The organism is Streptomyces sp. CNH287, assembly GCF_000424825.1.
The window spans coordinates 364295-419481 of record NZ_KE384251.1 but is presented as its reverse complement, the minus strand read 5'-3'; the positions used below and the strand labels follow the sequence as shown (position 1 = coordinate 419481).

The 55187-nt window shown below is 72.9% G+C and carries 59 protein-coding genes, 1 pseudogene and 1 riboswitch (1 of these 61 cut by a window edge); of the genes and pseudogenes, 31 read left to right on the top strand and 29 right to left on the bottom strand.

What is annotated here, in order from left to right; translation table 11 throughout:
- Positions 1-183, top strand: the 3' portion of a protein-coding gene (locus H299_RS0125650; RefSeq protein ID WP_027750745.1) for a 1,4-dihydroxy-6-naphtoate synthase. Its footprint begins 726 nt before the window's first position; 183 of the gene's 909 nt are visible here — the last part of the coding sequence; the start codon falls outside the window, past its left edge; its stop codon occupies positions 181-183.
- A 102-nt stretch (positions 184-285) separates the two neighbouring features.
- Here H299_RS0125650 and H299_RS0125645 read toward each other — a convergent pair whose 3' ends face one another.
- Complete coding sequence (locus H299_RS0125645) at positions 286-669, bottom strand: cold-shock protein (protein WP_027750744.1); 384 nt, start codon at positions 667-669, stop codon at positions 286-288.
- A gap of 220 nt (positions 670-889) precedes the next feature.
- On the opposite strand from H299_RS0125645, the gene H299_RS0125640 reads away from it, so the two are divergent.
- Complete coding sequence (locus H299_RS0125640; RefSeq protein WP_027750743.1) at positions 890-1150, top strand: hypothetical protein; 261 nt, start codon at positions 890-892, stop codon at positions 1148-1150.
- Between the two features lie 24 nt (positions 1151-1174).
- Here the strand turns inward: H299_RS0125640 and H299_RS36255 are convergent, their stop codons facing one another.
- On the bottom strand, positions 1175-1843 hold the full coding sequence (locus H299_RS36255; RefSeq protein ID WP_486587453.1) for an HAD family hydrolase: 669 nt from the start codon (positions 1841-1843) through the stop codon (positions 1175-1177).
- A gap of 104 nt (positions 1844-1947) precedes the next feature.
- On the opposite strand from H299_RS36255, the gene H299_RS36250 reads away from it, so the two are divergent.
- From H299_RS36250 to H299_RS0125615, 4 genes are read left to right on the top strand one after another with little or no spacing between them, the layout of a single operon-like run.
- Positions 1948-3057, top strand: a complete 1110-nt coding sequence (locus H299_RS36250) for an iron ABC transporter permease (RefSeq protein ID WP_078513040.1) — start codon at positions 1948-1950, stop codon at positions 3055-3057.
- Positions 3054-4142 (top strand): iron ABC transporter permease, encoded by a 1089-nt coding sequence (locus H299_RS0125625; RefSeq protein WP_027750742.1) that lies wholly within the window; start codon positions 3054-3056, stop codon positions 4140-4142. Before H299_RS36250 ends, H299_RS0125625 begins: the two co-directional genes overlap by 4 nt.
- A gap of 14 nt (positions 4143-4156) precedes the next feature.
- Positions 4157-5068 carry an ABC transporter ATP-binding protein gene (locus H299_RS0125620; protein WP_027750741.1) on the top strand — a complete coding sequence of 304 codons (912 nt, stop codon included), beginning with the start codon at positions 4157-4159 and terminating at the stop codon, positions 5066-5068.
- Complete coding sequence (locus H299_RS0125615; RefSeq protein WP_027750740.1) at positions 5065-6054, top strand: iron-siderophore ABC transporter substrate-binding protein; 990 nt, start codon at positions 5065-5067, stop codon at positions 6052-6054. The genes H299_RS0125620 and H299_RS0125615 overlap by 4 nt, the downstream gene beginning before the upstream one ends.
- 84 nt (positions 6055-6138) lie before the next feature.
- Here the strand turns inward: H299_RS0125615 and H299_RS0125610 are convergent, their stop codons facing one another.
- Both H299_RS0125610 and H299_RS36245 read right to left on the bottom strand, forming a co-directional pair.
- Positions 6139-7335 (bottom strand): hypothetical protein, encoded by a 1197-nt coding sequence (locus H299_RS0125610; protein WP_027750739.1) that lies wholly within the window; start codon positions 7333-7335, stop codon positions 6139-6141.
- 45 nt (positions 7336-7380) lie between these two features.
- Complete coding sequence (locus H299_RS36245; RefSeq protein WP_051262831.1) at positions 7381-7830, bottom strand: YunG family protein; 450 nt, start codon at positions 7828-7830, stop codon at positions 7381-7383.
- Between the two features lie 95 nt (positions 7831-7925).
- On the opposite strand from H299_RS36245, the gene H299_RS0125600 reads away from it, so the two are divergent.
- Positions 7926-10580, top strand: coding sequence for a helicase C-terminal domain-containing protein (locus H299_RS0125600; protein ID WP_027750738.1), 2655 nt, complete (start codon positions 7926-7928; stop codon positions 10578-10580).
- Between the two features lie 28 nt (positions 10581-10608).
- On the opposite strand, the gene H299_RS0125595 is transcribed toward H299_RS0125600, so the two are convergent.
- From H299_RS0125595 to H299_RS36235, 5 genes are all read right to left on the bottom strand, one after another.
- Positions 10609-10998, bottom strand: a complete 390-nt coding sequence (locus tag H299_RS0125595; protein WP_158692389.1) for a DUF1877 family protein — start codon at positions 10996-10998, stop codon at positions 10609-10611.
- Positions 10999-11115: 117 nt separating this feature from the next.
- Entirely contained in the window at positions 11116-11829 is a 714-nt protein-coding gene (locus H299_RS39735; RefSeq protein ID WP_158692388.1) for a hypothetical protein, read from the bottom strand.
- Between the two features lie 205 nt (positions 11830-12034).
- Positions 12035-12643 (bottom strand): DUF6891 domain-containing protein, encoded by a 609-nt coding sequence (locus tag H299_RS37765; RefSeq protein WP_158692387.1) that lies wholly within the window; start codon positions 12641-12643, stop codon positions 12035-12037.
- 104 nt (positions 12644-12747) lie between these two features.
- Positions 12748-12966, bottom strand: coding sequence for a DUF397 domain-containing protein (locus H299_RS0125580; RefSeq protein ID WP_027750736.1), 219 nt, complete (start codon positions 12964-12966; stop codon positions 12748-12750).
- The gene (locus H299_RS36235) at positions 12963-13430 is read right to left on the bottom strand and encodes a DUF5753 domain-containing protein (protein WP_486587418.1); all 468 of its coding nucleotides are present in this window, start codon (positions 13428-13430) and stop codon (positions 12963-12965) included. Before H299_RS36235 ends, H299_RS0125580 begins: the two co-directional genes overlap by 4 nt.
- Before the next feature lie 43 nt (positions 13431-13473).
- Between H299_RS36235 and H299_RS38670 the strand changes: the two genes are divergently transcribed.
- From H299_RS38670 to H299_RS0125560, 3 genes are all read left to right on the top strand, one after another.
- Positions 13474-13791 carry a hypothetical protein gene (locus H299_RS38670; RefSeq protein WP_078513039.1) on the top strand — a complete coding sequence of 106 codons (318 nt, stop codon included), beginning with the start codon at positions 13474-13476 and terminating at the stop codon, positions 13789-13791.
- Complete coding sequence (locus H299_RS0125565; RefSeq protein ID WP_051262829.1) at positions 13791-14117, top strand: hypothetical protein; 327 nt, start codon at positions 13791-13793, stop codon at positions 14115-14117. Before H299_RS38670 ends, H299_RS0125565 begins: the two co-directional genes overlap by 1 nt.
- Positions 14118-14201: 84 nt before the next feature.
- Positions 14202-15848, top strand: a complete 1647-nt coding sequence (locus tag H299_RS0125560; protein WP_027750734.1) for a DNA repair helicase XPB — start codon at positions 14202-14204, stop codon at positions 15846-15848.
- Between the two features lie 33 nt (positions 15849-15881).
- Here the strand turns inward: H299_RS0125560 and H299_RS0125555 are convergent, their stop codons facing one another.
- Entirely contained in the window at positions 15882-16127 is a 246-nt protein-coding gene (locus tag H299_RS0125555) for a hypothetical protein (RefSeq protein ID WP_027750733.1), read from the bottom strand.
- 212 nt (positions 16128-16339) lie between these two features.
- Between H299_RS0125555 and H299_RS0125550 the strand changes: the two genes are divergently transcribed.
- The 3 genes from H299_RS0125550 (at position 16340) to H299_RS0125540 (ending at position 20428) form a co-directional block, all read left to right on the top strand.
- Positions 16340-16927: a dihydrofolate reductase family protein gene (locus H299_RS0125550; RefSeq protein ID WP_027750732.1), complete on the top strand. Its 588-nt coding sequence runs from the start codon at positions 16340-16342 to the stop codon at positions 16925-16927.
- Positions 16928-17338: 411 nt separating this feature from the next.
- Positions 17339-19444: an AAA family ATPase gene (locus tag H299_RS0125545; RefSeq protein WP_027750731.1), complete on the top strand. Its 2106-nt coding sequence runs from the start codon at positions 17339-17341 to the stop codon at positions 19442-19444.
- A gap of 273 nt (positions 19445-19717) precedes the next feature.
- Entirely contained in the window at positions 19718-20428 is a 711-nt protein-coding gene (locus H299_RS0125540) for a DUF4097 family beta strand repeat-containing protein (protein WP_027750730.1), read from the top strand.
- Positions 20429-20470: 42 nt separating this feature from the next.
- On the opposite strand, the gene H299_RS36225 is transcribed toward H299_RS0125540, so the two are convergent.
- Positions 20471-21607 carry a Fic family protein gene (locus tag H299_RS36225; RefSeq protein WP_051262828.1) on the bottom strand — a complete coding sequence of 379 codons (1137 nt, stop codon included), beginning with the start codon at positions 21605-21607 and terminating at the stop codon, positions 20471-20473.
- A gap of 360 nt (positions 21608-21967) precedes the next feature.
- Here H299_RS36225 and H299_RS0125530 point away from each other — a divergent pair, with 360 nt between their 5' ends.
- The 4 genes from H299_RS0125530 (at position 21968) to H299_RS0125515 (ending at position 25217) form a co-directional block, all read left to right on the top strand.
- Positions 21968-22804, top strand: a complete 837-nt coding sequence (locus H299_RS0125530) for a hypothetical protein (protein ID WP_027750729.1) — start codon at positions 21968-21970, stop codon at positions 22802-22804.
- 56 nt (positions 22805-22860) lie between these two features.
- Positions 22861-23439 carry a Uma2 family endonuclease gene (locus H299_RS0125525; RefSeq protein WP_027750728.1) on the top strand — a complete coding sequence of 193 codons (579 nt, stop codon included), beginning with the start codon at positions 22861-22863 and terminating at the stop codon, positions 23437-23439.
- A gap of 85 nt (positions 23440-23524) precedes the next feature.
- Positions 23525-24802 carry a WD40 repeat domain-containing protein gene (locus tag H299_RS0125520; protein ID WP_486587417.1) on the top strand — a complete coding sequence of 426 codons (1278 nt, stop codon included), beginning with the start codon at positions 23525-23527 and terminating at the stop codon, positions 24800-24802.
- Between the two features lie 217 nt (positions 24803-25019).
- Positions 25020-25217 (top strand): DUF5708 family protein, encoded by a 198-nt coding sequence (locus H299_RS0125515; protein WP_027750726.1) that lies wholly within the window; start codon positions 25020-25022, stop codon positions 25215-25217.
- Positions 25218-25220: 3 nt separating this feature from the next.
- Here H299_RS0125515 and H299_RS0125510 read toward each other — a convergent pair whose 3' ends face one another.
- Both H299_RS0125510 and H299_RS0125500 read right to left on the bottom strand, forming a co-directional pair.
- The gene (locus H299_RS0125510; RefSeq protein WP_051262827.1) at positions 25221-26783 is read right to left on the bottom strand and encodes an FGGY-family carbohydrate kinase; all 1563 of its coding nucleotides are present in this window, start codon (positions 26781-26783) and stop codon (positions 25221-25223) included.
- A 594-nt stretch (positions 26784-27377) separates the two neighbouring features.
- On the bottom strand, positions 27378-27749 hold the full coding sequence (locus H299_RS0125500; protein ID WP_027750723.1) for a MerR family transcriptional regulator: 372 nt from the start codon (positions 27747-27749) through the stop codon (positions 27378-27380).
- A gap of 76 nt (positions 27750-27825) precedes the next feature.
- On the opposite strand from H299_RS0125500, the gene H299_RS0125495 reads away from it, so the two are divergent.
- From H299_RS0125495 to H299_RS0125485, 4 genes are all read left to right on the top strand, one after another.
- Entirely contained in the window at positions 27826-29052 is a 1227-nt protein-coding gene (locus H299_RS0125495; protein WP_199782502.1) for an MFS transporter, read from the top strand.
- A gap of 321 nt (positions 29053-29373) precedes the next feature.
- On the top strand, positions 29374-29877 hold the full coding sequence (locus H299_RS38665; RefSeq protein ID WP_486587452.1) for a hypothetical protein: 504 nt from the start codon (positions 29374-29376) through the stop codon (positions 29875-29877).
- 90 nt (positions 29878-29967) lie between these two features.
- On the top strand, positions 29968-30174 hold the full coding sequence (locus tag H299_RS0125490) for a type II toxin-antitoxin system VapB family antitoxin (RefSeq protein ID WP_027750721.1): 207 nt from the start codon (positions 29968-29970) through the stop codon (positions 30172-30174).
- Positions 30165-30584 carry a PIN domain nuclease gene (locus tag H299_RS0125485; RefSeq protein ID WP_027750720.1) on the top strand — a complete coding sequence of 140 codons (420 nt, stop codon included), beginning with the start codon at positions 30165-30167 and terminating at the stop codon, positions 30582-30584. The genes H299_RS0125490 and H299_RS0125485 overlap by 10 nt, the downstream gene beginning before the upstream one ends.
- A gap of 58 nt (positions 30585-30642) precedes the next feature.
- Here the strand turns inward: H299_RS0125485 and H299_RS0125480 are convergent, their stop codons facing one another.
- Entirely contained in the window at positions 30643-31344 is a 702-nt protein-coding gene (locus H299_RS0125480) for a copper homeostasis protein CutC (protein WP_037760555.1), read from the bottom strand.
- A 59-nt stretch (positions 31345-31403) separates the two neighbouring features.
- Between H299_RS0125480 and H299_RS36220 the strand changes: the two genes are divergently transcribed.
- Positions 31404-32081, top strand: a complete 678-nt coding sequence (locus H299_RS36220; protein WP_037760552.1) for an HD domain-containing protein — start codon at positions 31404-31406, stop codon at positions 32079-32081.
- Positions 32082-32097: 16 nt separating this feature from the next.
- Here H299_RS36220 and H299_RS0125470 read toward each other — a convergent pair whose 3' ends face one another.
- The gene (locus H299_RS0125470) at positions 32098-32475 is read right to left on the bottom strand and encodes a cupin domain-containing protein (protein WP_078513037.1); all 378 of its coding nucleotides are present in this window, start codon (positions 32473-32475) and stop codon (positions 32098-32100) included.
- Positions 32476-32547: 72 nt separating this feature from the next.
- Between H299_RS0125470 and H299_RS36215 the strand changes: the two genes are divergently transcribed.
- Positions 32548-33567, top strand: a complete 1020-nt coding sequence (locus tag H299_RS36215) for a helix-turn-helix domain-containing protein (protein WP_051262826.1) — start codon at positions 32548-32550, stop codon at positions 33565-33567.
- Here H299_RS36215 and H299_RS0125460 read toward each other — a convergent pair.
- The gene (locus tag H299_RS0125460; protein WP_027750717.1) at positions 33545-34390 is read right to left on the bottom strand and encodes a pentapeptide repeat-containing protein; all 846 of its coding nucleotides are present in this window, start codon (positions 34388-34390) and stop codon (positions 33545-33547) included. The two genes, H299_RS36215 and H299_RS0125460, sit on opposite strands and share 23 nt — an antisense overlap.
- Before the next feature lie 88 nt (positions 34391-34478).
- A complete protein-coding gene (locus H299_RS0125455; protein ID WP_158692386.1) occupies positions 34479-34742 on the bottom strand; it encodes a hypothetical protein in 264 nt (87 codons plus the stop codon).
- Between the two features lie 249 nt (positions 34743-34991).
- Here H299_RS0125455 and H299_RS0125450 point away from each other — a divergent pair, with 249 nt between their 5' ends.
- Both H299_RS0125450 and H299_RS36210 read left to right on the top strand, forming a co-directional pair.
- Complete coding sequence (locus tag H299_RS0125450) at positions 34992-36221, top strand: Cmx/CmrA family chloramphenicol efflux MFS transporter (protein ID WP_051262825.1); 1230 nt, start codon at positions 34992-34994, stop codon at positions 36219-36221.
- A 143-nt stretch (positions 36222-36364) separates the two neighbouring features.
- Positions 36365-37624, top strand: a pseudogene (locus tag H299_RS36210) (MFS transporter); the annotation flags it as partial.
- On the opposite strand, the gene H299_RS0125440 reads toward H299_RS36210, so the two are convergent.
- Positions 37587-37937 carry a DUF4031 domain-containing protein gene (locus H299_RS0125440; RefSeq protein ID WP_027750714.1) on the bottom strand — a complete coding sequence of 117 codons (351 nt, stop codon included), beginning with the start codon at positions 37935-37937 and terminating at the stop codon, positions 37587-37589. The pseudogene H299_RS36210 and the gene H299_RS0125440 sit on opposite strands and share 38 nt — an antisense overlap.
- Positions 37934-38308 carry a hypothetical protein gene (locus H299_RS0125435; RefSeq protein WP_027750713.1) on the bottom strand — a complete coding sequence of 125 codons (375 nt, stop codon included), beginning with the start codon at positions 38306-38308 and terminating at the stop codon, positions 37934-37936. Before H299_RS0125435 ends, H299_RS0125440 begins: the two co-directional genes overlap by 4 nt.
- 148 nt (positions 38309-38456) lie before the next feature.
- Here H299_RS0125435 and H299_RS0125430 point away from each other — a divergent pair, with 148 nt between their 5' ends.
- Together H299_RS0125430 and murQ are read left to right on the top strand one after the other, a co-directional pair.
- Positions 38457-39410 (top strand): MurR/RpiR family transcriptional regulator, encoded by a 954-nt coding sequence (locus H299_RS0125430; protein ID WP_027750712.1) that lies wholly within the window; start codon positions 38457-38459, stop codon positions 39408-39410.
- Positions 39411-39478: 68 nt separating this feature from the next.
- Positions 39479-40420 (top strand): N-acetylmuramic acid 6-phosphate etherase, encoded by a 942-nt coding sequence (murQ, locus tag H299_RS0125425; RefSeq protein ID WP_027750711.1) that lies wholly within the window; start codon positions 39479-39481, stop codon positions 40418-40420.
- A 68-nt stretch (positions 40421-40488) separates the two neighbouring features.
- Here the strand turns inward: murQ and H299_RS0125420 are convergent, their stop codons facing one another.
- The 5 genes from H299_RS0125420 to thrC all read right to left on the bottom strand — a co-directional run bounded on the left by H299_RS0125420 (position 40489) and on the right by thrC (position 45395).
- Positions 40489-40962, bottom strand: a complete 474-nt coding sequence (locus tag H299_RS0125420; RefSeq protein ID WP_027750710.1) for a hypothetical protein — start codon at positions 40960-40962, stop codon at positions 40489-40491.
- 222 nt (positions 40963-41184) lie between these two features.
- Positions 41185-42813 (bottom strand): chaperonin GroEL, encoded by a 1629-nt coding sequence (gene groL / locus H299_RS0125415; RefSeq protein ID WP_027750709.1) that lies wholly within the window; start codon positions 42811-42813, stop codon positions 41185-41187.
- A 359-nt stretch (positions 42814-43172) separates the two neighbouring features.
- Complete coding sequence (locus H299_RS0125410; RefSeq protein ID WP_016472377.1) at positions 43173-43376, bottom strand: cold-shock protein; 204 nt, start codon at positions 43374-43376, stop codon at positions 43173-43175.
- A gap of 403 nt (positions 43377-43779) precedes the next feature.
- Entirely contained in the window at positions 43780-44058 is a 279-nt protein-coding gene (locus H299_RS0125405; RefSeq protein WP_027750708.1) for a MoaD/ThiS family protein, read from the bottom strand.
- A gap of 50 nt (positions 44059-44108) precedes the next feature.
- Positions 44109-45395, bottom strand: coding sequence for a threonine synthase (gene thrC, locus H299_RS0125400; RefSeq protein ID WP_027750707.1), 1287 nt, complete (start codon positions 45393-45395; stop codon positions 44109-44111).
- Between the two features lie 17 nt (positions 45396-45412).
- Positions 45413-45553: riboswitch (SAM riboswitch) on the bottom strand.
- Between the two features lie 164 nt (positions 45554-45717).
- On the opposite strand from thrC, the gene H299_RS0125395 reads away from it, so the two are divergent.
- The gene (locus H299_RS0125395) at positions 45718-46752 is read left to right on the top strand and encodes a glucosyl-3-phosphoglycerate synthase (protein WP_027750706.1); all 1035 of its coding nucleotides are present in this window, start codon (positions 45718-45720) and stop codon (positions 46750-46752) included.
- Between the two features lie 101 nt (positions 46753-46853).
- Here the strand turns inward: H299_RS0125395 and H299_RS0125390 are convergent, their stop codons facing one another.
- Positions 46854-47258, bottom strand: coding sequence for a Rid family hydrolase (locus H299_RS0125390; RefSeq protein WP_027750705.1), 405 nt, complete (start codon positions 47256-47258; stop codon positions 46854-46856).
- Between the two features lie 158 nt (positions 47259-47416).
- On the opposite strand from H299_RS0125390, the gene H299_RS0125385 reads away from it, so the two are divergent.
- Positions 47417-48940, top strand: coding sequence for a trehalose-6-phosphate synthase (locus tag H299_RS0125385; protein WP_027750704.1), 1524 nt, complete (start codon positions 47417-47419; stop codon positions 48938-48940).
- Positions 48941-48991: 51 nt separating this feature from the next.
- Here the strand turns inward: H299_RS0125385 and H299_RS0125380 are convergent, their stop codons facing one another.
- From H299_RS0125380 to H299_RS0125365, 4 genes are all read right to left on the bottom strand, one after another.
- On the bottom strand, positions 48992-49828 hold the full coding sequence (locus tag H299_RS0125380) for an endonuclease/exonuclease/phosphatase family protein (RefSeq protein WP_027750703.1): 837 nt from the start codon (positions 49826-49828) through the stop codon (positions 48992-48994).
- Positions 49829-49842: 14 nt separating this feature from the next.
- Complete coding sequence (otsB, locus tag H299_RS36205; protein ID WP_078513034.1) at positions 49843-50793, bottom strand: trehalose-phosphatase; 951 nt, start codon at positions 50791-50793, stop codon at positions 49843-49845.
- Positions 50794-50882: 89 nt separating this feature from the next.
- On the bottom strand, positions 50883-51230 hold the full coding sequence (locus tag H299_RS40670) for a DUF3263 domain-containing protein (protein WP_078513033.1): 348 nt from the start codon (positions 51228-51230) through the stop codon (positions 50883-50885).
- A 97-nt stretch (positions 51231-51327) separates the two neighbouring features.
- Positions 51328-52614, bottom strand: coding sequence for an extracellular solute-binding protein (locus H299_RS0125365; RefSeq protein WP_027750701.1), 1287 nt, complete (start codon positions 52612-52614; stop codon positions 51328-51330).
- Positions 52615-52970: 356 nt separating this feature from the next.
- On the opposite strand from H299_RS0125365, the gene H299_RS0125360 reads away from it, so the two are divergent.
- Both H299_RS0125360 and nagA read left to right on the top strand, forming a co-directional pair.
- Positions 52971-53918, top strand: a complete 948-nt coding sequence (locus H299_RS0125360; RefSeq protein WP_037760542.1) for an ROK family protein — start codon at positions 52971-52973, stop codon at positions 53916-53918.
- Entirely contained in the window at positions 53915-55081 is a 1167-nt protein-coding gene (gene nagA / locus H299_RS0125355) for an N-acetylglucosamine-6-phosphate deacetylase (protein ID WP_027750699.1), read from the top strand. Before H299_RS0125360 ends, nagA begins: the two co-directional genes overlap by 4 nt.
- Positions 55082-55187: the final 106 nt, after the last annotated feature.

Here is a 55187-nt window from a genome sequence, read left to right as displayed (position 1 = left end):
GTCCTGGAGCACGCGCAGGAGATGGACCCGGCGGTGGCGGACGCGCACATCGGCCTGTACGTCAACGAGTTCACCGCCGACCTGGGCGAGGACGGCTACGCGGCGGTGCGCGGCCTGCTCACCCGCGCGGCGGCCGAGGGCCTGGTGCCCCCGCTGCACCCGGACGCGCTGCACTTCCCCTGAGCACACCGGCAAGGGCGGAGGCGGCGCGGGAGGCCGCACGTGCGGTGGCACCGACGGCCCGGTGGCCGACGGCGCCGCGCGCCCGTGTGCTGACGCCGCGAGCTATACGTCCAGCTGGTCGGCGACCGCCCGCAGCATGCCCGCGATCTTGTGGCCCTGCTGCCTGTCCGGATAGCGACCGCGCTCCAGGGACTGCGAGACCCCGTCCAGCAGCGTCGTCAGATCCTGCACGATCGAGGCCAGCTCGTCCGGCTTGCGGCGCTGCGCCGCCGCGACGGACGGGGCGGGTTCGAGCAGACTGACCGACAGCGCCTGGTCCCCGCGCTGACCCGCCACCACGCCGAACTCGACGCGCTGGCCCGGCTTCAACGCGTCCAGGCCGTCCGGAAGAACCGACGAGTGCACGAAGACGTCGCCGCCGTCATCGCGGGAGAGAAAGCCGAAGCCCTTCTCGCTGTTGAACCATTTGACCTTGCCGGTAGGCACGTCTGTCCTTGTCCTCGTACTCGTCCGGGCAGCGGGCTGCTCGCTGGAAACTGGCTGGAAATGGCGGAAACCGATAACGAAACGGATGCGGAAGAGACAGCCGAGCGGGCGGCCGAAACCGTCGGACCCCGCCACCACCAAGGCTAACGACCTCACGCCGGGTGACAAGATGCCTCGGGCCGTTCCGCCGTCCGCTTGTCCACCGATCTACCCTGACGGAGTGAACACTGAAACTCCACGGGCCGGAGATCTGCTGGTACGTACCGGCGGCATCGTCTTCGCACTCGGTGCACTCGCCACCCTTGTCACCGTCGCGCCGCTCTTTTTGGGCACCGCGCGTTTCCCCGCCCCCGCGTACTTCGTGTGCATGCTGATGGGCGTCGGCTTCGCGCTCGCGGCGGCCGGGCTGCTGCGTTCCGCGGCGGCGGAACGGCGCGCGGCGCGGGCCTCGGGCTTCGGCACCGCGCCCCGGACCAGGTAGCCGGCCGCGCGGCACCGGCCGATTTCAGCGCTCCCCGCGGCGCTCCCCGCCGTGCTCCCCGCCCGGCGGCGCGGTGTGCTCCGCGAGCCAGGCCGGGAAGTCCGCCAGCCCGCCGGTGAGCACCACGTCCGCCCCGGCAGCCCGCAGTTCCGCCGCGTCGCACGGCCCGGTCGGCACGGCCACCGAGAGCACCCCCGCCGTACGGGCGCCCCGTACGTCGCCGGTGTGGTCCCCGACGTACGCCGCCGCGCCGTACTCGCGCAGCGCCGCCGCCTTGGCCTCCGCCCACAGCCCGCCGACCAGTACGTCCGGGGTGAGCCCCAGGTGCGCCAGGTGCAGCGCGGCGCTCGGCCGGTACTTGGCAGTCACCACGAGGGCACGGCCGCCCGCCGCCTGCACGGCGCGGACGGCCTCGTGCGCGCCCGGCATCGCCGGGGAGGGGCCGATGGCGGTCGACGGGTACAGCTCGCGGTAGCGCTCGGCCAGCTCCGGGACCCGCTCGGACGGGAACCAGCAGGCCAGTTCGTCCTCCAGCGGCGGCCCGAGCCGCGTGACGACCAGTTCCGCGTCCACGTACACGCCGGTCTCGCGGGACAGTGCCTCGTACGTCCGCCGGATGCCCGGCCGGGAGTCGATCAAGGTCATGTCCAGGTCGAATCCGACCGTCATCCCTTCCGCAACCATGCCGATCATTCTGTCGTATGCCACCCCGTACACTTAGGCCAGCCTTACCTGGGCAGGGGCGGAAGAGGCCCTTCCGCCCCTGCCCGCACGCGCAAGTCCCCACCGAGGAAACGATGCCAGCCGCCACCCCCACGACGAAGTCGCCGGGCCCGGACCCCCGCGCCGGCGCCGACGCCCCCGGCGGCGGGCCGGGCGTCCGGAGCGGGCAGGGCGCCGAGCAGCGTCGTACGGTCCTCGCCCGCCGCCTCGGCTGGACGCTCGCCGCGCTCGCGGCGCTCCTCCTCGCGGCGCTCCTGAGCCTCGCGCTCGGCAGCCGCGCCATCCCGCCCGGCCAGGTCTGGGACGCGCTCCTGCACGGCGGCCACAGCAACGAGGCCGAGGTCGTCCGCACGATGCGCCTCCCGCGCACCCTGGTCGGCATCATGGTCGGCACCGCGCTCGCCCTCGCGGGCGCGGTGATGCAGGGCCTCACCCGCAACCCGATCGCCGAACCGGGCATCCTCGGCATCAGCCAGGGCGCCTCGGTGGGCGTCGTGCTGGCCATCGCCTTCGCGGGCGTGCACACGCTGGCGGGCTACGTGTGGTTCGCGTTCCTCGGCGCGGGGGTGGCGTCCGTCGCCGTCTACGCGATCGCCGCGCGCGGCCGAGGCGGCGCCACCCCGGTCAAGCTCGCGCTCTCGGGCGCCGCGATCAACGCGCTGCTCGTCTCGGTCATCGCGACGGTGCTGACCACCAGGGCCGCCACCTTGGACGAGTTCCGGTTCTGGCAGGTCGGCTCGCTCTCCGGCCGGGACGCGGAGGTGGCCGGGCAGATCTGGCCGTTCCTGCTGGCGGGCCTCCTGCTGGTGCTCTCCGTCGCGCGCGGCCTCGACGCGCTGGCGCTGGGCGAGGACATGGCGAAGGGCCTGGGCCAGAACGTCGCGCTGGTACGGATCGTGGGCGGGCTCGGCGCGACGGTGCTGACCGGCGCCGGCGTCGCCGCCGCCGGGCCGGTCGCCTTCGTCGGGCTCGCCGTTCCCCATGTCGCGCGTGCCGTCGTCGGTACGGACCACCGCTGGCTGCTGCCGATGGCCGCGCTGCTGGGCCCGGTGATCCTGCTCGTCTCCGACGTCGTGGGCAGGCTGGTCTTCCGGCCCGGCGAGATCCCGGCCGGGGTGATGACGGCGCTGATCGGCGTCCCGTTCCTGGTCGTCCTGGTCCGCCGGAAGGCGGTGGCCGCGTGAGCACCACGACCGACCGGGCCCCCGCGGCCACCGGCCGCACGGGCCGGCCGGGCCTCGCGGGCCACGTCCTCCTGCGGGCCCGCGGCGCCTCCTTCCTCGTCCACCTGCGCAGCGCGTACGTCGCCGGGGTCCTGCTGGTCCTCCTGGCCGCGGCCGTCGTCGCGAACCTCACGCTCGGCGAGTCCGCGGTCCCCCCGGTCGAGGTGGTGAAGGTGCTGCTGGGGCAGCCCTCGCCGGACGAACTGGTGGTCGAGACCCTGCGGCTGCCCCGGCTCGTCGTCGGGCTCCTGGTCGGCCTCGCGCTCGGGGTGTCCGGGGCGCTCGTGCAGAGCGTCGCCCGCAACGCGCTCGCCAGCCCCGACATCATCGGGGTGACGCACGGGGCCGCCGCGATGACCGTCGGCGCGATGACGTTCGGGCTGACCTCGTACGCCGTGCTGCCCTACCTCTCCGTCGCGGGCGGGGTGCTCGCCTCCGCGCTCGTGTACGCGTTCGCCTGGCGCGGCGGCCTGCACGCGACCCGGTTCGTGCTGATCGGCGTCGGCGTCGCGGTCGCGCTCCGCTCGGTCACCCAGCTCTTCCTGACCAAGGGCGACTACCTGGTGGCCCAGCAGGCACAGGTGTGGATGACCGGCTCGCTCAACGGCACCGGCTGGGACCAGGCCAGGCCACTGGGCTGGGCGCTGCTGGCGCTGCTGCCGCTGGTCCTCTGGTCGGCACGCGCACAGCGCGAGGTCGGCCTCGACGACGACACCGCGACCGCGCTCGGCGTACGGCTGGGCCGCAGCCGCCTGGTCCTGGTGGTCACCGGCGTGCTGCTGGCCTCGCTCGCCGCCGGGGCGGCCGGACCGGTGGACTTCGTGGCGCTGCTCGCCCCGCAGGTCGCCCGGCGGCTCACCCGCTCCGCGCAGATCCCGCTGCTGTCGTCCGCGCTGCTGGGCGCGTTCATCGTGGTGCTCGGGGATCTGCTGGCCCGCAAGATCTTCTCCCCGACCGAACTGCCGGTGGGCGTGCTGACGGCCGCCGTCGGCGCCCCGTATCTGATCTTCCTCATCATCCGCAGCCGCACCGGAGCCAAGGCATGACACGGAGCCAAGGCATGACACAGGACACGACCCACCGGCTGGCCGCCCGCGGGCTGACGCTGGCCTACGACGACCGCACGGTGGTCGAGGACCTGGACCTCGAGGTGCCGGACGGCAAGGTCACCGTCGTCGTCGGCCCGAACGCCTGCGGCAAGTCGACGACGCTGCGCGCGCTGGGCCGTCTGCTCGCGCCGCGCCGCGGCGCGGTGCTGCTGGACGGCCAGGACCTGTCCCGCATCCCGACCCGGAAGATCGCCCAGTCGCTGGGCCTGCTCCCGCAGACGCCGGTGGCACCGGAGGCGATCACCGTCGGCGACCTGGTGGCCCGCGGCAGGCAGCCACACCAACGCTGGTGGCAGCAGTGGTCCGACGCGGACGAGCGCGCCGTGGTGGACGCGATGGCGCGTACGGACGTCACCGCGCTCGCCGAACGCCCGGTGGACGAGCTGTCGGGCGGGCAGCGGCAGCGTGTGTGGATCGCCATGGCGCTCGCCCAGGAGACGGACCTGCTGCTGCTGGACGAGCCCACCACCTACCTGGACATCGCCCACCAGGTCGAAGTCCTCGACCTGGTGCGCCGGTCGGCCGCGAAGGCGCCCGACGGCACCCGGGGACGCACCGTCGTGATGGTGCTGCACGACCTCAACCAGGCCGCCCGCTACGCCGACCACCTCGTCGCGATGGAGCGCGGGAAGATCGTCGCGCAGGGCAGCCCCCGTTCGATCGTCACCACCGAGCTGGTGCGGGAGGTCTTCGGGCTGGAGTCGGTGATCCTCACCGACCCGGTGACGGGCAGCCCGCTGGTCGTACCGGGTGCGCCCTGGCAGGCCGAACCGGACGACGGTCCCGCTCCCTCCGCGCCACCGTCGCCCGCCGCCACGCCCCCCTCCCCTGATTCCACCGGTATCCGAAAGGCCCCCGCATGACCCTCCCCCTCCCCCGCCGTCGCGCACTCGCCGCCACGTCGTTCGCGCTCACCACCGCACTCGTCCTCTCCGCCTGCGGTTCGGACTCCGACTCGGACTCCGATTCCGGCTCCGAGGGCGGCAAGGGCGGCACCCACGCCGTCAAGACCGCCAAGGGCGAGGTGCAGGTGCCCGACGACCCGAAGCGCGTCGTCGTCCTCGACACCGCCGAGCTGGACTCCGCCGTCACCCTCGGCGCGAACGTCGTCGGCGCCACCAAGGCCGACGTCGGCTCCGACTTCCTCGGCTACCTGCCGAAGGAGAAGCTCAAGGGCATCGAGAACGTCGGCAACATCGGGCAGCCCAACCTGGAGAAGATCGTCGCGCTGAAGCCCGACCTGATCCTCACCAACGCCACCCGGGACGAGAAGAGCTACGACAAGCTCAAGGCCATCGCCCCCACCGTGATGACCGAGACCACCGGCCTGCCATGGAAGGAGAACTTCCAGGTGCACGCCGACGCGCTCGGCAAGAAGGCCGAGGCGCGGAAGGTCGTCGCGGCGTACGAGAAGCACACCGCGCAGGTCACCGAGGCGCTGGGCGGGCCGGAGAAGGCCAAGGCGCTCAACACGAACGTGATCCGCTTCATCGAGGGCGCGGACATGCGCCTCTACGGCGACGGCAGCTACATCTCGACCCTCCTCAAGGACGTCGGGCTCGGCCGCCCGCCGATCGTGAAGAAGGCCAAGGCGTACGACGGGCTGATGCTGGAGATCAGCCCCGAACAGGTCGACAAGGCCGACACCGACGTCGTCTTCTACACCTCCTACGGGGACCAGAAGAAGTCCGGCGAGAGCAAGGCCACGGCCAGCCCCCTGTGGAAGAACATGCAGGCGGTCAAGGGCGGCAACGCGCACCGGGTAGACGACGAGACCTGGATTCAGGGCATCGGCTACACGGCGGCGGAGAAGATCCTCGACCAGATGCAGGAGGAGCTGACGAGCTGAGGTGAGTTGACGAGTTGAGGGGCCGACGGGCCGCCGCGCGCCTCGCGCGCCCCGGCCCGCGCCCGTCCGCCCGTCCGTCAACCCTCAGCCGCCACCCGGCCGTCGCCGCGCGCGCCACAGCAGGAACAGCGCGCTGGCGACGGCCGCCAGCCGCAGCGCCACCGGCCAGGTGCCGGCCATCGCCTCCCGCAACGCGTCCTCGCCCGCGCCGATCGGCGCGCCCCAGCGCTCCTCCGCCCGCCCCCACAGCCAGGCCGCGGCGCCGCCCGCCACCAGCGCGGGCATGCCCAGCGCGGCCCACTTCGCCTCGTTGCGGCTCAGCTTCGGCGACCAGTACGCGGCCAGCCAGCCCAGCCCGAGCGGCACCGGCGAACCGATCACCGCACCGGCGAAGAGCAGCCCGCACGCCAGCAGTTCGACGATCCCGCCCGCCGTCGGCCCGCTCTTCGCGCCGCCGCCCGCCAGGCCACCGAGCAGGCGCCCGAACCGGCCCCGGCCGCCGCCCGCGTCCTCGTGGCCCTGCTCCTGCTCCCGCCCCTGGCCGGCGGGCGGGCCGCCCGGCCGCGCCTCGGCGTCCGGCTCGCCCTCCCGCTGCTGCGGCGCCTTGTACAGCTCCTGCATCTCGATGCCGCCGACGAATCCGGGCACCAGCTGGTCCCCGGGACGCCGCCGGCCGGCACCCTCGCCGCCGTACGAGCCGGGATCGCCGCCGTACGGGCCCGGGTCGACGCGCCACCAGTCCGGGTCGCTCTCCTGGGGGCCCAGCTCGTCCATCCCGGCCAGATGCGGCGGCGACGCGCCGTACGCCGCCGTGGGCGGGGGCGGGCCCTCCGGCGGCGGCTCGGGCTCCTTGCGCAGCTGCTGCGGCAGCTGCGGCAGCCGGGGGAGCTTCGGCAGTTTCGGCACCTTCGGGCGCAGCGACCTCGCCGGACCGCCGCCGCTGCCCGTACCGTCCCCGCCGCCGTACGACGCCCCGGGCGTGCCGTCCGCGCCGCTCGCGCCGCCCGCCGGACGCCCGCTGTCCGCCGCGCGCGGCCGTGGCACGGGGCTCCCGCCGTTGGCGGCGGCGACCAGCTCCGCCGGGTCCCCCAGCCGCGCCAGGATCTTGCGCACGGCGGCCTTGGTCCCGGCCCCGCCCTCCGCGGCCCGCATGCGGTCGATCTCCCCGCGCAGCCCGCTCACCAGCCGGGCCCGCTCGGCGGCGGTCATCGCCGTACCGTGCGCCAGATCCCCGACCCGACTCAGATAGTCGAAGACGAGCTGCTCGCTCTCGATCCCCACCAAACTCCCCCACGCCTGTCCCCGCGTGACGCCCGTCCCCTGACGTTACCGCGCGCGGCGGCCGGGGTCTGTCCGTGTCGGGTCCTGCCCCGCCTCCGGGCCGGGCAGCGGGCCGAGGTGGGTGGCGACGCGGGCGCGCAGCGACACGTACTCCTCGTGCCGTCGGAGCGGGCCCGGAGGGCGGGGGACGGTACGGGCGCCGGTGACCCGCTGGCCGCGGCGGAACTGCTCGGCGGTCAGGTCCAGCTCGATCCCCGACGGCAGGCGGTTCCACCAGTGGTAGCCGTGCTGCGTGCCGTCCGGGGCGTGGACGTCGCCGCATATCAGCTCGCCGCCGAAGAGGTCGTGCACTAGGAGTGTGGTGAGGTCGCAGTGGCCCCAGGCGGGGTTGCCCGGGTGCCAGGGTTCGCGGGCGGCGTCGTCGGGTGAGCACGTGTCGGCGGACCAGCTCGCGCGGAGCGCCGCGTCGATTTCCGTCAAGCTCCAGGGCGTCATGCGTCACAGCCTGTCAGCGGCCACTGACAACGCCCCCGGAAGCGGGACCCGCGACCGGGACCGGAGCGCCGGGACGCGGCGCTAACGTTGTACGGATGAGGAACGAGCAGCAGCCCGCCGCCGGCGCCCCCCGTACGCTCGCCGACGATCTTCGGGCCCGTGCCGACGACGATCTGGCCGCGCTGCTGTGCACCCGTCCCGATCTGCTGTCGCCCGTCCCACGGGACCTCACCCAGCTGGCCACCCGCGCGGGCACCCGCGCCTCGGTCGTACGGGCGGTGGAGCGGCTGGACCGGTTCGCGCTCCAGGCGGCCGAGGCGCTGGCGGTGGCGACCGACCCGTGCTCGTACGACGCGCTGTGCGGCCTGCTGACCGGCGACCGGCCCGATCCCGAGGAGGCCGCCACCGTCGAGGCGCGGCTGCCGGAGGCGCTCGGCACGCTGCGCGCCCGCGCGCTGCTGTGGGGCGGTGACGACCGGCTGCGGCTGGTGCGCACGGCCCGCGAGGTGCTCGCCCCCGCCGGTACGGGCGTCTCACCGACCGGGCTGGGCCCGGCGCTGGCCGACGCCGCCGCGGGCGTCTCGCCGGGCCGTACGCAGCGGCTGCTGGCCGCTGTGGGGCTGCCGCCCACGCATGATCCGGTCAGCGCGCTGGCGGCGCTCGCCGCGCTCTTCGGGGACCGCGAGCGGATGACCGAACTGCTCGGTTCGGCGCCGCAGGAGAGTCTCGCGGTGCTCGGCAAGCTGGTGTGGGGCCCGCCGCATGGCACCGCCGACCACCGGGCGCCGTCCGCTCCGCTGGGCTGGCTGCTGGAGCGCGGGCTGCTGCTGCCCGCGGGCGAACGTACGGTCGTGCTGCCGCGCGAGGCCGCGCTCCGGCTGCGCGGCGGGCGGGCGCACCGCGTGCTGGAGCCGCTGCCGCCGAAGCTGCCGGCGGCGCGGACGCACGCCGTGGGGAGCGTGGACGCGACGGCGGCGGGCCAGGCGTTCGGCGCGCTGGGCACCGTCGAGGAGCTGCTGGGGGTGTGGGAGTCCGAGCCGCCGCCGGTGCTGCGGGCGGGCGGTCTGGGCGTACGCGACCTCAGGCGCGCCGCCGGAGCGTTGGACGTGCCGGAGCCGACCGCCGCTTTCTGGGCCGAACTGGCCTACGGCGCAGGTCTGTTGGCGTCCACCGGCGAGGCGGACGAGGCGTACGCGCCGACGCCCGCGTACGACGACTGGCTGCGTGACCCGCCGCAGGTCCGCTGGACGCGACTGGTGACGGCGTGGCTGTCGGCGAGCCGGGTCGCGGGGCTGGTCGGCGCGCGGGACGCGAAGGGGCGCAGCCTGGCGGCGCTCGGGCCGGGCCTGGACCGGGGCCTGGCGCCGGATGTGCGGTACCGCGTGCTGGCCCTGCTGGCCGGGCTGGCGCCCGGCGAGGCGCCGGACCCGGCGGACGTGCTGGCGCGGCTTGCCTGGGAGCGTCCGCTGCGCGGCGCGGGCCGGGCGACCGGCGGGGGCGCGGACGGCGGCGGGGACGGTGGCGGCACGGGCCGGGCGGGCGGTGCGGGCACGGCAGACGGTGCGGGCACGGCAGGCCGCGCGGGCGGTGCGGAGGGCGAGCCGCTGCGCGCGCGACTGGCGCGCTGGACCCTGGCGGAGGCGGAACTCCTGGGCCTGACCGGGCGCGGCGCGCTCGCGGGCTTCGCCCGCACGCTGGTCCCGCCCGCCCCGGCGACGCCCGAAGTCCGGCCGTGGGGACGGGCGTTGACGCAGGCCGAACTGTCCGTCGCCGCCGAGCGCGCGGCGCACGCGCTCGCGCCGCTGCTGCCGGAACCGCTGGACCACGTGCTGCTGCAGGCGGACCTGACGGCCGTCGCCCCCGGCCCGCTGGAGCGCCAACTCGCGCTCGAACTGGAGCGGTTGGCCGACATCGAGTCGCGCGGCGGCGCGACCGTCTACCGCTTCACCCCCGCCTCCGTGCGCCGCGCGCTGGACGCGGGCCGCTCGGCCACCGACCTGCACGCCTTCCTGGCCGCCCGCTCCCGCACGCCCGTGCCGCAGCCGCTGTCGTACCTGATCGACGACGTGGCCCGGCGGCACGGCAGACTGCGGGTCGGCGCCGCCTCCTCGTACGTGCGGTGCGACGACGACGCGCTGCTCGCCGAGATCCTCGCCGACCGGCGGAGCGCGCCGCTGCGGCCCCGGCTGCTGGCGCCCACCGTGCTGGCCTCGCCGCTGCCACCGGACCAACTCCTCCTGAAACTACGGGAGATGGGGTACACGCCCGCCGCCGAGTCCGCCGAGGGCGACGTGCTGATCACCCGCGCGGACGCCCACCGCACCCCGCCCCGGCGGGCGCCGGAGCCGCTGCCGGACGGCCCGCCCGTACCGGACGCGCTGCTGCTGGCCGCCGCCGTACGGGCGATCCGCGCCGGCGACCACGCGGCGACGGCCGTGCACAAGCCGGGCCCGCCCGGCACCGGCGGCGTACGGGTGCCCGCCGCCGCGCGCGCGGGCTCCCGTGCGCCCGGCGGGGAGCTGCCGCGTACGGACTCGCCGGACACGCTGGCCACCATGCAGTCGGCGGCGCTGACCGGCTCGGCGCTGTGGATCGGCTACGTGAACGCGGACGGCGCGGCCAGCCAGCGGGTGATCGCGCCCGTACGGGTGGAGGGCGGCTTCGTCACGGCGTACGACCACACCGCGGACGAGGTCCGGACGTACCCGCTGCACCGCATCACGGGCGTGGCGGAGCTGGCGGAGGAGTAGGTCCACGGGGACCATGGCTTGCGGGCCGTCAGTACCAGGACATCGTCATGCCCGCGTCCGCGCGAACGGCCGCACTGTACGTCTCCTTGAGTGCCGCGAAGTACCGCGTGAAGTACTCCTCGTCATCGCCGTTGACCTTCTCGGTCGTCCGCAGGCCCGTCATGAACTGCTCGACAGTGACGGGCGACAGGCGCTCCCAGAAGGCCCTGACCTGCTCGGGGGTGAGTTGGCCCACGAACCCTTCCTCCAACTCCTCGGCGTCGACGCCGTCCGGACCCCCCACCCCGTGCACGATCTCGTCACCGTCCAGCCCCAGCGCCTCCAGCCCCGCACCGAGGGAATACGCGCTCCCGTCGAGGTCGTAACTACCAAGCTTCTCGTCGTCCCTGACGACATCGATGTAGACGCAGACCCCCACGGTCGCCTCCCTCGTACCCGTGACCCGACCTTCGGTGGTCAGCATATGCGTGCGCAGATCTTCGCTCCGCCCACCGCGGCGCCGCCGCCCTTCGCATGGACCAAACGAATCACGACATCAGAGTGTGATGTCATCCATGATCAAATTCTTGATGGCGAGCGGAAGAGGGCCCGCGGAATCATCCCAATTGACGAACTCCGCCATCGCCTGCCATTCTTCTGCGCTGATCCTTGTTCTCCTGAAGGATTCTCGAACGGAGTGGCCGTATCGCGTATTCCTCCTGTTGATACGCGACCAGACATCGGCAGGTTCGAGGTCTCTCCGGCCGTTCCGACACGCATCGTGGCAGAAGCTTCGCAGCACCAGCTCAGGCGCTGCGACATCTGCCACGTCCCACCAGTCGGACGATTTTTTGAATCCTGAGCAATAGGCCGCTTCGTGCGCCTCTCCCAGCTTCGCAGGGCTGGCCTCCGCCGCCAGGGCCGTGTTCAGGAAAACCCTGCCGCCGAGAAGAATATCCGCCGGATCACAGGAGATGAGCCCCAGCCTTTTCTGATTCTCGATGCTTGCAGCAAGCTCTGCGCTTCCCGGTGTCTCGGTCGGCTCTTCATCGAAGGGGTCATCACTCCACCGGAAGTCGCCGAGCAGGATTCCGTGCAAGATTTCCGTACGGGGCGCCTGCTCCCAGACCGCCGCAGCGACAAGTGCGGGTGGGACGTGAAAGCAGTAAGGCTTCGTGAAAAGCCGACCGAGTGCCGAGGGAAAGGTCTCAAAAAGACGGCTCTCGAACAGCTCGCGAGGCGGGTTCGCGAGGACACCGTCGAACCGCACACCCAGTGATTCCCGCAGCTGAGTGAAGGCAGCGTTCCTTTCGCCTCGTTCCCAGGCGGCCCATGCGGAGTACAGGGGTGGCACGAGGGGTCTCTCGGCGTGGTGTCCCGACACGTAATCCATGTTTCCCCGATCTGGCCACGAGACGACCTGATCACGCGACAGGCTACCTGCGGCTCCGCTCGCAGCGGCACCGTGCTGATCTTCAGGCCTGGGGTGCCTTCGTCCAACGGCGCTTCCGCCATGTGAACGGCGGAATCGAGATGCGTTGACTGACCGTGCCATCCCACTCCACCGGCACCGCATAGCGCGTAAGCGAGTCACAGATCTCACGTCCGATGGCAAGACTCGCCGCCTCGTGCGCGGCAGCGTCATCCTCGAACGCACCAAACACCAGTGTCAGTCCTTCGCCGGCGACCCCACTCTCAAGGTCCTGTTCGTGATAAAAGACTGCTCCGCGCGGTCGCGGCGACTGGCTGGCCGCGACCTCAGACGCCTCGCTCCATCCGTCGGACATGGTGTAGCCGACGTTCTGCAACGCGACGATTCCCCGCGCGTTGAGGCTTTCGAAGGCCCGGTCGATGCCATCGTTCATCGTGGGATTGCTCCAAGCAGCCTCCCGAACGCGCTCCTCCTGCAACAGCCGCTCCGCGTAGGTCTCCAGCTCTTCGACCAACTCCTCGTCTTCGTCGCCGAGTTCCTCCTCCACCCAATCCGGGATGAGCGAGAGAACCTCAACCTCGTCCTCGACACGCACCATCAGCGCCACCTGTTCGAACAGGGCTTTGCGGGAGGACTCTTCGACGTGACTCATGGTCTCCATCGCTTCTGATCGGGCAACGAGTGGAAGATGGACCGCGCCTGGAGGTGAGTCGCAGGCATGGCTCTGCCTGCCGGGAACGGCCGGAGAGCGTTCGGTCAGGCGGAGAGCTTCCCGCCCTTTACCGCCGCGACGAAGGACGACCAGTCCGCCGACGGGAAGACCAGCGCGGGGCCGTGCGGGTCCTTGCTGTCACGCACGGGCACCACACCGCACGAGGCGAACCCCGGGGCGAACTCCACGCACTGCCCGCCGCTCCCATCACTGTGGGTCGACCTGATCCACTGAGCGGTGGTGAGATCCAAGTCGGCGCTCATGCGCGGCACTCCTTCAGCAGAGTCTTGATCAGGGTCAACGACCGGTCTGGGGACAACGCGTGCGCCCTGATCAGATCATAGTCATCCGAGGCGGCGGAGACCGTGCGTGCGGAGTCGTGCATCCGGCCGCCCAAGCGTGTCTCGATGTACAGCACTGCCGGCGCGTCGGTGAACCGCAGCAGAGTGAAGGGCTTCATGTGCGCGGCGGGCGCACCCGCCGAGAAGGGCATGACCTGAAGGTTGACGTGCGGCGAAGCCGCAGCCGTCAGCAGATACTCAAGTTGCCCGGCCATAACCTCCGTGCCGCCTACGTCCGTGCGCAGGCACGCCTCATGGAGGATGGCCCACAGGAGTGGCAGAGCGTCCACTAGCCGACCGCAGACTTCAGTTCTCACGCTGAAGTCCGCCCAGTCTATTGGCCGTCGCGTTGGCCTGGTGACCAATTGGCTACACCCGGTGCGCATCCGGGGAAGTCAGACGCCGGATCGACCATGTGGAGTTGACGACATGACCCGAGCCATCGCGAGGCTGTTCGTGCCGCTGTTGCGGCTTGTGCTGCCCGCGCCGGGGTGCCATCGGACGCCGGGCACGCCCGCCCCGGCGCCGATCGCTGACGCGTCGGCAGGCCGCCCGCCGCGCGTGCCGCCCCGGCCGGTACCGCTGCGAGGTGAGGACACGGCGCTGGTGCGCCCGTACGTCCTCACCCCGGAGGAGCGCCGGGAGTCGCGCCACCGGCCACCAGCGCGGCCACGGGTGCTGTGGATCGTGCCGCACGGTGTCCACGCGGGTTTGTGGAAGACCTCGCACGTCGAGGTGACCGCGTGATGAGTTACGACCGGGACACCGTCCCCGCCCCCGCGCCCGGTCTGCGGCTGCTGCCGTGGGAGAACGGCACCGGCAAGCCGTGCTTCCTCAGCTCGGACGGCCCCGGGAGCACCCTGTGGCGGCTCGCGGACGAGATCGAGGCCACCCAGCTCCGCGACGGCGCACACGTGCTGGCGGGTGCGCGAGCCGTACTGGAGGACCGAAAGGCCGGGGAGTACGCCCTGCGGGGCGCGCTGCGTGCGGTCACGTATGCCCTCGGTGACGTACTGCGCGTCGCCGACAGCCGGGGGGCGCGCCTAACCGCGCCGGAGCACGGCGGTGGGTGATCCGTGCGGGCCGAGGCCACCCGGCCGCCACGCCGGGCGCGTACGGTGGAAGGCTGGTGTCCGTGGCTCCGGTGTGAGGTGTGCGTGTCCTGTCTGATCGTTCAAAGTGACAAGACCCTGCTGCTCGAGGTCGATCACGAGCAGGCCGACGGGTGCCGCCGCGCCATCGCGCCGTTCGCGGAGCTGGAGCGTGCGCCGGAGCACATCCACACCTACCGGGTCACCCCGCTGGGCCTGTGGAACGCCCGTGCCGCCGGGCACGACGCCGAGCAGGTCGTAGACGCGCTGGTGGCCTACTCCCGCTATCCGGTGCCGCACGCGCTGCTGGTCGACGTCGCGGAGACGATGGCCCGCTACGGCAGGCTGCGGCTGCTGAAGCACCCCACGCACGGCCTGGTGCTGGAGAGCACCGACCGCCCCGTGCTGGAGGAGATCCTCCGGTCGAAGAAGATCCAGCCGCTGGTCGGCGCGCGGCTGGACGACGACTCGGTGGCGGTGCACCCCTCCGAGCGCGGCCAGATCAAGCAGGCCCTGCTCAAGCTGGGCTGGCCCGCCGAGGACCTCGCGGGCTACGTGGACGGCGAGGCGCACCCGATCGCGCTGCACGAGGACGGCTGGGCGCTGCGCCCGTACCAGGTGCAGGCCGTCGAGGGCTTCTGGCACGGCGGCTCGGGTGTCGTCGTGCTGCCCTGCGGTGCGGGAAAGACGCTGGTGGGGGCCGGAGCGATGGCGCGGGCCAGCGCGACGACGCTGATTTTGGTCACCAACACCGTCGCGGCCCGCCAGTGGAAGCACGAGCTGGTGCGCCGTACGTCGCTGACCGAGGACGAGATCGGCGAGTACAGCGGCACCCGCAAGGAGATCCGCCCGGTGACGATCGCGACCTACCAGGTGCTGACGACCAAGCGGAAGGGCATCTACCCGCACCTGGAGCTGTTCGACTCCCGCGACTGGGGCCTCATCCTCTACGACGAGGTGCACCTGCTGCCCGCCCCCGTCTTCAAGTTCACCGCCGACCTCCAGGCCCGCCGCCGCCTCGGGCTCACGGCCACGCTGGTACGGGAGGACGGGCGCGAGTCGGACGTCTTCTCGCTCATCGGGCCCAAGCGCTTCGACGCGCCCTGGAAGGAGATCGAGGCGCAGGGCTACATCGCCCCGGCCGACTGCGTCGAGGTCCGGGTCAACCTGACGGACGCCGAGCGGCTCGCGTACGCCACGGCGGAGACCGAGGAGAAGTATCGCTACTGCGCGACGACGGACTCCAAGCGCCGCGTCACCGAGGCCCTCGTCCGCAAGCACGAGGGGGACCAGACGCTGGTCATCGGCCAGTACATCGACCAGCTGGACGAGCTGGGCGAGCATCTCGGGGCGCCGGTCATCAAGGGTGACACCTCGAACGCGCAGCGCGAGAAGCTCTTCGAGGCGTTCCGGCAGGGCGAGCTGAACGTGCTGGTGGTCTCCAAGGTCGCCAACTTCTCGGTGGACCTGCCCGAGGCCACCGTCGCCATCCAGGTCTCCGGCACCTTCGGCTCCCGGCAGGAGGAGGCGCAGCGGCTGGGCCGGGTGCTGCGGCCGAAGGCGGACGGGCACGAGGCGCGGTTCTACTCGGTCGTCGCGCGGGACACGGTCGACCAGGACTTCGCCGCGCACCGGCAGCGCTTCCTGGCGGAGCAGGGGTACGCCTACCGGATCGTGGACTCGACGGAGCTGCTGGCGGGCGACGACGTGTGAGTGCCGCCGCCCCACCGGGGCTCGTGGGCAGGGTCAGTCGCGGGCGGGGTCGTGGGCGCGGCCCTCGTACCGGCCGAGCACGGCGACGCTGAAGGTGGCCTCGGCGAACACCTTCGCCGCGCGCAGGGCGCTCCCCAGCAGGTGCCGGGGGTGGCCGTGGTGACTTTGGTGGCCGGAGCGGCCGTGGTGGGTCTGTGCGGGCCCGTCGGCGCCCAGGGCGGTGGCTCCCCGCCCCGGCTCCGGCCCGGCTGCGGGCTGCTGGATCGCTGCGGTACTCATACCTCCAGCATCCGTTTCACCCGACTGACGTACATCGGCCGAAAGACCGAACCGCACGCCGCGCCCTCAGCCTCGCGGGCGACCGGCTACCCCTACGTCCTCAGGGTCGGTCCTCCCCCGGGCCCGCCCGGCGCTCTTCCCGCCCGCCGATGAGTTTCCCGGCCGGCGCAGGTCTCCACCGGGGAGCAATCAGCCTTCCGAGGAGGACGAAGATGGGCACAGTCCGTACCCATATGACGATGTCGCTGGACGGGTTCATCGCGGACCCGCACGACCAGGTCGGGGAGCTGTTCGACTGGTACGCGGCGGGCGAGGTGACCGTGGAGAACCCGAACGAGGACATCTCCTTCCGTGTCGACGACGCGAGCGCGGAGGTGCTCCGCGACCTGACCGGCAGCTCGGGCGCCCTCGTCGCGGGCCGGCGCCTGTTCGACATCGCGGAGGGCTGGGGCGACAACCATCCGGCGGGCACCCCCGTCGTCGTGGTCACCCACCGCCCGCCCGAGGACGCCGCCACGCGGTGGCCGCGCACGGCCTTCGTCGCGGGCGTCGACGTCGCCGTCGCCGAGGCGCGGCGGATCGCCGGCGACCGCGACGTGGTGATCGCCAGCACGTCGGTCGCGCAGCAGGCACTCGACCTGGGAGTGGTGGACGAAGTGTGCGTCAGCCTCGTGCCGGTGCTCTTCGGTGAGGGAATCCCCTACTTCGCGAAGCTGGCCCGGGGCCACCAGCTCCTGGACGACCCGGTCGTCGTCCAGGGCCGCCGCGCCCTGCACCTGCGCTACCGCGTCCGGCGCTGAGCCCCGCCCCCGTGGCCCGTCGCCGTCCGGCAGGGGCGGGGGTGCGGCGTCGGCTGCGGCACCTCGGGGGCCCGCGGACCGCCGGAACGGCCGCAGAGCTCCAGCACGCATGACGGGACGGCCCGGAGGAATATCGGGTGGCCGGACACCGGCTCCCCGCCTACAATCTCCCGTCTTGCCTCCTCCCCTTCGGGATGGACCCCCGGCCGCTCGGAAACCGGCCGGCGACCTGTTGACGTACCCGCACCCGTACCGCGTCTCCGTGCCGCGTCCGCGCGCCCGCGCCCGTACGGGTCCCGCCGTCGTGCCGTCGCCGCGCCCCCGCGTGCGGTGACGCCTGCGCGCGGGGCCCGTACGGGCGCGGGCCGCCGCCTCTGCACGGAGCGCGGCCGACCCGCCGGAGGCGACCTCGTGCCCGCGCACGCCCCCCTGCCCCCACCCCCGCCCGCTCCCCCCGACGACCCGCTCGACCGCGAACGCGCCCATCTCGCCGCCTCCCGGGCCGCGCTGCGCGCGATGCGCGCCGACGCCGAAGCCCTCGACATCAGCGACGTCACGGGCAGCTGGGTGAGCGCGGCGGTACTGCGGTCCAACCTCGAACTGCGGATCAAGTCGCTCGCCGACCTCGCGCACACCCCACTCTTCTTCGGCCGCCTCGACTACCTCGAAGAGCTGCTCCAGGACCCCGGCGCGAGCACGGCCCTCAGCTTCTACATCGGCCGCCGCCACGTGCACGACGCGGACGGCGACCCGATGGTCGTCGACTGGCGCGCCCCCGTCTCCCAGCCGTTCTACCGCGCCTCGAAGAAGGACCCCCAGCGCGTCGCGCTGCGCCGCCGCTTCGGCTACACGGGCGGCGAGCTGACGGCATACGAGGACGAGCACCTGACCGACCCGGGCGAGGGGCCGCGCACGAGCGCGCTGCTCCAGTCGGAGATCGAGCGGCCCCGCGTCGGCCCCATGCGGGACATCGTCGCCACCATCCAGCCCGAGCAGGACGAGATCGTCCGCGCCGGGATCGACGGCTCCGTGTGCGTGCAGGGCGCGCCCGGCACCGGCAAGACGGCGGTGGGCCTGCACCGGGTCGCGTACCTGCTGTACACGCACCGGGAGCGGCTCGCGCGTACGGGCACGCTGGTGATCGGGCCGAACCAGTCCTTCCTGCGGTACATCGAGCAGGTGCTGCCCGCGCTGGGCGAGTTGGAGGTGCGGCAGTCCACGGTCGAGGACCTGGTGGCGGGCACCGGCTCCGGCTCCGGCGGCACCCGCGTGACGCTGCGCGGCACGGACTCCGCGCAGGCCGCCCGCCTCAAGGGTGACGCCCGGATGGCCCGGGTGCTGCGCCGCGCGGTGCGCTCCGGCGTGACGCTGCCGGCCGAGCCGTGCGTGGTCGTACGCGGCTCGCGCCGCTGGCGGGTGCCCGCGTACGAACTGGCGGAGATCGTGCAGGAGTTGCTGGCCCGGGACATCCGGTACGGCGCCGCCCGCGATGCGCTGCCGCAGCGCATCGCGCACACCGTCCTGGTCCGCATGGAGGCGGCGGGCGAGGCCCCCGACGACCGGGTGCAGGACTCGGTGGCGCGCAACGCGGCGGTCAAGGCGGTGGTCAAGTCGGCCTGGCCCGCCGTCGATCCGGCAAAGGTGGTGCTCCGGCTGCTGTCGGACCCGGAGTTCCTGGCGGCGCAGGCGGACGGCATCCTCTCCGCCGAGGAGCAGCAGGCGGTGCGGTGGCCCAAGCCCGCCCGTGGGGTGGGGACGGCGCCGTGGTCGGCTGCCGACGCCGTCCTCGTGGACGAGGCCGCCGACCTGGTCAGCCGCACGTCCTCGCTCGGTCACGTGGTGCTGGACGAGGCGCAGGACCTCTCCCCCATGCAGTACCGGGCGGTGGGGCGGCGCTGCTCGACGGGCTCGGTCACGGTGCTGGGCGACCTCGCGCAGGGCACCACCCCGTGGGCCACGGCCAGTTGGCGGCAGGCGCTGGCCCATCTGGGCAAACCGGAAGCCGTGGTGGAGGAGTTGACGCAGGGGTTCCGGGTGCCGCGCGACGTCATCGCGTACGCGTCCCGGCTGCTGCCGTCCATCGCCCCGGGACTGGCCGAGGCCACCTCGGTCCGCGAGTCGCCGGGCGACTTCGCCGTACGCCGGTACGGCCACGGCGACTTGGAGGAGGCCGTGCTCGCGGGCTGCCGGGAGGCGCTGGAGCGGGAGGGGTCGGTCGGCCTGATCGCGGCGCGGGAGCGGGTCCCGGCGCTGGCGGCGGCGCTCACCGAGGCGGGGCTGCCGTACCTGGGGCCGGGCGAGGAGACCTCGGCGGACGCCCGGCTCACGCTGGTGCCCGCGACGCTGGCCAAGGGGCTGGAGTACGACCACGTGGTGCTGGACGAGCCCGCCGCGATCGTGGCGGGCGAGCCGGACCTGCGTACGGGGCTGCGGCGGCTGTACGTCTCCCTCACCCGGGCCGTCTCCGGCTTGACGATCCTCCACGCGGAACCGCTGCCAGGGGAGTTGGCCGCCTGACGCGGGACGCCGGCGCGGCAGCGCCCGAGCCCCGAGCCCCGTCGCGGGCCGGGGCTCGGGGCTCGGGCTCCGGACACGCGGGGCTTCGCGCCGGTATCCCGGAGAGCGCGCCTGCGGACACCCGTACGCGCCTGGGGTGAAGCCCCTACGGGGACGCGCGGGCCCGGCTCCTCCCCGCAGGCGACTCTGCCCCCGCACGGCGCGCCAAGAATGGTGGAGGCAGCACGGAAACGGCCCCGGCCGTCCCCCGCCCCCGCGAACGGAGACCTCCAGATGACCGCACACCGCATCTTCAGAGCCACCGCAGCCTGCGCGGTCCTCGCCGCCACGGCAGTCCTGGCGACGGGTTGCTCGCTCACGGAGGACGACGACAAGACCAGCAGCTCGGCGTACTCGGTGGACGGCGGCGGCACGAAGGCTCTCTTCGTGGACACCCGGGGCGGGGACATCGAGGTCGTGGCGGGCGAGGGCGACGCGATCCGGGTGACGGAGCGCTACAAGTGGAACGAGCGCAAGCCGCGCACCGAACACACCACGCAGGACGGCCGGTTGGTGCTCAAAGCCGACGACTGCGGCAACGAGCGGCACACCTGCGATGTGAACTACGAGGTGCGCGTGCCCGCCGGGCTCAAGGTGCACCTGAAGTCCGGCGGTGGCGACCTGTTGGTCAGCGGCCTGTCGGGCAGCGTCGAGGCGGACACGCGGGGCGGCGACATCCAGATCGACGACTCGGCCTCCGGCCGCGTCACGGCGCACACCGAGGGCGGCGACCTGACGGGCGTCTTCACCGACGCCCCCACGGAGGTCTCCTTCACCACCGCCGGCGGCGACGTCGAGGTCCGACTCCCCACCGGAAGCTACGCGGTGGACGCCCACACCGACGGCGGCACCCGTGACGTCGCGGTCCCCTCGAAGCCCGCGTCCGACCACCGGGTCAAGGCCCACTCGGAGGGCGGCGACGTCTCCGTCACCAAGGCGTCCTGACGGCCGGCGACACCCACACCCCACCCACCGCCTCAGCCTGGATCAGCCGGCATAGGGGGAGGCGTAGGGCTGGGTGGACGAGCGGACCTCCTCCTGGACGGCGGCCAGCCGGGGACCCGGGCCGTAGAAGCGGGCACGTCCCCTGCCGTGGACCTCCAGCCAGCCGCCCCGCACGAGCTGTCGGACGTCTCGGAGGGCCTGTTGCTCGGAGAGATCGGCGTCCTGCTGGTACACGGTACGACGCACCCTGCTACCCCAGAAGGCTGGTAGCAGGGCATGGACGACCCGCTCGTCGAGGCCGTCGACATCGACTGCCTCACCCAACTGAAGCCACGCGCGCGACAGCAGGTCGGTACGGCGCTGGGCCTGCTGCGCCTGGCGATGATGAGCGTCCAGACAGAAACGCAGCCACGCTCGCGTGTCGCGCCCCGGCTGCCATACCGGGCCACCGACCTCTTGGAGCACCCGGTAGTAGGCGTAGGTGTTCTGGCCTCGTCCGAGCCACTCCTCGATGGAGGAGAACTCCGGTGGCACCACGCCGTCACGGGCGAGGACGAGCGTCGAGAGCGCGCGCGACATGCGGCCGTTGCCGTCACTCCAGGGGTGGATGTTGACCAGGTTCAGATGCGCCATCGACGCGCGTACGTGCACCGGCATGTCCAGATCTCCGGTGTTGAGCCAGTCGAGCAACTCATCGATCAGCGCGGGCACTTCGCGGGCACCGGGCGCGGCATACGCCGGGACGGCAGGATCGTCCGGGCTGGCGACGAAGACCGGGCCGTCCCGCCACCGGCCGGGCCGCTTGTTCAGATGATGGCCCTGCATCATGAAGTGGAGGCCGCCGAGGAGACCCGCGTCGTAGCGGAAGGCGTCACCCGAATCGGCGAGGGCCTGGATGTACGTCATCGCCCGCTGACAGCCCTCCAACTCGACCCTGGTCGCCTCCCCCGTCTGAAGTGGCTCCTCCCCCGCCATCAAGGCTTCGACATCGTCAACCGTCGCCGCGTATCCCTCGATCGTGTTGGATCCGGCGATGGCCCGCGCGGTGAGGTTCCGCCGGAGCTGCCCCGACCACGGCGGCTGCGACCGAAGAGTGTGCCGCAGCGCGGAGCGCATCTCCTCGATCTCCCCCAGTACGCGGCGATCATCGGAATCCAGGGCAGGCGTCTCATACAGCATTCCACTTGACACCATGACAGTGTGATGGTGTCAAGGCATCACGGTGCACACTCGGGACCGGTACCGGGCCGGGAGGTCCGAGCGCCCAGCTTCGAGGGCCGAGCGCTGCTTTCAAGGAACGGGGGGAATACCTCTCCCCACCCACCCGCCCCTGTCCTGGTGAGCACGATCGGGGCGCCAGTATGACTATTAGTATTCGTTTTGACACTCTGGGTCGGCCGTGTCTAGCGTCGCAGCAGACAGAAAACGACCCCCGTCGGTGAGGCAACACCGGCCGGGGGTCTGACCATCCAGATCGAAGAAAGCGATCCAATGGCTGTGTCCGACCTTAGTGCCGCCCTGCCCGCTGACGCACATCCGATGGCGAATCCGGGTTACGGGAAGCGCCACGCCCCGCACGAACGTCCGCGTACGGCACGGGACTTCGCACACCTGCCCGCACGTGAGGCGTCCATCGCCGCACTGATCGACCGGCTGCCGGAGGGCGCGGCGATCGACGGCAAGACCCTCGCCTCCGTCCACCCGCTCTACGGCCAGGCCGCCTGCCTCACCGCGCTCCGCCGCCTCTCCGAGGCCGGACACCTGCGCCGCTGCCGCGAACACGTCGTGGGCCGGGGCTCCGCCCGCTGGGTCTCCCTCACCTACTTCTCCCGCACCCCGCGCGACGACACCTGGTGGGCCGCCCACCAGACCGGCAGCCTGCCGGAGGACGAGCCCGAGCCGGAGCCCGAACCAGCGCCACCGCCACCGCCCGTACGTGCGCAACGCCCCGCCCGCACCCGCGCGTACGACGCCCTCGCCGCGCTCGGACACACCGACCCCCGCCTCACCCTCTCCCACGCCGACTGCGAGGCGCTCGAACCTCTCGCCGAGGACTGGCTCGCCCGCGACCCGTCCCCGACCCGCTTCACCCGCGCCCTCACCACCGGGCTGCCGCCCGAAGTCCACAGCCCACGCGGCCTGCTCCGCACCCGCCTGCGCGACAAACTCCCACCTGAGCAACCCCCGCCGCCCCTGCGCCTCACCGAATGCACCACCTGCCGCGCCCCCGGCCCGCCGGACGCACTCCCCGGCGGCCTCTGCCCCACCTGCCGCGGCCACGGCCGGGCACCGCTGACCCCAGGCGTCGTACACAGCCACGCCGAGCAGATCCGTACGGCAGTCCGCACGCGAACACGGGAGAGGAAACGCGTATGACCGTGCAAGACGCCCTGCCCCACACCAGGGCACCATGGGAGCAAGGAGGCACCCCCATGACACCTGGCACCACAGACCAGCCCCAGATGCTCGTCGAGGAATTCGAGCAGATCGCCCACGCAGCTCCGGAGACCGTGACGCTGGAATTCATCAACGGAAAGCTAGAGGTCAAGCCCGTGCCCGACGGAGACCACGGGGCCATCGTGATGTGGCTGCTGGAGCGGTGCCTACAGCAGCGCCAGGATCTGCGGCTGTACCCGGAGCAAGGGTTGAAGATCGAGGGCTATTGCAAGGGCCGCGCCCGTCCTGATGGTGCCCTCGCGCCGGAAGATCACTTCGTGGGGCAGGGCGAGTGGGCCGAGCCGGAAGGCGTACTGATGGCTGTAGAGGTCACCTCGTCCGATCCGGACACCGACCGTCGTGACCGCCGGGAGAAGCGGAACGGCTACGCGGCGTCCGACATCCCTGTGTATCTGCTCGTCGACCGGGACTCCTGCATGATCAGCGTCCACAGCGAGCCCGAGAACGGCGTCTACACCAGCCGTCTGACCTACCCGTACGGCAAGGTCGTCGAGCTTCCTCACCCCGTCGGCATCACCCTGGAGACCGAGAAGCTCAAGGACTACACCGGCTGAGCCTTGGTGGAGCGCTCGGTGCCTGCTCCGGCCGCCCGGTGTCCGGGCCCCCGGAGTGTCAGTGGGCGGCGCTAAGTTCGGGCGTATGAGCGTGATCGAGACTGTGCTGAGCATGCCCGGGTCCGGGGGGAAGCAGCGGTTCTACCGCGTCGCGCTGGAGGGGCGGACGCTGGTGCGCGCGGCGTGGACGCAAGGGAGCCGGCCGCGCGAGACGGTCAAGGAGTTGGACGGCCAGGACGAGCGGGTCGCGCTGCTCCACTTCGCGCAGGCGCGGGACAAGAAGCTGCGCGAGGGCTTCGCCCGGGTCGCGGACGTGGCCGGGGCGGCGCGGGGTGACGTCGTGCTGGAGACGTTCGTGCCGAACAGATCCTGGTGCTCCGGCGCGTTCGACCTCTCGCCGGACGGCCGCACCCTGGTGGTCGCCTCGATGCTGAAGGGCGGGTACGGCGCCGAGATCCACCTGGTGGACGTCGCCACCGGCAGCCGCAGGCTGGTGCACGCCGAGCCGCCCGAGGCGCGTCCGGCGCCTCAGCGGCCGGGGCAGCAGCCGGGGCAGACCTTCGCGCACACGGTGCTCTTCGACGGCGACGGCAAGCGGATCGTCTACGCGCTCAACGGCGAGACCCGGCGGCTCGACCTGGCCACCGGCCAGGGCCGGACCCTCGCGGCCTACCGGCAGTTCGCCGACGCCGACTTCAACCCGCACCGGGTGCGCCCGAAGTGGAACGGCGACCGCAGCAGGCTGCTCGCGTACGACGCGTGGGACCGCGTCCGGATGCTCGACCGGCAGGGGAGCATCCTCTTCGAGGTGCACGCCGAGGGGCCGTACGAATGCTGGGACGGCGCGCTGTCACCGTCGGGCAAGCTGCTGGCACTGGGCCGGAGCAAGGGCTCCTCGTACAGCAGGACCGACCCGATGACCACTGAGATAGAGATCTGGCACACCGAGACGGGAGCAGTGCTGCAGCGCATACCGGTGCCCAGAAATCAGCCGGTGCGGAAGGTCGGCTTCGACCCGACGGAGAAGCTGGTGCTGGTCGGGCTGTGCGAAGCGGGCGGGCCGTGGGCGTACTCCCTCGACACGGCCGAGTTGGTCTGGCACTTCTCCGATCCGCGCCAGGCGAGCCGGTTCGGGGCGCCCTGTTACGGCTGGTCGTACTCCCCCGACGGGAAGACGCTGGCGATCGGGCGGCGCGAGCAGTTGGAGGTGGTCGACGCCGCCACGCGCACGCCGGACCCCGCGTTCGCCCTCGGTCCCGAGACGGGGCCCACCGGCGAGACCCACGGGGTGCGGTTCTCCGCCGACGGCTCGCTCGTCGCCGCCGCGGGGGACGCGGGCCGGATCGTGGTGCGCAAGCTCTGAGCGCGCCGCCGAGAATCCCGCCCCGCCCTGCCTGCCTGCCACCCTGCCTGCCCACCACAGAAAGGGGCACGAAGCCCCGGAGCCGTCCATCCAATGATGCAGCGCACGATCCTTCGGAGGACGGACGAACCACTCACCTCGCCGTTCCTACGATGAAGCGGAGCCCCAGAACGGACCGCACATCAGTGCGGCGTGCCTCCGAGAAATGAGCCCAGCGGTGAGTCCTGCCTCCAAGAACGTGACCGAAGGATCGGCGACCCTCCTGGTCGGCCTGGCCTTGAAGCTGTTCACCGAAGGAGTCGAGACACCGGTCTTCACCCTCACCAAGGTGGGCGTGGTCCTGATGGTCGTCGGCGGCGCCATGATGCTCCTGGGACTCGTCCAGGCAGTGCGGGGGACCGGCTCCCGAAGGTGAACGTCACGCCGACGGCGGCGAGGTCGGCGCGTCCGCGTGCTGGCGGGCCGCGAGGGCGTGGGTGATCTCGCGGGTGGCCGGGTAGAGCGCGAGGTAGTGCGCGTAGAGGTCGTCGTAGCGGGCGGTGCCCGCCGGGTCGGGGGTGACGACGGCCTCCACCGGGTTCCAGGCGGCGATGTCCGTACGCCGGGCGAGCCCGGTGCCGACGGCGGCGAGGAACGCGTCGCCGTAGGCCGCGCCGACGGTGTGCCGGGGCAGTTCCTGGGCCCGGCCGGTCACGTCCGAGACGATCCGCGTCCACAACTCCCGCGCCCCGCCGCCGACTGCCACCAGCCGCCGCAGGTCGCCGCCCGCCTCGGCCATCACGGCGAGGTGGTGCCGTACGCCGAAGGCGGTGGCCTCCAGCGCGGCGCGGTAGAGGTGCGCGCGGCCGTGCCGCAGGGTGAGCCCGGCGACGACGCCGCGCGCGTCCGGGTCGAACAGCGGGGTGCGTTCGCCCGCGAAGTACGGCAGCATCAGCAGGCCCTCGGCGCCGGGCGGCAGCGCGGCGGCCTCCTCGGTAAGGGTGCCGTAGTCCGTGCCGGTCAGGTCGCGCAGCCAGCCGGTGACGGCGCCGGAGGTGGCCATGCCGCCCGCCAGGCAGTAGGTGCCCTCGAAGGCGCCTGCCGTGGACCACAGGCGGGCGTCGGGCACCGGCTCGCCGACGACGTTGACCAGGAACATCGTGGTGCCGTACATCAGCATCAGGTCGCCGGTGCCGGTCGCGCCCACGCCGGTGGCCTCGGCCCAGGCGTCCACCGTCCCGGCCATGACCGGGGTCCCGGCCGGGATGCCGGTGGCCGCCGAGGCCGCGTCGGTGACCTCGCCGACCACTTCGGCGGGCCAGACCAGTGCGGGCCACTCCAGGCCCGGGGCGATCTCCTCGCGCCAGTCCTCGATCCAGCACCGCTGCCGCAGGTCGTAGAGCGGGGTGCACTGGCTGGCCGAGTGGTGGTCCAGTACGTACGCGCCGGTGAGCCGGTGGGCGATCCAGGAACTGGCCATGAACCAGCGCTCGGTGCGCGCGTAGGTCTCCGGCTCGCACTCCGCCAGCCAGGCCAGTTTGGGCCCGACGGCCTGGCTGGTGAGGGGCGAGCCGCAGCGCTGCCCTACGCGGTCCGCGCCGTAGCGCGCGGTCTGGGCGGCGATCTGCTCACCGGCCCGGGTGTCCACGCCGTAGAGGAGGGCGGGCCGCAGCGGGGTGCCGTCGCGGCGGGTGGGCAGCAGGCAGGGCCCGATGCCGCTGACGCACACCCCGGCGAGCGCCGCACCGGGCGGCCGGGCGGCCCCCTCCGGGCCGAGCAACTCGGCTGCCAGCGCGCGGAAGTCGGCCCACCACACGGCCTCGGCGTCGTGCTCGGCCCAGCCCGGCCGGGGGGTGTCCGTACGGTGTTCGCGCGCCGCCGCGCGGACGACCTCGCCGTCCTCGGCGCGCACCAGCACGCCCTTGGAGCCCGAGGTGCCGATGTCGATGCCCAGCACCAGCGCCGAGGCGCGTCGCTGGGGCCGGGGCGGCTGGTCGGGCATCGTGCGCACACTCCGTCGGGTCGTGACTGTCGCGAACCGCTGCGGCTCCACGCGACTGTCTCACGGGTGGTTCGACGGCGGCCGGGTCGAGCGGGCTGGGGCCTGTCGTTCATCTGATGAGGTCTGTAGGGGCTCCAACTCGCCAGATGCACGGCAAGCTGAAGCCGCGTCAGGTGTTCCTCAGGGAGCGGCCCGTCTGACCGTAGCGCTCATGGCGCTGCGAAGGCCGGTGGAGGGTGTCGACACGGAGCTCGCGAGCAGCCGGGCCAAAACGCTGGAGCGGCAGGTCGCCGACGGCGAGGGCAGAGTACATCGGCAGCTGCTGGGCGACGACTTTCAGCACATCGACCTGCGCTACGTCCTGCAGCCCGCTCCGGCTCGCGGCGCGAGGGCCCCGCCCGCCGGGCAGACCCATACCGGGGAGCACCCGTCGCCGGGAGAGGCTTCGCTGCCGACATGCCGGCCTACTACCGCGCCACCCGCCCCGCCCGGCTCGTCCTCACCGGCCCGGCCGGAGCGGGGCCGTCACTCCGCACTGTCCTGCTCCGACGCTGCCCGGCGCCGCCGGTCAGCAGACGCACTGGGGGCGCCTCATCAGGAAGCTCGGATTTCGTGGCTCACGGCGTGGAGATAGTCGTCGATGGCTCGGTGATTCTTCGTGAGGCATTCGATCTTCTCTGCCATCCGGTCGCGTTCGCGTTCGAGCGTCGCAATCATGTCTGGAGTGACGTACGGCAGATGTATCGCCTGCGGACTGTCCAAGCAAGGAAGGATCTGCTTGATGATCCGCGTCGGCAGGCCGACATCGAGCAAGCCCCGGACCTGCCGCACCCGATCGACAACGTAGTCCTCGTAGTGCCGGTACCCGTTAGGGAGCCGTTCGGACTCGATCAACCCTTGTTCCTCGTAGTAGCGGAGCATCCGCACCGGCGTGTCCGTGCGCTGAGAAAGCTCCCCGATCTGCATCCCCCACCCCCGCGTCTGGGCTGCGATGCAACCGCACTTGACCCTCACACTAATGTCACACATTGATGATAACGATATGACACGAACGGATACATCGCCAGCCCCTCCGGCCGCTGAGACGCGGTTCCCCATCGCGGGTCTGCTGGCACTGGCCGCCACAGGGTTCATCACGCTCCTGACCGAGACGATGCCCGCCGGGATGCTGTCGCAGATGAGCCGCGACCTGGAAGTGAGTGAGGCGGCTGCGGGGCAGAGCGTCACGGTCTTCGCGATCGGGGCGATTCTCGCGGCGGTCCCTCTGACGAGAGCTACGATCGGCTGGCGACGCAAGCACCTGCTGCTGTTGGCGATCTCGGGGTTCGCGATCGCCAACACTGTCACCGCCTTCTCCGACATTTTCGCGCTCACCCTGGCCGCACGGTTCCTCGGCGGCATCGTCGGCGGCATGCTCTGGGCGCTCCTTGCCGGATATGCTCGGCGGATGGTTCCCGCGCACCAGCGCGGCAAGGCCATGGCCATCGCCATGGCGGGCGGGACCGTCGCACTGTCCGTCGGGGTCCCCGCAGCAGCGTTCCTCGCCAAGGCCGTGGAATGGCGATTCGCATTCGGGATCATCACGCTGGTGACTCTCGCACTGCTCGTATGGGTGATCGCCAGCGTTCCGGACTTCCCCGGCCAATCCAAGGGCGCACGACTGCCGCTGCTCCACACGTTCCGCCTACCCGGGGTCGCCCCGATCCTCGTCGTGACGTTGACGTTCGTGTTCGCGCACAACATCCTCTTCACCTACGTCGCCCCGTTCCTGGCCCCGCTCGGCATGGCAGGTCAGGTCGATTCGGTGCTACTCACCTTCGGTCTGGTTTCACTCGTGAGCATCTGGCTCACCGGCGTACTCATCGACCGGCACCTGCGCACGCTCATGATCCTCGCCTGCACGCTCCTGGCGACAGCCGCTCTCATCCTGAGTGTCTTCTCCGGTACCCCCGCTCTCGTGTACGCCAGCGCAGTCCTGTGGGGACTCGCGTACGGAGGTGCCTCAACCCTGCTGCAAACCGCGATCGCTGACGCCGCGGGTGCAGCAGGCGACGTCGCACAAGCACTCCTCACCACATGCTGGAACCTCGGGATCGCCGCAGGCGGGATCATCGGCGGCATCTCCCTCAACGTGCTGGGACCTCCCTCCCTGGGCTGGATCACACTCGCGCTCCTGCTCCCCACGCTCGCTATCGTCATCGGCACACGTCGACACGGATTCACCAGCCGCACATTCGAACACGCGACCACATCCACACCGGATGCGTGACCATCAGACACCCGAGAACGGCGCGCAGGCGTAATCAGTGGCGCCTCCTCCTGCACGCCGCCAGGTAGCGAGCAACGAGACACGAAACCGTGGCACAGAGATCGATACCGACTGGGAGGTACGACCGGCAGGCGCAGGAGCATCGAGTCTCCTGCGCCTGCTCGCTCGGCTGCGGCGCGGTTCAGGCTTTGAAGGTGATCTGCACCCGCTCGGGCCGGAACCTCGCCCGGAGGCTTGAACAAGGGCCGTCCGGACGTCGACCGGCTCATCGACGCCGACTACGACGCACCCCGCATCGCCCACCTGCTCGGCGGCCTACCGGTGCAGATCCTGGGCCGCCTGCGCTCGGATCGGGCCATGCGCCGTCCGGCCTCCTCCCGCACGGAGTTCCGCCCGGCGCATCCCGCAGGTGGTCGACCGCCCCAACACGGCGGCGAGTTCATCTTCGGCGACCCGGCCACCTGGGGCACCGAACACGCCCACACCAGGCCGTGTCCGCCGAGGGCTCCGGAACCTCCACGCGAGGATGGTCTCTTTGGCCCGTGCACCGCAACCTCCCCGGCCCGGCCCCGGACGGCCGCCGGGCTCGAAGAACCGCCGCCCAGCGACCCGTCACGACGTGGGGCGTGTCCTCGCGACCGGCGAAGCGCACGCACGGCCCACGCACCACAAGAAGGGCACGAGACCCCGCCGAACCGGATGGACGACAAGCTAAGAGCCGCCGACGCTGCGAGCGGTTCCGCACGTGCCGGCACGGGACGGGAGCGGGCGCGGCCGACCCGTACGGCGGCTTGCGCGGGCCGCCTCCGCACCTACCCTGGGTGAACTTCGGAGCGACAGGGGTCGCATATCAACGTGCCCGCATTCGGGCATAATTGATATATCCCCTTCGTCACAAGGCACCTGGAGATGTGAATGTCGCGCACAGTGATCGACCTGGACGACGACCTGGTGGCACAGGCGGCCGAGATGCTCGGTACCACCGGCAAACGGGCCACGGTGAACGGCGTGTTGGAGGAGTTCGTGGCCGCCGGGAAGCGCCGTCGCTTCATGGACCTGATGGACGAAGGGGTCTTCGACGACCTGGGCGACCAGGAAGTGATGGCGTGGGCGTGGCGGTAGCGACACACCTGGTCGACAAGAGCGTCTGGGCCAGGGCGCGGCAGCCCGGCGTCCGGAGCGCGCTGCTGCCGCTGCTGGACCGCGGCCAGGTCGCCACCTGCGCGATGATCGACCTGGAGCTGCTCTACAGCTCCCGCAGCGCCACCGACCACGCGCGGGGGCGCGCCCTGCGCTCCGGTTTCGACTGGCTCCCGCTGACCGACGAGATCGGCACCCGGGCGATCAAGGTGCAGTCCCTGCTGGCCCGCCAGGGGCACCACCGGGCGGCGTCCCTGTCCGACCTGCTGATCGCCGCCACGGCCGAGCGGCACGGGGTGGCGGTTCTCCACTACAACGTCGACTTCGAGACGATCGCGGCGGTGACGCGGCAGCCCGTGCAGTGGGTCGTCCCCCCGGGCACGGCGGACTGAACGACCGCCGGACGACTACCGGACGGCTGCGGGGCGACCGGACGACCGCCGGGCGGTGTCAGGCGTCCAGGGCCGTGCGCCACTCGCGGACCGCGGTGGCCGAGACCGGAGAGGTCCAGCCCGCGGAGCGGGCCGCGCCGCCGATGTGGAAGGCCGTGACGCCCCCCGCGCGCAGCGCCGGCAGGTGTGCCAGCCCCAGCCCGCCGCCGACCATCAGCCGCGCCTGGAAGCCGGGCTCCCCGGCCGCACCGCGCGCGGCTTCCGCCAGCAGCGTGTCCATGCCGTCGTCCACGCCCGCGGGCGAACCGGCGGTGAGGTAGGTGTCCAGACCGGGCAGGTCGCTCAGCCGCTTGCGCAGCCCCTCGCGGTCCGCCGCCCGGTCGATCGCCCGGTGGAACGTCCAGGAGCAGGGGCCGATGACCTCCGCCAGCGCGCCCACTGCGGCCAGGTCCGGTTCGCCGGACGCGTCGAGGAAGCCCAGGACGAACTCCTCCGCGCCCTCGGCACGCAGCAGTTCGGCCCGCTCCCGCAGGTCGTCCAGTTCGGCGGGGGTGCCGGACGAGAAGCCGTCCGAGGTGCGCAGCATGACGCGCAGCGGGATGTCGACGGCGTCCCGGATGGCGGCGAATGTCTGACGGTCGGGGGTGAGACCGTCGGCGGCGATGTCGGTGACCAGTTCGAGGCGGTCGGCCCCACCAGCCTGTGCGGCACGCGCGTCATCCGCGCTGAGCGCGATCACCTCGAGCATTGGTCTAGACATATAGCGAAGACTGCCACACACCACGGCATCACCGGTAGATGGCCCGCACAATTGTCTCCATGGACACAAGCGGTACACACAGCGTTCTCCTGACGCACTGGAACGCGCTGCTCGACCGGGCCCGCGCCGACGCACCCGACACCGCCGGCGCTCCCGGCACGGCGCCGGACCCCGCCCCGTACGGCGAGAACCTGCTCGCCCGCTGGGCCGAACCGCAGCGGCGGTACCACACCGTCGATCACCTGCGCGCGGTACTCGACCGCGTCGAGGAGCTGGCCGCGCACGCCGCCGACCCGGACGCCGTACGCCTCGCCGCCTGGTTCCACGACGCCGTCTACCGCCCCGACCGCAGCGAGAACGAGGAGCGCAGCGCCCAGCTCGCCGAGCGCGCCCTGTCCGAGGCGGGCGTCCCCGCCGCCCGTACGGCCGAGGTGGCGCGCCTCGTGCGGCTCACCGTGCGTCACGACCCGGCGCCCGGCGACACCAACGGCGAGGTGCTGTGCGACGCCGACCTCGCGGTGCTGGCGGGCGGGCCGGAGGCGTACGCCCACTACGCCGCCGCCGTCCGCCAGGAGTACGGCTTCGTGCCGGACGACGCCTTCCGGGCGGGCCGGGCCGACGTACTGCGCCAACTCCTCGCGCTCCCCCGCCTCTTCCGCACCCCCGAGGGCCACGACCGCTGGGAGCGCACCGCCCGCCACAACCTGGGCGCGGAGCTGGAGCTGCTCAGCGTCTGAGCGGAGTTCCGGCAGGTCAGCGGGGCCGGAGGGTGAAGCCGAGCATCCGCGCGCCCCGTTCGGTGCGCGGCCGGTGGCTGCTGCCCGGGGCGAACACCACGTAGGTGCCCGGGCCGTGGCGCTCCGCGCCCTCGATCACCTCGCCGCTGAGCACGTAGTAGCGCTCCTCGGTGGCGTGCTCGTCGACGTCCGGCCACGCGGTGCCCGGCGCGAAGTCGATCAGCCAGCCGCCGGCGTGGTCGGTCACCGGCAGCCGCCGGCGCACGATCCCTGGGGCGACCTCCACGGGGGTGACCTCGTCAACCTGGACGACGGTCTTCAGGGCCCCCGATCCGGTGGTGTCCGGGGGTCCGTCGGGGCTCGGGACGCTCGTCGTGCTCGGGGAGTCGCTCATGCGCACCACCGTGCCGGAGGGGCGCTCCGCCGCGCGAGAGTCGGAGATGACATCCCAGGGTATTTTCCTGCCATGACCTCCCGCCATCGGGTGGTGGCCCTGCTCGGCCCGCCCCAGTCACCGTTCGAACTCGCCTGCGCCGCCGAGGTGTTCGGCACCCTGCGCCCCGAGCTGCCGAGCCCGTACGACTTCCGGGTGTGTGCCGAGCGCCCCGGCCCGCTGCCCGCGACCGTCGGCCCTCCGCTGCTGGTGGAGGCGGGGCTGAACGCGCTGCGTCAGGCGGACACCGTCGTCGTGCCCGGCTGGGAGCCGCCCGGCGGCCCGGTACCGCCCGCCGTGCTCGCCGCGCTGCGGGCGGCGCACCGGCGCGGGGCGCGGATCGTCGGTCTCTGCACAGGCTCCTTCGTCCTCGCCCGGGCCGGGCTGCTCGACGGCCGCCGCGCCACCACCCACTGGCGCCGCACCGCGCGGCTCGCCGCGGGCTTCCCGCAGGTCGAGGTGGCCACGGACGTGCTGTACGTGGACCACGGCGACGTCGCGACGAGCGCGGGTACGGGCGCGGCCGTCGACCTGTGCCTGCACCTCGTACGCACCGACCAGGGCGCCGCGTACGCCGCGCAGGTCGCCCGCAGCATGGTCCTGCCGCCGCACCGGGAGGGCGGCCAGCGCCAGTACGCCGTACGGGCCGCGCCCGCCGCCGTGGCGGACGCCTCGCTGGCACCGCTGCTGGAGTGGGCCGCCGGGCGGCTCGGCGAGCGGCTGACCGTCGCCCGGCTTGCCGAGCGGGCCGGACTCTCGGACCGCACCCTGGCCCGCCGGTTCACCGAGCAGCTCGGCATCAGCCCCGGCCAGTGGCTCCTCGCCCGCCGGATCGACGCGGCGCGCGTCCTGCTGGAGCACACGGACCTACCGGTGGAGGCCGTCGCGAGCCGGGTCGGGCTCGCCTCCGCGGTCAACCTGCGGCGCCGCTTCCGCACCGCACTGGGCACCACCCCGGGCGCGTACCGGCGGACCTTCGGCGAAACCGGACAGGCACGAGGCCGGGTGGACGGGAACGCGCCGCGCGCCGCTACCAGTGCGCGGGGCGCGTGAGCGGCGCCGACACCCGCGTCGCCGCGTCGCCCCGGGCCGCCTCCAGCTGGGGCTGCGTGAGGAAGAACGCGCCGGTGAAGTCGGCGCCGTGCAGCCGGGTGTCGCGCAGGTCGGCGCCGATCAGCTCGGCGTGCCGCAGGTCCGCGCCGCGCAGGTCGGCCGCGATGAGGTACGCCCCGCGCAGGCTCGCGCCCCGCAGGTCCGCGCCCGCCAGGTCGGCGCCGATCAGGTCGGCCCCCCGGTGGTTCCTCCGGCGGCCCGGCACGGCGGCGGCCCGTGCCAGCTCTCCGGCGCGCAGCAGCAGGGTGTTGACGGCGTGCCGGTGCGCGTCGACGTCCAGTCCGGCGAGCGCCTCCGCGCTGCCCCGGACGAGGGCTTCGGTGTCGGCCAGCGCGCGGCGCAGTGCGCGGTGGACGGGGCGGGCGGCCGGCAGCTCCAGCGCCTCGGTGACGTGGCGGAGCAGCTCGTGCAGCTGCCGCACCACCGGAAAGACCGCGAACATCTGCCGGGCGGTGGCCGGGTCCTGCCGCCAGTCCCGGCCGCCGAAGGTGTGCTGGGAGACCTGCTGCCCGGCGCCGAAGCAGTCGAAGGCGGTGCAGCCGGAGTAGCCGTCCGCGCGCAGGCGGGTGTGGATGCCGCAGCGGAAGTCGGTACGCAGGTTCCCGCAGGGCTGCCCGGCGTCCTTGTCGACGGGGAAGTCGGCGGAGGCGCGGAAGGGCAGGGCGACGCAGCACAGCCCGAAGCAGCTGCCGCAGTCCGCGGCCAGCGGCAGCCGCGTACGGGCCTCCGGGGCGGGGACACGAGGTTCGGGCTGGTGGGGCATGGTGCGCGCGTTCCTTCCCGTAGGGGCGCCGGACCATGCCATTGTCCCCGCTGCGACGAGATTCAGGACGGTGTGCGGGCCGCCCCCTTCAGCCGCCCGCCAGGAGGAACGCGGTCTGGAGTACCGGATACGGCACGGGCAGCGGCAGCGGACGCCCCAGGTCGACCTCGGCTTTGGCCGCGTAGTGCGATCCGTTCCCGTCCACGCCGGGCACGGGAAGCGGCGGCAAGAGAGGCATCCCCTCGATGAATTCCGCCCGCACCGGCACGGCGAATGCCTCTTCGAGCGAGATCAGCTGATCGATGGGGTCTGGCAGCATGTTCATAGGTCCGGTGACGGGATCGGCGGTCACACTGTCCTCCCTCGCACTGCTGCCAGGCTACGCCCGGGCCGGGTACCCCGGTATGAGCTGGGCCGATGTCGCCTGACGCGGGCTCTTTCGGCGCTCGTTCACCCGGTGGGGTGACGGGTGCGGGTGACGGGTCCCCTACCCGTGGCGCGGAAGCAGGGCGCGCGCGGAATAGGGCGGTCCGCAGCGGGGTTGCCCACTGTCGTGCCCCTCGATAACCCTGCTGAGCGCAGCTCGGCCACGCCCGCCCGGATGCCCGTCGCCGTCTACGTGCTGGGGCTGTCGGTCTTCGCGCTGGGCACCTCCGAGTTCATGCTCGCGGGAATCCTGGAGCCGCTCGCCCGCGACATGGACGTCTCCATACCCAAGGCGGGGCTGCTGGTCTCCGCCTTCGCCATCGGCATGGTGGTCGGCGCGCCGGTGCTGGCGGCGGCGACGCTCAAGCTGCCCCGCCGTACGACGCTGATCGTCCTGCTCTCCGTCTTCGGGCTCGGCCAGATCGCGGGCGCGCTGGCGCCGACGTACGCCGTGCTCTTCGTCTCCCGTGTGGTGAGCGCGCTGGCGTGCGCGGGCTTCTGGGCGGTCGGTGCGGCCGTCGCGGTGTCGCTGGTGCCGGTGACCGCGCGGGCCAAGGCCATGGCGATCATGGTCGGCGGGCTGAGCATCGCGAACATCGCGGGCGTACCGGCCGGTGCGTTCCTGGGGCAGCACGCGGGCTGGCGGGCCGCGTTCTGGGCGGTGGCGGCGATGTCGGCCGTCGCGCTGGTCGGGGTGATCGCGGTGGTGCCGCGCACCCGGCCCGCGACCGGCGCGGACGCGCCCAGCCTCCGCGCCGAGCTGCGCATCTACGCCGACCGCCAGGTGTGGCTCGCGCTGGCCCAGATCGCGCTGAACGCCGCCGCCGTCTTCGCCCTCTTCTCGTACCTCTCCCCGCTGCTGACCGACACGGCCGGGCTGGCCGAGAGCCGGGTGCCGTGGGTACTGGGGCTGTTCGGCCTGGGCGCGCTCCTGGGCACGGCCCTCGGCGGGCGGTTCGCGGACGCGCACATGTTCGGCACGATGTACGTGGGCATCACCGCCTCGGCCACCGTGCTGGCCGTCCTCGCGCTGGTGGCGCACAGCGCCGTCGCCGCCGTCACGCTGGCGTTCCTGCTGGGGGTCACGGCCTTCGTCACGGCCCCCGCGCTCAACGCGCGGATGTTCAACGTCGCCAACGCGGCCCCCACCTTGGCGGGTGCGACCACCACCTCGTCGTTCAACATCGGCAACACGCTGGGACCCTGGCTGGGCGGCCTGGTCATCAGCGCGGGCTGGGGCTACGAGGCGGTGGCCTGGCTCGGCGCGGTGCTGGCGCTGGCGGCCGTCGCCGTGACCGTGGCGGCCTCGCGGGCGCAGCGCGCGACGGCCTCCTCGCAGGTGGTCGCCGGCGGCGCGGGCGCACCCGCAGGGGCGCACGCGGAGCGGGCGGCGGAGGTCGGCTGACCTCGGCTGAGGGCCGTCCCGCGCCGCGGGCGCCGGTGACGTTCCGGTCGTGATTCCGCCGGACCCGCCCGGCGGCGGCTGCTGTACTCGGCCGTCCGGCATCCCGGCACCTGGGAGCCCCGGACATCCCCAGGAGCGCAGCCATGACCGCCCCGGCGACACCCGCAGGAAAGCCCGCGGACCAGCACGCAGACCGGCCCGCAGACCCTCTCGGCCGCCGCCCGTCCAGCCCCCGCTCGCCGCTGACCGCCCGGCTGGCCGTCGTCGCGCTGTTGGCGGGGATCTTCTCGATCGTGACGACCGAGATCATGCCGATCGGGCTGCTGACCCCGATGGCGCGCAGCTTCGGCGTCTCGGAGGGCGTCGCGGGCTGGATGATGACGGTGCCAGGGTTCGTCGCGGCCCTCGCCGCTCCCGTGGTCACCGTCGCCACCGGGCGGATCGACCGCCGGACCATGCTGTGCGCGCTGATGGCCCTGCTGGCCGTCGCGGACCTGCTGGCGGCCCTCGCACCGAACTACGCGGTGCTGCTGTGCTCCCGGGTCCTGGTCGGGCTCACCATCGGCGGCTTCTGGTCGATCGGCGCCGGGCTCGCCGTACGGCTGGTGCGGGAGGAGTCCGTCGGCCGGGCCACCGCCGTGATCTTCACCGGGGTGCCGCTGGGTTCGGTGCTCGGCGTTCCCGCGGGCACCTTCCTGGGCCAACTGGCGGGCTGGCGTGCCTCGTTCGCCGTGATGGGGGTGCTGACGGTGGGCGTGCTGGTCGCGCTGCTCCTGCTGCTGCCGCCGCTGCCCGCCGTGCACCGGACCAGCACGCGGGTGCTGCGCCGGCTCTTCCGCCTCCCACCGGTCCGCACCGGGCTGGCCGCCATCTTCCTGGTGGTGGTCGCCCACTTCGGCACGTACACCTACGTCGACCCGTTCCTGCGGCAGGTGACCGGGGTGCCGTCGGCGGTGATCGGCGCCTGGCTGCTGGCGTACGGGGCGGCCGGGATCGCCGGGAACCTCGTGGCCGGAGCCGCGCTCGGGCGCGGGCCGCGCAGCACCTTCGCCGCCGCCGCGCTGGCGCTGGGAGGCGCGGTCTGCCTGCTTCCGGTGGCGGGCGGCCGGGATACGGGCGCGGTGGTGCTGCTGCTCGTGTGGGGTCTGGCGTACGGCGCCGTGCCGGTGTGCGCGCAGAGCTGGCTGGCGCGGGCGGCACCGCACGCGCCGGAGGCGGCCACAGTGCTGTTCACCGCGTCCTTCCAGGCGGCGATCTCGGCCGGGGCGGTGCTGGGCGGGCTGGTGGTGGACGCCGCCTCGCTCTCGGCCGTGCTGCTGTGCGGCGGCGCGCTCGCGTTCCTCGCGGTGCCGGCGCTGCTCTTCCTCAGCCGCCCGGACGCCCCTGGCCCGGAGGCGGCTCGCCAGGACGCAGCGCCCCCGGCCCCGCCTGCCCCGCCTGCCCCGCCTGCCCCGCCTGCCCCGGACGCGGGCGGCGCAGCCCGGCTGCCGTGAGGCGGCGCACCAGTTCCTTGGAGCCCACCTCCACCGCGCCGTGCCGCACCGCGGCCCCGTAGCGCTCGGACGGCACGTCGTAGTGGTCGTGGTCGAACGACCGGCGCGAGCATCCGATCGCCTCGGCGAAGGCGTGCAGCTCGGCGTACGAGGCGTCGCTGACCAGGTGGGACCACATCCGGCCGTGCCCCGGCCAGGTGGGCGGGTCGATGTACACCGTCACCGGAGCAGCCCCAGGGAGCCCACCCGGGCGACCGCCGTGGCCGTCTTCGCGCACACCCAGTGCGGGTCCTCGCCCAGCTCCGGCTCGACCTCCAGGGCGTGCAGGTCGCCGCCGCCGCAGACGGGGCACAGCGGCCAGCGCCCGTACCGCTCCAGCAGGGCGTCCTGGACGTCCTGCGCGACCAGTCCGTCCACGAAGGCGGCGCCTTCCGGCCATTCGCCGACCCACCAGCGGCGATGGGTGACGGCGTCCTCCACCAGGGAGACGACGTCCGCCTGCGCGACGTCGCCCGCGCTCAGGTCGGCGAGGACGAGCGCCCGTGCCGTGTGGAGCGCCTGTTCGAGGCCGGGGGCCTTCGGTTGCTGGTCCATCTCCCTATTGGACCAAAAGTCGGCCCTTTCCGAGCGGCGGGTGCTCCGCCGGTGGGCCCGACGGGCCGCCGGACCGCCGGACTCGCGCGGCGCCGGGATGCTTGACCACCCAACCGTCTGAAAATATGTTTCTTCCGTGACCTACCTCATGAAGGAAGATTTCACCCCCCACGGCGGTGCCCGCCCCCGCCACGGCGCCGCCGGTCCCACCGGACCGCCCGGCCCCCCCGGCCCCGCCGCGCTCGCGGCCAAGGTGCGCACCATGGCGCCGTCCATGACCCGTTCGATGCAGCGCGTCGCGGAGGCCGTCGCGCACGACCCGGCGGGCTGCGCCCGGCTGACGGTCACCGGCCTGGCGGAGCGGACCGGCACCAGCGAGGCCACCGTCGTACGGACCTCGCGGCTGCTGGGCTACCCGGGCTACCGCGATCTGCGACTGGCGCTGGCGGGTCTGGCCGCGCAGCAGGAGTCCGGCGCCGCGCCCACGGTCACCGCCGACATAGCCGTGGACGACCCGATCTCCGAAGTGGTCGCCAAGCTGGCGCACGACGAACGGCAGACCCTCGCCGACACCGCCGCCGCGCTGGACACCGCACAGGTCGAGGCCGCCGTCGGCGCGCTCGCCGTGGCCCGCCGGATCGACCTCTACGGCGTCGGCGCGTCCGCGCTCGTCGCCCAGGACCTGGCGCAGAAGCTGCTCCGCATCGGCCTGATCGCGCACGCGCACTCCGACCCGCACCTCGCGGTCACCAACGCCGTGCAGCTGCGCTCCGGCGACGTGGCGCTCGCGATCACCCACTCCGGCCGTACGGACGACGTGATCGAGCCGCTGCGCGTCGCGTTCGGGCAGGGGGCGACGACCATCGCCGTCACCGGCCGCCCGGACGGCGAGATCGCGCAGTACGCGGACCACGTGCTGACGACCTCCACCGCGCGCGAGAGCGAGCTGCGGCCCGCGGCGATGTCGAGCCGTACCAGCCAACTGCTCGTCGTGGACTGCCTCTTCATCGGCGTCGCCCAGCGCACCTACGAGACCGCCGCCCCCGCGCTCTCCGCCTCCTACGAGGCGCTCGCCCATCGCCACTCCCCCCGCCCCCGTTGACCGGACCGGCGTTCCCGCCGGCGCGACCGCCGCGCCCGTACCACCCCCAGAGAGAGCCGTACGCCGCTATGACCGACACCGCTGACTCCTCGTACACCGAGCTGCGCGCCGAACTGGACACGCTGACGACCGAGGCGTTCCGCAGCGAGCTGTCCGAGATCGACCGGCTGCCCACCCTGGAGATCGCCCGGCTCATGAACGGCGAGGACGCCACGGTGCCCGCCGCCGTCGCCGCCCAGCTGCCCCGGATCGCCGCCGCCATCGACGGCACCGCGGCCCGGATGGCCCGCGGCGGACGCCTCATCTACGCGGGCGCGGGCACCGCGGGGCGCATGGGCGTGCTGGACGCGAGCGAGTGCCCGCCGACCTTCAACACCGACCCGAGCCAGGTCATGGGCCTGATCGCGGGCGGCCCGGACGCCATGATCACGGCGGTGGAGGGCGCCGAGGACAGCAAGGAGCTGGCCGCCGCCGACCTGGACGCGCTGGGCGTGGGCGCCGACGACACCGTCGTCGGCATCTCCGCCTCCGGCCGCACCCCGTACGCGGTCGGCGCCGTCGAACACGCCCGCGCGCGCGGGGCGCTGACGGTCGGCCTGTCCTGCAACGCCGGCTCCGTACTGGCTGCCGCCGCCGAGCACGGCATCGAGGTCGTCGTCGGCCCGGAGGTGCTGACCGGCTCCACCCGCCTCAAGGCGGGCACCGCGCAGAAGCTCGTACTGAACATGCTCTCGACCCTGACCATGATCCGGCTGGGCAAGACGTACGGGAACCTGATGGTCGACGTCCGCGCCTCCAACGAGAAGCTGCGCGCCCGCTCGCGCCGCATCGTGGCGCTGGCCACCGGCGCCACGGACGCGGAGATCGAGACCGCGCTCGCCGCCACCGAGGGCGAGGTGAAGAACGCCATCCTCACCCTCCTCGGCCAGGTCGACGGCCCCACCGCCGCCCGGCTGCTCACCGAGGCGCACGGGCACCTGCGCGCCGCGCTGGACTCCGCCAAGGGCTGAGACCCCGCCGCACACCGGCTCCGTACGCGCGGCGGTCCGCCACCGCGCGTACGGAGCACCGGCCGGTGTCAGCGCACGGTGACGTGGAGCGGCTTGGAGTACGCGGTCCCCCGCTCACCGGTCACGGTGCGCAGCTCGTTCTTGCCCTTGAGCCCGAGCTTCACCCGCAGGCTGTACGAGCCGTTCCGCTGAACGGTCGTGGTGGCGGGCAGGGACTTCCACTTCTTGCCCTGCTTCTGCTGGAGCAGCACGGTGTAGCCGGGCTTGACGCCCTTGGTGTGACCCTGGATGCGGAACTCCTGCCACGCCCGGACGGAGACGGCGGCGGTGCGCGCGGTGATCGACTCGACCGCGGCCGCGGCCTGCGGAGCCTGCGAAGCGGCCTCGGGCGAGTCGACGGGGTTGCTGACCACCGCGTTCTCGCGCGGCGACGGCTCGTCGGCGGCGACCGCGGTGCCGGTGGCGAGCGCGGCGCCCGCGCCCAGCAGGCTCAGGGTGAGCAGCGGGGCGACGACGCGCCGGGTGGTGAGGGTTCGGTTCATCGGGTTGCTTCCTGTTCTCGGGAAACGGATGTGTTGATCACAAGAGAACAGGAAGAGTGCGTTCCGTTTCTTCGGCCGAACGGTGCTTCTTGGCGCCTGTCACCCGACAGGCCCTCAGCCCGCGCACGCCGAAGGGCGGCCCCCGCACGGGGAGCCGCCCTCTGGCGTGCAGCGTGACGCGTACGGCGCGACGCGTATGGCGCGACCGCTGATCCCGGGGGATCAGAAGCCCATGTCGCCGCCCATGCCACCGGTCGGGTCCGCGGCGCCGGCCGCGGCCTTCTCCGGCTTGTCGGCGATGACGGCCTCGGTGGTGAGGAAGAGCGCCGCGATGGAGGCGGCGTTCTGCAGCGCGGAGCGCGTGACCTTGGCCGGGTCGTTGATGCCCTCGGCCAGCATGTCGACGTACTCACCGGTCGCGGCGTTGAGGCCGTGACCCGGCTTCAGGTTGCGCACCTTCTCCGTCACGACGCCGCCCTCGAGACCGGCGTTGACCGCGATCTGCTTGAGCGGGGCCTCCAGCGAGAGCTTGACGGCCTGCGCGCCGGTGGCCTCGTCACCCTCCAGCTCCAGCTTGTCGAAGACGCTGGACGCCTGGATGAGCGCCACGCCGCCGCCGGCGACGATGCCCTCCTCGACGGCCGCCTTGGCGTTGCGCACCGCGTCCTCGATGCGGTGCTTGCGCTCCTTCAGCTCCACCTCGGTGGCGGCACCGGCCTTGATGACGGCCACGCCGCCGGCCAGCTTCGCGAGGCGCTCCTGGAGCTTCTCGCGGTCGTAGTCCGAGTCGGAGTTGTCGATCTCGGCACGGATCTGGCTGACCCGGCCCTGGACCTGGTCGGTGTCGCCCGAGCCGTCCACGATCGTGGTCTCGTCCTTGGTGATGACGACCTTGCGCGCGCGGCCGAGCAGCTCCAGACCGGCGTTCTCCAGCTTGAGGCCGACCTCCTCGGAGATGACCTGGCCACCGGTGAGGATGGCGATGTCGCCGAGCATGGCCTTGCGGCGGTCACCGAAGCCGGGAGCCTTGACGGCGACCGACTTGAAGGTGCCGCGGATCTTGTTGACGACGAGGGTGGAGAGCGCCTCGCCCTCGACGTCCTCGGCGATGATCAGCAGCGGCTTGCCGGACTGCATGACCTTCTCCAGCAGCGGAAGGAGGTCCTTCACGTTGCTGACCTTGGAGTTCACGATGAGGATGTAGGGGTCCTCCAGCTCCGCCTCCATCCGCTCCATGTCGGTGGCGAAGTAGGCGGAGATGTAGCCCTTGTCGAAGCGCATGCCCTCGGTCAGCTCAAGCTCGAGCCCGAAGGTCTGCGACTCCTCGACCGTGATGACGCCTTCCTTGCCGACCTTGTCCATCGCCTCGGCGATCAGCTCGCCGATCTGCGGGTCGCCGGCGGAGATGGAGGCGGTGGAGGCGATCTGCTCCTTGGTCTCCACATCCTTCGCCTGCTCGAGCAGGGCGGCGGAGACGGCCTCGACGGCCTTCTCGATGCCGCGCTTCAGCGCCATCGGGTTCGCGCCGGCCGCGACGTTGCGCAGCCCCTCGCGCACCAGGGCCTGGGCCAGGACGGTCGCGGTCGTCGTGCCGTCACCGGCTACGTCGTCCGTCTTCTTGGCGACCTCCTTGACCAGCTCGGCGCCGATCTTCTCGTAGGAGTCCTCCAGCTCGATCTCCTTGGCGATCGAGACACCGTCGTTGGTGATCGTGGGGGCGCCCCACTTCTTCTCCAGCACGACGTTCCGGCCCTTGGGGCCGAGCGTGACCTTGACTGCGTCGGCGAGCTGGTTCATCCCACGCTCGAGGCCGCGCCGCGCCTCCTCGTCGAAGGCGATGATCTTGGCCATGTGAAGTGGTCCTCCCGGACGTCGGGGACCCCTCAGCACAGAGTGTCAAGGGGCGGATTTCTCCGGACCGCGCTGGCGCCCGCGACGGACGGCCCGCACACCAGGTGGTTCCTTGCCCCACCCGGTCGGCGGACCTCACCGAACCGGTCCTTCTGTCACTCTCACTGTCAGAGTGCTAACGCCAATGATTAGCACTCGACCCCCTCGAGTGCAAGCGGTCCCCCCGGCGGACGGGCGGGCGCCGGGCGGGCGACGGGCGGGCGGCGGGGCGCGGGCAGGCCGGTTCCGGGCACGCGCGAGGGCCCGCACCCAGGTGGGTGCGGGCCCTCGAAGAGCTGTATGCAGTCCCGGTCGGCGCTTCAGCCGGTGACGCGGACCATGTCCGCCTGCGGCCCTTTCTGACCCTGCGAGATCTCGAACTCGACTCGCTGTCCTTCATCCAGGGTGCGGTAGCCGTCCATCTGGATCGCGCTGTAGTGGACGAAGACGTCCGCACCACCGTCGACCGCGATGAAGCCGTACCCCTTCTCCGCGTTGAACCACTTGACGGTGCCCTGAGCCATTCCAAACTCCCCTATTACTGGCCCTTGCGCGAGCCCGCACTTCGCGAACCCGGGTCAGACCTCACCCCCAGTAACTGGAGATGTGCGCCGGAACGCGTCGACCGCCGCTGAATGTATCTGCCTGAACGCCGTCTGCAACAGGTCAGTTGGACGAGAATTCCCGTCCGGACAGATCGCCAATTAGCCGGAATAACCCGGAAAAGCGGGGCAATTGGGATGGGACATAACGCAGTAACGCGACAATTGCGGCGCCATTTTGGGGCGCAACTTGTCGCGTTCTCGTTGCGTGTGACACGCATGGGGAGGGAGCGAGTCCACTCTACTCCCTTTCGGGGAACCGAAATGCCCCCTCCCGGCCGGGCCGGGAGGGGGCGATCGCCGTACTGGAGGGCGGGCGGGCGGCTCAGCAGCCGCCGGCCACCGCCGGGATGATCGACACGCCCGCGCCGTCCGGGGTGACCGTCTCCAGACCCTGGGCAAAGCGCACGTCATCGTCGTTCACGTACACGTTCACGAAGCGGCGCAGCTTGCCCTCGTCGTCCAGGACCCGGGCGCCGATTCCGGCGTGGTTCTTCTCCAGGTCGGTCAGCACCTCCGACAGCGTGGCGCCCTCGGCGGGCACCTCGGACTTGCCGCCGGTGTACGTGCGCAGGATGGTCGGGATTCGGACATTGACGCTCATGCGATTCACCTTCCGGGAAACGGGGTGCGAGGAACGGAGTACGGGGGACTTCAGCCGAGACCGGCGGCGCGGAAGGCGGCCAGGCTCGGCGGAATCGTCGCGGACGGCTTGGACGTCGGCGCCACCGCGTCCAGCGTCTTCAGGCCGTCGCCCGTGTTGAGCACGACGGTGGACAGCGCCGGGTCCAGCAGGCCCTTCTCGATCAGCTTGCGGGTGACGCCCACCGTCACCCCGCCCGCCGTCTCGGCGAAGATGCCCTCGGTGCGGGCGAGCAGCTTGATCGCGTCCACGATCTGCGCGTCGTCCACGTCCTCGACCGCGCCGCCCGTGCGCCGGGCGATGTCCAGGACGTACGGCCCGTCCGCCGGGTTCCCGATGGCCAGGGACTTCGCGATGGTGTCCGGCTTGACCGGCCGTACGACGTCGTGCCCGTCCTTGAAGGCGCGGGAGACCGGCGAGCAGCCCTCCGCCTGGGCGCCGAAGATCCGGTAGGGCTTGTCCTCGACCAGGCCGAGGGCGATCAGCTCCTTGAGCCCCTTGTCGATCTTCGTCAGCTGCGAGCCGGAGGCGATCGGGATCACCAGCTGGTCCGGCAGCTCCCAGCCCAGCTGCTCGCAGATCTCGTAGGCCAGGGTCTTGGAGCCCTCGCCGTAGTACGGGCGCAGGTTGACGTTGACGAAGCCCCAGCCCTCACCCAGCGGGTCCCCGATCAGCTCGGAGCAGAAGCGGTTCACCTCGTCGTAGTTGCCCTCGATGCTGACCAGGTCGCCCCCGTAGACGGCGGCCATCACGACCTTGCCCTCTTCCAGGTCGTGCGGGATGAAGACGCAGGAGCGGAATCCGGCGCGGGCCGCGGCGGCGCCCACCGCACCGGCCAGGTTGCCCGTCGAGGAGCAGGAGAGGGTGGTGAAGCCGAAGGCGCGCGCAGCCTCGACGGCGATGGCGACGACCCGGTCCTTGAAGGAGTGCGTCGGGTTGCCGGAGTCGTCCTTGATGTGCAGCGAGCCGGTGATGCCCAGCTCGCGGGCCAGGTTGTCGGCCTTCACCAGCTGGGTGAAGCCGGGGTCGAGGCTGGGCCTGGCGGCGACGCCGGCCGGCACGGGCAGCAGCGGTGCGTACCGCCAGATGCTGGGCGGGCCCGCCTCGATCTGCTTCCGCAGGCCCTCCGGGTCACCGGTGGGCAGGTCGTAGGCCACTTCGAGGGGGCCGAAACACTCCTCGCAGGCGAAGATCGGGCCGAGTGCGAAGCGGGTGCCGCATTCGCGGCAGGAGAGCGCGGCGGCGGGTCCGAGCGAAACAGAACCGCCGGTGGACTTCTCGGGAGTCTGCACAGCCATGAAGGCGAGGCCCTTTCTCCTCATCTTCCCCGCGACGTATCTCGCCGCGAGACGGAGTTGGCACCTTCACTAGCCGGGAGCCTCGCGGTGGACGCAAGGCCGGCTGGAGGGTTGCCGGGGCTTCATCGGGCCGTTCCCTCTGCCCCTCTGGATGAGCGGTATGAAGTTGTCGCGCTGCCGCCGTCGCCCTCGTACAGCGGCAGGCGGCCTCGCGGATCGACCCCGGCATGCGAAGGCCGATGTCGTTGTTCAAGACTGTAACCGAAGGCCAAGGGTGTGGAGAGAGCGTCCGGCCCGCGAGATGGATCACAAAGGAGCGCACGTGCTGGACGAGGTCGGCCACTGGCTCGAACGTCGCTCCTGGTCAGCGGCGGATCGGCCGATGGACCAGCTCCTCGCCGCGAAGCGGCGGCGGCGCGGTGCGCACGGAGGCACGGCGGGCGCGCGCGGGGGCATGGACGGGGGCGTGAGCGTCGTCCTCCCCGCGCTGAACGAGGAGCGCACCGTCGGCCGCATCGTCTCGGTCATCCGGCGGGAGCTGATGACCGAGGCCGTGCCGCTGGTCGACGAACTGGTGGTGATGGACTCCGGCTCCACCGACCGAACGGCCGAGGTCGCGGGCGACGCGGGCGCGAAGGTCGTGCACCGCGACGAGATACTCCCCCGGCTGCCCGCGCTGCCCGGCAAGGGCGAGGTGCTGTGGCGCTCGCTGCTGGCCACCAGCGGGGAGATCGTCTGCTTCGTGGACGCCGATCTGGAGGACTTCTCGGCGGACTTCGTCTCCGGCATCGTGGGGCCGCTGCTGACCGATCCGTCGGTGCGGCTGGTCAAGGCGATGTACGACCGGCCGCTCGGCGCGGTGCCGGGTGAGCCGGGCGGCATCAGCGCGGCGGGTGGGCCGGCCGGTGCGGCAGCGGGCGGCGGACGGGTCACCGAGCTGGTCGCCCGGCCGCTGCTCAACCTGCACTGGCCCCGGCTGGCGGGCTTCGTCCAGCCGCTCGGCGGCGAGTACGCGGCCCGCCGCGAGCTGCTGGAGCGGCTGCCCTTCCCCGTCGGCTACGGCGTCGAGCTGGGGCTGCTGATCGACGCCCTGGACACGGCCGGACTGGACGCGCTCGCCCAGGTCGACGTGGGAGTGCGCCGCCACCGCCACCAGGACGGCCAGGCGCTGGGCCGGATGGCCGCCACGATCTACCGCACCGCCCAGCAGCGGCTGCCCGCCGCCGCCCCGGTGCGCCCGGACCTGACGCAGTTCGCCCGTTCGCCGGACGGGAGCTTCACCCCGCACACGCACGCGGTCGACACGCAGGAGCGCCCGCCGATGCGGGAGATCCCGGAGTACGCGGCCCGCGGCTGACCACCGGCTCCCCCGGCCGCCGCCCGGCGCGGGCCGGGCGGGTGCGGGCGGGTGCGGGCGGGTGCGGGTGCGGGGCGGGTGCGGGGCGGGTGCGGGCTCGCTCAGGAGGTGACGGCGACCGCCTCCACCTCCACGAGCTGGTCGTCGTACCCCAGCACCGAGACACCCAGCAGGGTGCTCGGGGCGTCGTGGTCCCCGAACCACTCGCGGACCACCTCCCACGCGGCGACCAGGTCCGCCTGACGCGCCGACGCCACGTACACCGTGGTCTTCGCCACGTCGGTACGCGAGGCGCCCGCGCCGGTCAGCGCCGCCTCCAGGTTGGCCATCACCTGCCGGGCCTGCCCCACGTAGTCCCCGACGGCGACGGTGTTGCCCTCGGCATCCAGCGGGCAGGCGCCCGCCGTGAAGATCGTCCGAGCCGGTGCCGAGACGGCCGACGCGTAGGCGTACTCCGCCACGTCCGACAGCTGCTCGTTCCGGATCAGTCGCACACTGCTGCTCACGCTTGGGTCTCTCCTCATACACGGTCGTGCGGAAAACGTCCTCCCCCACGCAAACCCGAACACACCGGCGCACGACCCGGCAACGCGGTTTCCCCCGCCCCCCGTACGACCCGCGCGTCCCGCGTTTACGCCGCCGGCCCGGTGGCTAGGCTCCGCCCATGCCCCCCGAGCGCTCCGCGCAGGTACTCGTCGCGTCCAACCGGGGCCCTGTGGCCTACTCCGCCGCCGAGGACGGTGCGCTCACCGCCCGGCGCGGCGGCGGCGGGCTCGTCTCCGGGCTCAGCGCGATCGGACCGGACGCGGGCGCGCTGTGGGTGTGCGCGGCCCTTGGCGACGCGGACCGCGAGGCCGCCCGGCGGGCGGGGGCAGGAGCCGGTGCAGGTGCGGGAGCCGGTGCGGGGGCGCGGCTCGATCCGGCCGACACCGGCGGCCAGGCCGTCCGCATGCTCGACATCCCGCCGGAGGTCTTCGCGGACGCCTACGGCGGCGTCGCCAACTCCGTGCTGTGGTTCGTGCACCACCTGCTCTACCAGACGCCGCTGGAGCCGGTCTTCGACGCGGAGTTCGCCCGCCAGTGGGGCGCGTACGAGACGTACAACGCCGCCTTCGCCGACGCGCTCGCGCAGGAGGCGGCGCCGGGCGCGGCCGTCCTGGTGCAGGACTACCACCTGGACCTGGTCCCCGCGCTGCTCCGGGAGCGCCGCCCCGACCTGCGGATCGGCCACTTCTCGCACACCCCGTGGGCGCCGCCGGACTACTACCGGCTGCTGCCTGACGAAACCGCCGCCGCCGTGCTGCGCGGCGTGCTGGGCGCCGACCGGGCGGCGTTCCTCACCCGCCGCTGGGCGGACGCGTTCACCGCCTGCTGCGCGGAGGTGCTGGGCGCCGAGGTGGGGGCCACGGCCGACGGCGAGCCGTACGTCACCCACGAGGGCCGCACCACGGCCATCGGCGTGCACGGGCTCGGCGCCGACGCGGAGTTCCTGCGCGAGCGGGCACACCGCCCGGACGTGGCGGAGCGGGCGGCGGCGCTGCGCGCGCAGATCGGCGCGGCACCGGACGGCACGCCGCGCCGGACGGTCGTGCGGGTGGACCGCACCGAGCTGTCCAAGAACATCGTGCGCGGCCTGCACGCCTTCCGGGAGCTGCTGACCACCCGCCCCGAGTGGCGCGAGCGGGTCGTGCACGTGGCGCTCGCGTACCCCTCCCGACAGGACCTGGCGGTCTACCGGGACTACACGGCGGCGGTGGCGCGGGTCGCCCAGGAGATCAACGCGGACTTCGGTACGCCCGGCTGGACCCCGGTCGTGCTGCACGTGAAGGACGACTTCGCCCGCTCGCTGGCCGCCTACCGGCTGGCGGACGTGGCCCTGGTCAACCCCGTGCGCGACGGCATGAACCTGGTCGCCAAGGAGGTCCCGGTGGTCTCCGACGCGGGCTGCGCCCTGGTGCTCTCCCGCGAGGCGGGCGCCTTCGCGGAGCTGGCGGGCGACGCGCTCGCGGTCAACCCCTACGACGTCTCCGCGACGGCCCGCGCGCTGCACGCGGCGCTGACGATGCCGCCCGAGGAGCGGGCGGCCCGTACCGCCCGGCTCGCGGCGGCGGCGACGGCGCTGCCGCCCGCCGCCTGGTTCCTGGCCCAGCTGGAGGCGCTGGGCGCGCGGGGCACGGGCACCGCCTGAAGACGGCCGCGTGCGGCGCGCGCCGGCCCGTCCACGCCCCGCGCGCTGTGCTCAGAGCGCCAGCGTGGCCGTGACCGCCGCGTGGTCGGAGGGCCACACCCCGTCCACCGGACCGTCGCCCGCCCGGCGCACGGAGCACACCCGGCCGAGCCCGCCCGGCCCCGGCGGGCCGACGTGGATGTAGTCGATCCGCCCGCCCGGAGAGAAGGTCTCCGCGACATACGGGTTGGCCGGGTCCCAGGTGACCGACGGCGCCGCCGGATCGGCGTACTCCCAGGCGTCCAGCAGCACTTGGCCCGGGACGGCGGGCGCGGTGCGATGGCCGCCGAGCAGGCGCAGCTCGTCCGAGTCGGGCAGCGCGTTGAAGTCGCCGGTGAGCACGGGCGGGAAGTCCGTACCGCCCCGGTGCTCCGCGACGAAGCGGGCGAGCGCGGTGACCTGGGCGCAGCGCAGCGCGGAGTCGTGCGGCGCCGAGTTGAGGTGGGTGGTGAAGAAGGGGAGCGGGCCGCCGGGGGCGTCCAGCCGGGCGTGCAGGGCGAGCCGTCCGTCGTCGCGGGCACCGTCGGCGGGCAGCCGCAGGACCGTACGGTCCAGCACGGGCCAGCGGCTGAGCACGGCGTTGCCGACGCCGTACTCGGTCGGGGGCGCCGTGGACGAGGGGCCGGCCAGCCGCCGGTTCCACCGCTCGGAGCGGGAGGAGGGAGCCCAGGTCCAGTGGAGGCCGAGGTCGTCGGCGAGCGTTCCGGCGAGATTCTCGGTGCCGTCCGACCACACCTCCTGGAGGCCCACGACGTCGGGCCGCAGCGCGCGCAGCACCGTACGGATCGCCTCCCGGCGCCGGTGCCAGGGGCCGAAGCGCCACCACAGGTTCCAGGTGACCACGCGCAGCCGCGCGGCGCGGGTCACGGGGCGGCCGGGGGCGCGGCCGGGTCCGGGGGCGAGTCGGGGGGCGTGTCGGGGGCCGCGTCGGGGGTCGAGTCCGCGTCCAGGGCCGGGCCTTCCAGCGCGGAGGCGAGGGCGGCGAGCAGCGCCAGCAGCCCTGACGGGCCGTCGACCACGAGGTCGGCGCGGCCGGACAGCTCCGTCACCTCGTCGCTCCCGCTGCACACCAGCACGCCGGGCACGCCCTCGGCACGCAGGCCCTCCACCGCGTCGAAGGCCGCAAGGTCCCCGAGGTCGTCGCCCGCGTACAGCACCGCCCCGGCCCCCGTCTCGCGCGCGAACTCCCGCAGCGCCAGGCCCTTGTCCATGCCCGGCGGACGCAACTCCATTACCAGGCGCCCGGGTTCGACCCGCAGACCGTGCTGGGCGGCGAGCGCGGCCAGCGGCGCCCGCAGGCGCTCGTACGCGGCGGCCGGGTCGGCGGCCCGGCGGGTGTGGACGGCCAACGCGCCGCCCTTGTCCTCGACGTGGACGCCCGGCTCCCCGGCGAGGAGCGCGGGCAGCGCGGCCCGTACGGGCGCCACGCCGGGGTGCGGCGCAGGGACGCGGACGGTGCCGGTGGCGGCGTCCCAGCGCTCCGCGCCGTACGCGCCGAGCACCGTCAGGTTCGGCGGGGACGGCGGCCGGGCGGCGAGGTCGGCGAACCCGCTGAAGCGCACGGCCAGTTCAGCCGGGCGTCCGGTGAGCACGGCGACCGCGCGCAGCCGCGGGGCGAGCCGGGCCACCACGGGCACGGTGTCCGGGTGCGCGCGGGCCTGCTCCGGGTCGGGGACGATGGGCGCCAGCGTCCCGTCGAAGTCGGTGACCACCACGGCGCGCGCGGGCCGCGCCAGCAGCGCGGCGAGCCCGGCGCGGCCTGCCGGAGTGCCGGGGGTGGGAAGAGCGGGGCCGGGAGGAGAGTCGCTACCCATGCCGCCGAGCCTATCGGGCGGCACGCCCGCCGCACGGGTACCCGCCGGAAGCGGCAGTGCGGCTGCGGGCAGTGCGGCTGCGCGGGCGCTCAGCGGTTCGCCCGCCGGGACTCCCGGCGGCGGCGGAGGCGGTTGACCGTGACAGGGTCGTGGGCGAGTGCGCGGGCGTCGTCGAGCAGGGCGTTGAGCAACTGGTAGTAGCGGGTGGGGGAGATGCCCAGCCGCTCCCTTATGGCGCGCTCCTTGGCACCGGGTCCGGGCCAGCCGCGGCGCTCGACGGCGAGGACGGCCACGTCGCGCGCCGACAGGCCGTCCGCGGCCGTAACGGCGGACCCGGCCGTACCGGCACCGGAAGCTGCCGGAACGGCCGGACTCCCCGGGCCGCCCGAGCCGTCCGGACCGCCGGGATCGCCGCCGTCCCGCGTGTGCTGCGCCATCTCTCCAACGTACTCCCCGCGGGCTGCCCCGTGCCCCCTGGTCCGGCTCCGGGCTCCGCTGCCGGGGCGCCTGCTCCCGGAGATGATCTGCGCTCCCTCAGCCGTCCGCCTGTGCCTCGGCCGTCTCCGCCGTCCGCTGGACCGCGCCGAGCACCTGCGCCGGGCTCCGGTCGGGTGCGACCGCCTCGCCGACCGCCTTCTTGATCTGCGAACTGACCTTGCCCCAGGACACCTTGCCCGCCGGGTAGAACTCGGCCGTCGGCAGTTGGTCCAGGAACTTGCGCAGGTGGCGCCGCTCGTCGTCGCTCTGCATCCGCTCCGAGGCGCTGGTGGTCACCGGCAGCAGCTCGTAGCGGCTGACGAAGTCGTAGTGGTTCTTCTCGCTGAACGCGAAGGCGAGGAACTTCCCGGCCTCCTTGCGGTGGCCCTTCTTCTTGAAGGCCATGATCCAGTCGGCGACGCCCATGGTGGTGGCGGCCGGGCCGTTCTTACCGGGCAGCCGGGTGGTCCCGTAGCGGACCTTGTCGCGCGCGGCCTGCTGCATGAGGGTGGGGTGCCCGTTGAGCATGCCGACGTCGCCCCCGCTGAACGCGTCGAAGATCTGCTGCCGGTCGGTGCGGGCCGGGTCGGGGCCGGTGAGGCCGGGGCTGACGAGTTCGTCCCGCAGCCACTCGAAGGCCGCGGTGTTGGCGGCGGAGTCGATGGCGTAGCCGCCGGTAGTGTCGGTGTAGCCGCCGTCCTCGCCGAGCATCCACATCATGGTCTCGGCGGGCGCCTCCTCGGGGCCGAGCGGCAGCCCGTACGGGTGCTTGACCCCCGCCGCCTTCAGCGCGCGGGCCGCGTCCCGCAGGTCGCCCCAGCTCCTGGGCGGCTCGTCCGGGTCGAGTCCGGCGCCGGCGAAGAGGTCCTTGTTGTAGAAGAGCCGCCGGGTGCTGGCGACGAACGGCAGCCCGTACTGCACCCGGTGCACCTCGCCGACGGCGGCCAGGCTGGGCAGGAAGTCCGCCTGCACGGGTATGGGCAGGAGGTCGGCCGCGCTGTAGAGCATGTCCTTGGCGGCGTAGCTGGCGTAGGAGCCGATCTGGGCGATGTCCGGCGGCTCGCCGTTCTTGACCATTTCGCCGACCTTCGCGTCCACGTCGTTCCAGTGCAGCACGGAGACGTCGACGGAGATGCCGGGGTTGCGCCGCTCGAAGGCGTCGGCCAGCGCGTCCCAGTACTGCTGGGAGCCGTTGTTCCCGCCGGGGTCGCCGTAGTCGGCCGCCACCACGCTGAGCGCGACTTCGCCGCCTGCCGGGGAATCGTCACTGCATCCGGCGAGCGCAAGCCCCGCCGTACTCGCCGCACCTGTCGCCGCCAGGCTCAGGAATCGCCGTCGCCGCACCGTGCCCTCCCTGCTTCGGGACGTCGTGAATTCCTTGTGTGCTCGCCCGCGGGGCCGATTTCGGCCCGCTCGCGTTCGACGGGACGTGAGTCTGTCCCGTATTCCCCATAAGGTCTACACCACTGGCAAGATCACCTGTAGAGGGGCCACCGAGGGGCGCGCTGACCAGGCATCTCCGTAAAAAATAGGATTGGTCCAGACCTGAGTTTCCCGGTCGTACGCGACGCGGAGGGGGCGCGAGGGGCGCATGGCCGGGAATCCGGGCAGCGCGCACCGGCCCGCCGTGCGCACGTCACACAGAAAGATCACGTAAGTGGACTAGACCTTTATGCCGTCCGCACGGGAGACTGTCCGTTGTGAGCTCCTACGTCATTGCCCTCGATGTGGGCGGCACCGGAATGAAGGCCGCCCTCATCGGCGCCGGTCCCGAGTACCGCCCCCTGTACGAGACGCGCCGCGTCACCCCGCGCGAGCAGGGTCCGGAAGCCGTCGTCGAGTCCGTGCTCGCCTTCGCCGCCGAACTGCGCGCGTACGGCCTGGAGCACCTCGGTGCCGAACCCCTCGCCGCGGGGGTCGTGCTGCCCGGCACCGTCGACGAGGCCGACGGCATCGCCGTCTACTCCGCCAACCTCGGCTGGCGGGACGTGCCGGTGCGCGACCTCGTGCGCGAACGGCTGAGCAATGGGCTTCCCGTCGCGCTGGGCCACGACGTGCGCGCCGGCGGCCTCGCGGAGGGGCGGATCGGCGCGGGCAAGGGCGTCGACCGCTTCCTCTTCCTGCCGCTGGGCACCGGCATCGCCGGAGCCATCGGCATCGACGGCCGGGTGGAGCCGGGCGCGCACGGCAGCGCCGGGGAACTGGGCCACGTCGTGATCCGCCCGGACGGGCCGGACTGCCCCTGCGGGCAGCGCGGTTGCCTGGAGACGCTCTCCTCCGCCGCCGCCGTGGGCCGCGCCTGGGCCGAGGCCAGCGGAGACCCGTCGGCGACCGCGGCGGACGCCGCCAAGGCCGTCGAGTCCGGCGACCCGCGCGCCAAGGCCGTCTGGCACGACGCGCTCGAGGCGCTCGCCGCCGGGCTGGTCACCGGCCTGACCCTGCTGGACCCGCGCACGCTGATCATCGGCGGCGGCCTGGCCGAGGCGGGCGACACGCTGTTCACGCCGCTGCGCGCGGCGGTACGGGACCGGGTGACCTTCCAGCCGCTTCCCACGATCGTCCCGGCGGCCCTCGGGGACGCTGCCGGCTGCCTGGGCGCGGGACTTCTGGCCTGGGATCAACACTCCGCGGAGGTTTCGAGTCGATGACGCCCAAGACGGCGACGACACAGCGCAAAGTGCTGACCGGAGCACGGGTGGTGCTGCCGGAGGGAGTGGCCGACCGCGGGCGGCTGGCCGTCGAGGGCCGTACGCTCGCGGCGGCCGATCCCGCCGAGCCCTCCACGCACGACCTGACCGGGCACTGGATCGTGCCCGGTTTCGTCGACATGCACGTGCACGGCGGTGGCGGCGCGTCCTTCTCGGCGGGCACCGCCGAGGAAGCCCTCAAGGTCATCGACACGCACCGGCGGCACGGCACCACGACCATGGTCGCCTCCACCGTCACCGGTGAACTGGACGACCTCGCCCGGCAGGCGGGCGCGCTGAGCGAGCTGGCCGAGCAGGGGGACCTGGCGGGCCTGCACTTCGAGGGCCCCTTCATCGCCCGCAACCGCTGCGGCGCGCACGACCCCGACCTGCTGCGCGACCCCGACCCGGCGGACGTGCGCAAGCTGGTGGACGCCGCACGCGGCACCGCGCGGATGGTGACCCTGGCACCCGAACTGCCCGGCGGGCTCGACTCCGTGCGCATGCTCGCCGACGGCGGCGTCATCGCGGCCGTCGGCCACACCGACGCGACGTACGAGGCGACCCAGCAGGCGATCGACGCGGGCGCGACCGTCGCCACCCACCTCTTCAACGCGATGCCCGGCCTCGGCCACCGCGTCCCCGGCCCGATCGCCGCGCTGCTGGAGGACGAGCGGGTCACCGTCGAGCTGATCAACGACGGCACCCACCTGCACCCGGCCGTCCTGGAACTCGCCTTCGGCAGCGCGGGCGCCGGACGGGTCGTCTTCATCACGGACGCGATGGGCGCGGCCGGCATGGGCGACGGCCTCTACCCGCTGGGCCCGCTGGAGGTCGAGGTGCGCGAGGGCGTGGCGCGCGTCGCGGGCGGCGGTTCCATCGCCGGTTCGACCCTCACCCTGGACGAGGCGCTGCGGCGCGCGGTCACGGTGGACGGGCTGCCCGTCGAGGCGGCCGTCCAGGCGCTCTCGGGCAACCCGGCCCGGCTGCTGGGCGTGGCCGACCAGGTGGGCTCGCTCGAAGTCGGCAAGGACGCGGACCTGGTGGTGCTGGACGAGCACTTCGCCCTCACCGCGGTCATGCGCAAAGGCGAATGGGTGGTGCCGCCGCCGGCGAAGGGGTGAGCCGCAGCCGCCGACGGTACGGCTGCGGGCGGTACGGCCGCACGCGGTACGCCGTGGAGCGCGGCGGCGGCGCGGCGGCCCGGCGGGGGCTGCGCAGGTGAGGCCG

Bases quoted from the DNA above. Each gene is read 5' to 3' on its own strand.
- H299_RS0125420 (WP_027750710.1), bottom strand. From the start codon at position 40,962: ATGAACCGAACCCTCACCACCCGGCGCGTCGTCGCCCCGCTGCTCACC.
- H299_RS0125385 (WP_027750704.1), top strand. From the start codon at position 47,417: ATGCCCCCCGAGCGCTCCGCGCAGGTACTCGTCGCGTCCAACCGGGGC.
- H299_RS36235 (WP_486587418.1), bottom strand. From the start codon at position 13,430: ATGCGCACCGGGTGTAGCCAATTGGTCACCAGGCCAACGCGACGGCCA.
- H299_RS0125580 (WP_027750736.1), bottom strand. From the start codon at position 12,966: ATGAGCGCCGACTTGGATCTCACCACCGCTCAGTGGATCAGGTCGACC.
- H299_RS0125405 (WP_027750708.1), bottom strand. From the start codon at position 44,058: ATGAGCGTCAATGTCCGAATCCCGACCATCCTGCGCACGTACACCGGC.
- H299_RS0125555 (WP_027750733.1), bottom strand. From the start codon at position 16,127: ATGAGTACCGCAGCGATCCAGCAGCCCGCAGCCGGGCCGGAGCCGGGG.
- H299_RS0125480 (WP_037760555.1), bottom strand. From the start codon at position 31,344: ATGTCTAGACCAATGCTCGAGGTGATCGCGCTCAGCGCGGATGACGCG.
- otsB (WP_078513034.1), bottom strand. From the start codon at position 50,793: ATGGGTAGCGACTCTCCTCCCGGCCCCGCTCTTCCCACCCCCGGCACT.
- H299_RS40670 (WP_078513033.1), bottom strand. From the start codon at position 51,230: ATGGCGCAGCACACGCGGGACGGCGGCGATCCCGGCGGTCCGGACGGC.
- groL (WP_027750709.1), bottom strand. From the start codon at position 42,813: ATGGCCAAGATCATCGCCTTCGACGAGGAGGCGCGGCGCGGCCTCGAG.
- H299_RS0125530 (WP_027750729.1), top strand. From the start codon at position 21,968: ATGGCGAATCCGGGTTACGGGAAGCGCCACGCCCCGCACGAACGTCCG.
- H299_RS36255 (WP_486587453.1), bottom strand. From the start codon at position 1,843: ATGATCGGCATGGTTGCGGAAGGGATGACGGTCGGATTCGACCTGGAC.
- H299_RS36250 (WP_078513040.1), top strand. From the start codon at position 1,948: ATGCCAGCCGCCACCCCCACGACGAAGTCGCCGGGCCCGGACCCCCGC.
- H299_RS36225 (WP_051262828.1), bottom strand. From the start codon at position 21,607: ATGCTGTATGAGACGCCTGCCCTGGATTCCGATGATCGCCGCGTACTG.
- H299_RS36220 (WP_037760552.1), top strand. From the start codon at position 31,404: ATGGACACAAGCGGTACACACAGCGTTCTCCTGACGCACTGGAACGCG.
- thrC (WP_027750707.1), bottom strand. From the start codon at position 45,395: ATGGCTGTGCAGACTCCCGAGAAGTCCACCGGCGGTTCTGTTTCGCTC.
- H299_RS0125495 (WP_199782502.1), top strand. From the start codon at position 27,826: ATGACACGAACGGATACATCGCCAGCCCCTCCGGCCGCTGAGACGCGG.
- H299_RS0125525 (WP_027750728.1), top strand. From the start codon at position 22,861: ATGACACCTGGCACCACAGACCAGCCCCAGATGCTCGTCGAGGAATTC.
- H299_RS0125500 (WP_027750723.1), bottom strand. From the start codon at position 27,749: ATGCAGATCGGGGAGCTTTCTCAGCGCACGGACACGCCGGTGCGGATG.
- H299_RS0125600 (WP_027750738.1), top strand. From the start codon at position 7,926: ATGAGGAACGAGCAGCAGCCCGCCGCCGGCGCCCCCCGTACGCTCGCC.
- H299_RS0125620 (WP_027750741.1), top strand. From the start codon at position 4,157: ATGACACAGGACACGACCCACCGGCTGGCCGCCCGCGGGCTGACGCTG.
- H299_RS0125435 (WP_027750713.1), bottom strand. From the start codon at position 38,308: ATGGACCAGCAACCGAAGGCCCCCGGCCTCGAACAGGCGCTCCACACG.
- H299_RS0125540 (WP_027750730.1), top strand. From the start codon at position 19,718: ATGACCGCACACCGCATCTTCAGAGCCACCGCAGCCTGCGCGGTCCTC.
- H299_RS0125450 (WP_051262825.1), top strand. From the start codon at position 34,992: ATGCCCGTCGCCGTCTACGTGCTGGGGCTGTCGGTCTTCGCGCTGGGC.
- murQ (WP_027750711.1), top strand. From the start codon at position 39,479: ATGACCGACACCGCTGACTCCTCGTACACCGAGCTGCGCGCCGAACTG.
- nagA (WP_027750699.1), top strand. From the start codon at position 53,915: ATGACGCCCAAGACGGCGACGACACAGCGCAAAGTGCTGACCGGAGCA.
- H299_RS0125615 (WP_027750740.1), top strand. From the start codon at position 5,065: ATGACCCTCCCCCTCCCCCGCCGTCGCGCACTCGCCGCCACGTCGTTC.
- H299_RS36245 (WP_051262831.1), bottom strand. From the start codon at position 7,830: ATGACGCCCTGGAGCTTGACGGAAATCGACGCGGCGCTCCGCGCGAGC.
- H299_RS0125550 (WP_027750732.1), top strand. From the start codon at position 16,340: ATGGGCACAGTCCGTACCCATATGACGATGTCGCTGGACGGGTTCATC.
- H299_RS36215 (WP_051262826.1), top strand. From the start codon at position 32,548: ATGACCTCCCGCCATCGGGTGGTGGCCCTGCTCGGCCCGCCCCAGTCA.
- H299_RS0125490 (WP_027750721.1), top strand. From the start codon at position 29,968: ATGTCGCGCACAGTGATCGACCTGGACGACGACCTGGTGGCACAGGCG.
- H299_RS0125460 (WP_027750717.1), bottom strand. From the start codon at position 34,390: ATGCCCCACCAGCCCGAACCTCGTGTCCCCGCCCCGGAGGCCCGTACG.
- H299_RS38670 (WP_078513039.1), top strand. From the start codon at position 13,474: ATGACCCGAGCCATCGCGAGGCTGTTCGTGCCGCTGTTGCGGCTTGTG.
- H299_RS0125430 (WP_027750712.1), top strand. From the start codon at position 38,457: ATGAAGGAAGATTTCACCCCCCACGGCGGTGCCCGCCCCCGCCACGGC.
- H299_RS37765 (WP_158692387.1), bottom strand. From the start codon at position 12,643: ATGAGTCACGTCGAAGAGTCCTCCCGCAAAGCCCTGTTCGAACAGGTG.
- H299_RS0125410 (WP_016472377.1), bottom strand. From the start codon at position 43,376: ATGGCTCAGGGCACCGTCAAGTGGTTCAACGCGGAGAAGGGGTACGGC.
- H299_RS0125510 (WP_051262827.1), bottom strand. From the start codon at position 26,783: ATGCCCGACCAGCCGCCCCGGCCCCAGCGACGCGCCTCGGCGCTGGTG.
- H299_RS0125565 (WP_051262829.1), top strand. From the start codon at position 13,791: ATGAGTTACGACCGGGACACCGTCCCCGCCCCCGCGCCCGGTCTGCGG.
- H299_RS0125520 (WP_486587417.1), top strand. From the start codon at position 23,525: ATGAGCGTGATCGAGACTGTGCTGAGCATGCCCGGGTCCGGGGGGAAG.
- H299_RS0125470 (WP_078513037.1), bottom strand. From the start codon at position 32,475: ATGAGCGACTCCCCGAGCACGACGAGCGTCCCGAGCCCCGACGGACCC.